Raw genomic sequence first — 50,377 nt, forward strand, 5'->3', positions numbered from 1 at the left:
TACCTAGATGACGGGGTCGCAGCAGCGCTGACAGATTGGTTGATTTGGCGAGGGAATGAGCCTGGAGCGCTATTTTATCCGACGCGCAAAGGTGGCTTTCTTGAGGCGCGGCGAATGACTGACCAGGCAGTGTTGGATATTTTGCAGTAGCGAGGCAAGGAGGTGAACCTTACATCGTTCTCACACCGCATGACTTTCGGCGTACATTTATTAGTAACTTGTTAGACAGAGGGGCAGATATTAGCACAGTGCAGAAGCTAGCAGGTCTTGCTATTCCTGTAACTACCGCGCGGTATGACAGGCGGGGAGAAGCGGCTAAACGACGTAAAGCGGCGAATCTGTTGCATACGCCTTACGTGCGATCATAGTGCTGATGTAAATTTAGGCATATTTCGGTTTTTGTTTCCAATGCTTGTTTCTACCCTAAATCAGTATTAAACGGTACTCTTAATTATGAAACTTAAATTTATTTTTTCTCTTTAATGTAATTCAATGAAAAATCAGAAAGCCGAGAAGTCGGTAAAGGAGTGGATATGATGGAAACCATTACAACCTTTGTCACGTTCAATATGCCGCCGGACGTAGTGGACAAGTTTAAGACGGAGTGGCTCAAGGATGCCGCGTTCATCGCTAGGCAGCCGGGACAGAAGGGCGGCGCGCTCTATAATCGCATTGGTGGCAATGAACAGGTGGAGTTCATCAATGTTGCACATTGGGAGAGCGAAGATGCCTTGAATGCAGCGCGAGATGCTGCCCTGATCGAGCGACAGAAGGAAGGACAGGATCAGGCTTCGCTGTTCAAGGATTTAGGCGTATCGGTGAGTGCTGAAAATTATGTAGTTGAGGTTCCATATTGAGTAGGGTAAATACTGCAAAACTATTGAGGGTTAAGGTGCTGGCGTGGGTAAACGCCAGGATTCATAATCTCTGCAACGGCTTCATCTGAAAGTTGGCTAAGTTCAGTCTGCAACTCTAAAGGCGTGAAATTAAAGCCTGCGTTATTAGCAATCTCTATACAACGGTTAAGATCGAGCGCGGCTTTAAGTTTTTCTCGAAGATTAGTATCTTGTTTTGCACTTGACAAAAATTCAGTAGCGCTTGTTTGAGACATAAGTTCCTCTGTGTTTAACTATCTAATTGTTTTCTTTAATGTTCAAGAGTTTAGCGATTGCTCTACACAGCCGATAAACAGTCCCGCAAGACTGTCTGGCTCTAATAAGTTATTAACAGTTTCAAATGCCTCCAAGTTGAATTGCACTAATCAAATGATTAGAACTCTTCTGAAATGACACAGTATTTACTCAACCAATACATCTACCGAACGAGGTACAGACGTATTAAAACTGCATTAATGATGGCGGCACTTTCGCGGGTACTCGAAGAAGCCTGGAAGCTGGGGCTGATGTCGGCGGAGGATTACCATCGGGCGATTGCTTCCAGCACTGCCGTAGGCAATCGCCATTGAACGTAAAACAGGACAAAGGTTATTGAAGGGTAGGGCTTTGAGTGTAGGAGAAGTGCAGGCTTTATTTCATGTTTGCGCCCAGGATAAATCTGTCAAGGGCAGCCGCGATGCAGCATTAATCACAGTGCTGTATGGAGCGGGTCTGCGGCGTTCTGAGGTGGTGACAATAAATTTGTCTGATTGGAATATAGTTGATGATTGTTTGACAGTGCGATCGCTTTTTGAAAGATATAGGGATTGAAAGTGACTCCCCAGATTTCGCCGTCGTCTACCATGCATTTGAGTTCGCCACTCGTGATTAAGCTGTGACGAGTGTAGTCAAGCCAGACCGATTGACCGTAGCTCTGGAGCAATTGTAAGGGATTGAGTTGAGTTTGGATTGCAGTCATCGTGATTTCTCCTAGGACGGTTCAAACATTGTGCTGAGTGGGGTGAATATTAATGCCACGGTTGCCACGATTTTTCTTGAATCTCAATGTCACCCGCTTTGACTTCCGATGCCCAACGGGTTTTTTCATCTTCCCGCCAGAACTTCAGATCAACGGTTGCATTCCCGATCGTTAGTTGGCGCAGCGTGATCTCAGGCAGCCATCCGGGAAGCTCTGGGTCAACATACAGTAGATGATTGGGCGCGTCGGCTTGCAGTCCGAGAATAGCTTGCAGTAAATGAAAGACCGAGCCTGCTGCCCAAGCTTGGGGAACATTCGCTTGAGCATACTGAATCGGAAATGCTCCTTTCTGTTGAGTAATGCCTGCATAGACTTCAGGAAGGCGATAGTTCTCAAAATAACTGCCCGCTTCAGAAATACCCCGCGCAATTTTAGCCGCTTCTGCTGAGAACCCGTAACGTTTGCAACCAAGAGCAATGATGCCATTATCGTGTGCCCAGATTGAGCAGAGATGGTAAGAGTGTGGATTGAAGCTGGGGTGATCCGTCGATAAGGTACGAATGCCCCAACCGCTCCACATCTCCGGTTCCATCAGTTGTTTGATCACACGGGCAGCATGGTCGGGGTGAGCAATTCCGCTCCACAAACAGTGACCTGGATTTGAGGCGATTGTGCGAACGGGTTGTTTATTGGCATCTAGGGCATAGGCATAGTATCCCAAGTCCTCACACCAGAAGTGTTGCTCGAAGCGATCGCGCAGATCGAGCGCTTTTTGCCGTAGTGAAACGGCGCGATCTGATTCTCCAAGCGCTGTAAAGACTTCTGACATTCGCATCCAGGCATCAAATACATAGCCCTGTAACTCACACAGTGCTATGGGTGCCTCAACTAACGAACCGTCCGGGTAAACGCTTGAATCACCTGAGTCTTTCCACCCTTGATTCTCAATACCCTGAGAAGAGCGGGTTTTGAATTCTTGAAATCCATCACCATCTAAATCTCCGTACTGGTCAACCCAGTCAAGGCAACGAATCGCAGTGTCCCGGTATTCTTGGAGCAACGCCAAGTCGCCTGTCCATTTCCAGGTTTCGTGCAGCAAAATCAGATAGAGCGGTGTCGCGTCTGCTGTGCCGTAGTAGGGGGTGTGAGGGATTCGATTGAAGTGAGCAAGTTCTCCGGTGCGGAGTTCGTGCAGTATCTTACCCGGTTCAGCATCGCGCCAATCGTCGAGTTCTGTGGCTTGATATTGAGCAAGTTTCTTTAGTGTGCCTAAAGCAAAGCTTGGACGCACCAACATATTTTGGAGACTAGCAATCAAACTATCGCGTCCGAAGATCGTGACAAACCACGGTACACCCGCCGCAGGTAGCCAGATGTCGGGAGCAAAATCGTGATCGTAAAGGCGCAATGCCCCCATATCTGTAAGGGATTGCTGATAGAGTCGATAAATCTCTTCCTGATCCGTTGTAACTTGAGTGGCAGTATCAAACCACTGTTGCTGCAACGCTTCCGTTTCAGGTGCAGGCTCATAACACTGCATTTGAGACAGGGAAATGCGATCGCTAGCAGTTTCCCCTTTGGGGTCAACGCTACCTAAGATTAAAACGTAGTCGCCACAGGAATGCCACGTTTCTTTGGCAGCTAGCTCAACCCAAAAGGTGAGGCGACCGTTGGCAATTTGTGGCGGTGAGGACGCATTTCGCACTCGGTAGAGAAAGCAGCGTTGAAAGTCGCTATTGGTGTAAGTGGTGCTTAGTTCGCAATCGCGTTTATTCCAATCAGTCTCAATGTGTCCGCGTCGAATATAGTGATGCGCTTTGACCTCAAAGATATCGGCAAAGTCTGATCGCAGTACAACTTCGAGATTAAACTTTACCGCAGTTAACCCGTGGTTGGTAATGTCAATGTCTTCGTGAATTCCAGCGTCCGCAACCCGGTTCAGCACTAACTCTAAAGTTCCTTGAGCGATCATACTATCTTCTGTTTCGATTACAGGATTGGTAAGATAGACACGCGAAGTAGCATAGCTAGTTGTACTTGAATTGAGTTGCGTCCAAGGTTGACCGTTGGCGAAAATTGCGTAGTAACTGACGAACCGTGTGTCTTCTGCAAATACCCCCAGTTCTCCCTCCGCCGTAATTTGTCCGTCTTGCTGCGTCACCATAAAGGTATTCCCTTGATTAATAGTCAAGACAGGCGGACCGACGCTTACACGAAAAGGCATACGCTTAACCTCAATTTTGTTGACATTTAAATACCAGCTTGTTTTTATCCGCTTGATTGATAGTGCTATCAATAAAATGTACTTCCCAATCGATTTGGTCAGCAGCATCGGCGGTCTGCTGCAAGCGATTGAGGATCTCCTGCCAGATGCCCTGGGAACGCCAACGATAGAATCGACTCGATATAGCAAGTAACCCATAACGAGCGGACAAATCGTCCCAGGGTCAGGGTGCGCCCGTGCGGTAAATCCACAAAATGCCGTTGATAATCGCTCAGTGGTCAGATGCAGGTCGCCCGCTACACGCTTTTATTGGCAGCAAGGGATAAAGTTTTTGCCATTGAGCATCATTTTAATCAATTCTTCTAACTATTAGTTAGAAGAACGCACTGAAGATGGATAACCAGCATTAGTTGTTGCCCGAATTAAAGCATCAATTGATACTTTGGTAGAGTCATAAACTACAACTGCTTCCTCTGAATTGAAAGTGACGATCACCTCTTGAACACCTAGCACTCTCATCAGATTAGTTCTAACGGTTACAGGGCAGGATGCACAGGTCATATTTTTGACTTCCAACACAACGCGCTTTGTCTGTATATTGCGTTGACTAGCCGCTACTCCAAAAACATAGGGAACGACATAGGGAAATGCAAGTAAGCCCAGAACGAAAGCTGTTGTTACAATTAAAACCTTTTTCATAATTTTCTCTCTCCGAGGATTAGCACAGAAACCGTCAGGTGAACAATTTTGAGGTTTGTGGTAGACGCGATAAAATGCAAATCCCAGAAGGACTAATGTGATGACAATGAAGAGCGGTCTGTAAGGCTCAAAGGCTTTAAAATTAATGACCCACGCACCACTAATCCCTAGCCCCACCAACAATAGGGGAACTACACAGCACATAGAAGCAACAATTGCAGCGAGGGAAGCACCAATAAGTTCCCATTGAGGCTTTTCTTTCATGTTAATCCTCGTTTACTTTGTTCAATCACTGCTCTAACATTGCCCAAACAGCAAGAACCTTGAGGATTATTCACCTCACAACCACAACGTTTGGCTTTTATATGAGCAGTAATTGCAGAGAGCGCCGTACTTGTACCAGTTTGTTCAATCTCTGCTCCAAGGCGCTGACGGCTCCAGTCAAAGCAGTAGCAAGTTAGAACCTGCTCACCAAAATCTTTTTGAAATACAGGAACTTTCAAATCTTCAGTCGTAAAGGTCTGACCAGTATGAGAAAAGTAAACTACTGAACAATTAGAACTGGGACAAAACTTATAGGTGATTTGAGCGTCTAACCGCTCTAACGCTGCCCCTATCAGTAGGCTTTTCAATGTGACAAGCTCAACAGGCTTTCCTTTAGTGCCGTCACGAGGGCAAACCTGCTGACGAGAAATGGCTGGAACTTTTTCAGTCACTTTATTTGAACTGCAACATTGACTCATAGCAAGATCGCTCCTTCAGAAAATAAACACTACTCGAAACGGCGGAAGTAAAGTCGGTCAATGATTGCGACGGCGGTAGCGTTGGTAGGAGATTATACTAACCACTACCATTACTACTAAGGCTGGAAGCAGCACATAATCGAGGTAGCCAACCAACGCCCCTAACGTAATTGCCAAAACAGGCGTAGCACAACATACCGCTATCAGTGCCGTGCCTGAAATGCTAGCCCACAGAGCCGTCTTTGGTTTCATGCTGATTCTCTCTTAAGACAATACAGGGAGTGGTTGCTCCGTAGCGACTAAGGTTATCCTCACAACGATGAAGCAGCTTGACCAGGTTACTTTTGAAAGTTTGCAACTGAGAGATTGTCTCTTGAATTTGCTCAACTTTGTGGAGCAATCGGTGGTAAACCTCTTTGCAAGGCAGCGATTGACTTTCTTGAAGCAACAAAATTTCCTTAATCTCGTCCAGATTTAACCCTAAAGCCTTAGCGCGAGTGATGAAAAATAGACGTTCTACATCATCTTCATCAAATAAGCGATAGCCTGACTCGGTTCGCTTTGGCTGAGGGATCAAGCCAATGCGTTCGTAGAAGTAGATTGTTTGAGGGTTAACACCGACTTTTCGAGACATTTCACCAACTTGCAGCATAGCTGTGTAGTCACTTAATCAACTATGCTCACCATAAACCTTATACCTATATATAATGTCAAGGGCTTACAACTCTAAGTTCGCCTTGTAGAGCCTCTAGACAGAGGGAAATCTAGCAAACCTTATACGTGCCTTTAAAACCAGAGATTGATTGACTCTTAAAGCCTAAACGCAATAAAAAGTAAGAACAGCATACTGCTCTGAGCCAGGAGGGATAAAAATAGCTGCTCAAGTCGAAGTTGTTTGCCCAGAAGGTAAGACGAATAATTATTCTCGGTAAATGGTTTGCCACTCTGAATAAGTATTGAAACTCGCTTGAAGTTTCGACAAGAAAAATCTAACTATGAAGCAGCCGCCTTCAAACAATCAGCTTTTATCTGGTTAGGGTTGGTGCTTGTCACTTGCTGTGCCTTGCCCCTTCTGCTTTTACTACTGAGCGGCGGCGGGTTGGGTGCTTGGGGGGGTTATTCTCACCCACAACCTCGTAGTAGTCCTTCAACTAGACAGCCTTAAGGATCGTGAAGCTCTTTCACAAGAACACTTTTAACAGTAACTATAACTATGAGATACAGAGGATGACCCAAAACTTCGATCTAATCGTCATTGGAACTGGAACAGCAGGCTCCGTTGCTGCCAAGCAGTGCCGTTCTGCGGGTTGGAATGTTGCCATCATTGATTGCCTACCTTTCGGTGGTACTTGTGCCTTGCGTGGCTGTGACCCTAAAAAAATGCTTGTCAGTGCTGAAGAAGTGATAGATTTTGCTGATCGTATGGCAAGCAATGGAATTGCCTTTAACGATCTTCACATTGATTGGTCTGCTTTAATGCGCTTCAAACGCAGCTTCACAAATCCCATTCCTGAAAAAAACGAAAAGCGATTTGCCGAGGCGGGTATTGCGACCTTTCACGGAACAGCAAGGTTTGTAGACCGGACAACTATCCAGGTGGGCGAGGAGACGCTTATGGGTCGGTACATTTTAATTGCGACCGGAGCTAACCCCGCCCCACTACATATTCCTGGAGAAGAATACTTGACGACCAGTACCCAGTTTTTGGAACTGGAACAAATCCCACAACGGCTCATCATGGTCGGCGGGGGCTATATTTCTATGGAATTTGCTCACATTAGCGCCCGTGCTGGTGTTCAAGTACAAATTTTGCATCGTGGTTCTCAACTTTTAGAGGGTTTTGACCCCGATCTAGTAAACCGCTTGATGCAAGCCACGCGGGATATTGGTATTGATGTTCGCTTGAATACTACTGTAAAGGCAATTGAAAAAGCTGCTGACCGATTGATTGCCCATACGGTTACAGCGCAGGGAGAAGAAAAGCTGGAAGCCGATCTAGTGGTACATGGTGCAGGTCGCGCTCCCGCTATTGATGGTCTAGATTTAGACAAAGCTGGGGTGAAGCGAGAGAGGCTTGGTATTTCGGTTAATGAGTATCTACAAAGTGTTTCTAATCCTGCGGTTTACGCAGCAGGGGATGCTTCAGCCAGTGGTAGTCCACCACTCACACCCGTCTCCAGTATGGAAGGTCATGTAGTGGCGAGTAATCTTTTAGAGGGAAATCATCAAACACCCGACTTTACTGAAATACCGAGCGTTGTGTTTACCATGCCCGCTTTGGCTTCTGTCGGGTTGCAAGAGAAACAAGCAACCGAACAGGGCAAAAAGTTCCGAGTGAACTATCAGGACACCTCTAGTTGGTATTCCTCACGTCGAGTGAATATGAAATACTCTAGTTACAAAGTGCTGATTGAGGAAGGTAGCAATCGGATACTTGGCGCTCATATTTTAGGAACTCATGTTGAGGAGTTAGTTAATATTTTTGCAATGGCAATTCGGTTTAACTTGCGGTCAGAGGATCTCAAAAAGATGATCTTTGCTTATCCGACGGCGGCTTCCGACATCGGCTACATGGTTTAAAGCAAGTAGTAATAAGATTCAGCCCATTATGTGTGGATGAATCTAACTTGTAGTAGATGAATTTGATAGAGAAATCAACAGAATTATGAAATTCGGCTCTTTCAATACTGTCAGAAGAATACTATTGGGTTATGAAATGATGAATATAGTTTCTCTATTCTTTAACTACTTTCGTAACACAACCAAAAGTAACGGCATTGGAATGGGAGCTTAGAATTCATGGCTCGGTGTCGGCTAGTAAGTTTAGAGACTATTTTTAACAGACCTTTACCTGTTTTCGCAATATAATTGGAGAGCCAAAGGGGAACGTGAATTATTTGCCTTTGCCAGTGTTTGCTTCAAGAGCGCTGTTTGCCACAGCAATTATTTGAGCATCTATTTTCTCTTTGCGTTCACTGTAGCGGTCAGTTAGGTAATCAACTTGCTCTCGTAGCAATAAGGTGAACTTGTAAAGTTCTTCCATCACGTCGATAATGCGATCGCTATAGGGAGAATCCTTCATCGTGCCGTCTTCATTGAACTCGTTTAAGCTTTAGCAACAGAAGACTGATTAGGAATTGTAAACATCCGCATCCAGCGCCCCAAAATCCGCAGCGTATTAACGGCGTTGAAAGACTGTGACCCGCCACTTACTTGCATCAAGGCTAAGGTTCTACCTTGAGTTGGTCTTACTGCTCCCATAGTGAGGGGAATCCAATCTATCTGGTTTTTTATGATTCCGGTGATATTGCCGTGCATCTCTGGGCTAGTCCACACCTGTCCTTCCGACCAAAGACTCAACTCTCTTTCTATAATTAATCCTGTCCCTTCAATGTCTTCGCAGCCTAACACTTTCATGCCTAGTAAGTTAAGAATTGCCCCTATAGGAAAATTCGTAGCGTTTGCCGGAAATTTATGTTTTGGTATTTTAATTATTGGAGCGTAAATTTAGTTTTTAAATTTGGTGAATTTCCCTTTTTCACCATAAAGCATGAGATACAAACAAGCTTATTTAGTGGCTATATGTCAAATCACCGAAATGTCGTTCAATCTTCTCGTTGGCTGAACTCACCCGAATTGAATGTGGCTATATTCTCATTTCTATTGTCTTTTCTTTGGGAAACTCAGCAAATGCCCTTTTACCGGGTTCCGCCTGAACTCTCCTGCTTCAATATGACCAGGAACTGCACTCTTGCTACAGTAGGAGATGTCGGGATTTCCCTTGTCTCCTTCTGGACAGTTGCAGCTATATCAAAGTCACGTCAATGGGTTCATCAACCAAGTCGGAGGCAAATAAGCATCTTTACACTTGTGGGAGTTGTTATTACAGTTGTTTTTGAAGTCTTGGCGACTGGACCGCTTGGTGTATGGGCATATGCCGAGTCCATGCCAACGCTTCCATTCTTGGGTATTGGACTAGTACCGTTATTTATGTGGTTGCTGATGCCACCCTTAACTATTTGGTTTGTCAAACGTCAACTTTGTTGATAGGTATCGTTAAAGTCAACTACTCATTACTTTCTTGGAGTACCAAGTATAGTATTACAACCGCACTTATCTGGTAGACTGTTTATTGGGTAGTTCGGATAGCTTCGCAGATGGTTTCCCATACTCCCTGTCGCCGCCAGCGATACAAGTAGGAAGATACGGTTTGCCAGCAAGGGAAGTGGCCTGGCAGCATCCGCCAGGAACAATGGTTGGCTTGCATATAGAAAAGGGCATTGAGAACTTGACGTAAATCAATTGTGCAAGGACGACCAACGGAATAAACTGGGATAACTCTATGTGCCGCCGCCCACTGGCGGTCGCTTAAAACAGTTGGATAGGTTATGCGCTTAAGTTCAGTGGTGATGGGTAGCGGTTGACTCGGTCGAGCGCGTTGTGCAGCGAGTCTGTAGTGGCACTGTCGGGAACGCTGTTGTTTTTGTCGCCGCCAGATTGACCAGTGCCAGACACTGAAGGGTGATTGGGAGGTGGAGAAAACTAGTCGCCATAGCAGCCGCTTGAGTTCCGGCAATGTCCACGGCAACAGTTTCAGTTCGTTACTGCCCCCTTTTGATCTCTCGTGACGAGAGTCTGGAAGCGAATAACGGATAGCACAGCGTGAGCTAACAACACCAGTGTGACGTGCCGATACCAAGCTTGCCAAGAACGCACCTCATAATGATCTAACCCTAGCTCGTTCTTAGTAATTTCAAAGCCCATCTCAATGCTCCAACGCGCCCCAGCTACTCGCACTGCTTCAGGCATAGAAGTGCTACTGGGGGCAAACACCATGAAGTAAGCCAGTTGTGGCTCTTCAGACAGCGAGCGGCGCGCCAATAACCAACGCCGCCAACTCCTGTGCTGTCCAGATACCAGTTGTATCTTTGCCCAGTCGTACTCGCGCGGTCCCTTGCTGCCTTGCCCACAACTGAGCCGTTGCCATGTTTCGGCTGGTAACTCGGCTATTACCTGTTTAACTGGTACTTGCACAGATCCAGTAGAACCATCGCTCCAAACTTTTTCATTACAAGCAACTGCTAGGACATAAGCTTGTTCATTCTCTTCTAACCACTCTCGTAAACGACGGTCATTGCCATAAACTGTGTCTGCCGTTACCCAAGCTAAATCCACTCCAGCCGCTCGCGCTCTCTCCAACATCATCTGTGCTATTTGCGGCTTGGTAGCAAACTCAACTGATTCTGGTACTCCAGCCGCTTCTCGGCACTGTTGGTCATTCACCCACTCTTTTGGCAGATATATTTCCCGATCTAGGAAAGCGAATCCTTTAGCTGTGGCATAGCCAAGAAATACCCCGATCTGGCAGTTCTCTACCCGACCAGCAGTGCCGGAATACTGACGTTTCACACCAACTGATTTATTCCCCTGCTTGAGAAAACCAGTTTCATCTAGCACACCGATTGCTGACGACGAGTCTCCTAAATTTTCCACAATATAGCTCTGCAAATCTTCGCGCACACCATTGGCATCCCATTTGGCAGAAGATAGCAGCCTCTGCATTCCATCTGGAGTCATTTCACCCATCAGTTCAGCCATTTGCCAGCCATTCTTGCGTTGGCAGTTACTTAACAGTCCTTTGAGGTACGCCAACACCCTCTGCCTTGGTTCAGCACGGGCAAAACGATGAGCAATACGTGTATGCACCTCTTCCAGTTGCGCTGCCCATGATTCAACCTCGACTTGGAAGATTTGAGCAGATTGAGCATCGACCTCTAGCACCTGAGATACCATAACGCTAATCCATTACTTTCTTTTCACCACCTACAGTCTACCAGATAAGTGCGGTTGTAATAATAGGGCGTGTCTGCAAACTATTTTATCCTAACTAAAGAAGAGTTAAAGAAATGAATTAAGCTGAAGGCGATTTGATGGAAGAGCAAAAGCTCTGATCTAGTTTCACCTACTAAAAGTGTCCGAATTTTTAAATAATTTCTAGTAATATTATGTAGTTAAAATTCTCTGATTCAAGTTTCAAAGTGACTTTTGAAAGTAGGGCAGTAGACGATAAGTTTTACTCTCCACCAAAATATAAATTCCTAATCCAATTAGTACGAAGGGAACTACACGATGACCATACCGGGTCAAAGTTGGAGTAATCGCTGGACGGCGGCTTAGCCAATAGGCAACGTAGCACCAAATACCGACTAACCCCAAAAAAACTATCACGATTATACTCAAACTGAACAAATTACTACTCGCAAATAGTGGAATGTAAATAGCGATGTTATCTCCTCCATTAGCAATTGTTACAGCGGCAACATGATAAATTTGAGGATGAAACAATTTAGTTAAAGCAGAAATTAAGGGCAAATGAAACTTTCCTGGACTAGAGGGGAGAGATACAGTTTGCACTTGAACCTTTGTCTTTTCTAACTGCCAGAACTGTCTAAGCCCAATTATTATGGGTAACAGTCCCAGTAAGCCAACCCAAGCTTTTGGCAGCAGCATTCCACCAAAGAATCCAGGTAGACTAACTGCAATTATGGCTACGAAGCCTATGTATTGGCCAAGGACAATATGCCGAGGACGAAAACGAGTGTTCCCTTGGGAGAAAAAGAGCATTAAGATAACAATGTCATCAATATTGGTGGCAGCGAAGGTGCTTACTCCAGCAGTTACCGCATTAATTAGGTTGTTCATTGTCCTGTTTAGTGAATGAGCATTAACTTTTCATTTAATCAATTTGACCTAAGCTAATACTCAAGTTTCAAGACAATAGTAGGAGTTATGACTGCTCACCTGTCCAAATATGTGAGGACGCACAAGATGACAACTAATTTACAAGTTGGCGAAGTCTTTAGTGACTTTGCACTGCCTAATCATCAAGGGGAATTGGTGCAATTATCTGAATTTACCCAACCTAGCTTATTAGACAATAAACTCGGATTTTTAGATGGTTATCCACTAATAGTAGTCTTTTATCGGGGTTTTTTCTGTCCGCGAGATCGCCAACAATTTTCGCAACTGGTACAGTTTCAACAAGAATTAATCGTTAATTACTGTCAGTTAGTTAGTATTAGTTGCGATCCGCCTTTAGTGCAAGCTGCTTTTCGTGCTGGGTTGGGGGCGCAATGGACTTTTTTAGCAGATGAGAAAAGAGAGCTTATTAACAAAATTAATATTCTAGATGAAACCGAAGGAGAGTATGCTGATCGCGCCCAACCTTATACTTTTGTCTTGCGACCGGATTTGACTATTTACAAAATTTATAATGGCTGGTTTTTTGTCGGGCGACCAACAATAGACGAATTGCGTCTCGATTTGCGTGCCATTATGCAAGCTAATTCTAACTACAGTTATGAGGCATACAATACACCCGCAGTTAAACAAATTCGCATTCCTCAACAAGAATGGGCTAATGGTACGCTACCATTGGGCGCAAACGGTCTACCAATCAGGCGGGGAATAGTACGCTCTTTTGACTTTAAAACTGGTAACGGTGTAATCGCGCCTTTGGATACAGAAGAAGATATATTTTTTAACTTTACTGCTATTCCTGGAGAGGGGTATCGCACTGTTAATCCTGGTACAAAGGTCGAGTTTGAAGTTGTTACAGGTAAATTTGGTCTAAGCGCTCGTAATGTGCAAATCCAGAACTAGAATGCAATCAATTAGCGGTTGTGAGTTAAAGAAGTGTGGGGTAGGTGGCAAGGTACTGCCAATTCCAGTTGTAAAACGTTAACTCCGCTCTCTCTGCTGCTGTTGTCTTGCTCCGACTATTGCACCAGATCCAGTTGAAGTAACTCACCGCTAACCGTACCGTCATCTCAGTTCGTCTCCACTCCTTGCTAAACTTCTTCTGCCGCCGATGAAATCGCCCTGTTTGCTGCCGCACTATACCGTTGGTACGCTCTAACCTCTGTGTCCGACTCTTTGTGATGTGATGCTCCACCACTGGCGGCAGCACCCATTCATAGCCTCCCCAGTCGTCTGTACTCCATTTCTGACAATCCGTTTTTCCCTCCGTACTATGCAGCAATCCCGCCAGCAGATTATCGGTGTGCTTGCCAACTTGTGCCGCTAAAATCAATTCACTCGCTTGAGCCAGACTTATTGCAATCCAGCAATCTCCTCGCTCGACTTCTTCAAAGGCACACTGTTTATGTTTTTTTGGACGAAAGACCACATCTCGTCCGTCACCACCTCATCGGTATCGACAGATTGGACCTCTTGATTATGCATCATCTGCCCCTTGATGGCGGTTCGCTGCACGAGACTTGCGACAGTGTTGAAGGAGCGTCCTGAGATGCGAGCAATGCCTCTGAGACTGCTACCTTCACTATGGGATTGTAGGATAGTGTGGACTTCTTCAGGACTGAGTTGGCTTCAATAGTAGAGGGTATCGAGGGTATCAGTAAAAGTATGGTGACATTTAGAGCATCTGAACCGTTGCTGGTCTTTGTGGGTGCGCCCATGTTTATGAGCTTTAAGATGACCGCAGAATCGGCATTGCATAGGCTGTGACGGCAATCAGGATAATTGCTATCATTCTACCCCACACTTCTTTAACTCACAACCGATTTTCTACTGTTTGGTTGTTTCAGATTCTGCACAGCACTTCGTTGCAGCTTTGCTACCTTTGCGCCTACCAGTTTGAGGGCAAAGCAGCCGATGATCTTGAACACTACCGTTAAAAGAAAGTAACTGTAACTACTGCTGTATACTAATTTCAGTACCGGAAGCTCTGCTCATTAAACAATGTAGCACTCGACATTTACCCCAAGAAGGCGCGTTGCACAAACCAGAACAAGCCAACAGCTATTATGCAAGCAGATACTAAGCGCCGAAAAGTTAACTCCCATGAATACCTGTGCAAATTACGCAGTAGAAAGAAGGCGCTCGCAACAATAACAACCTGTCCAATTTCTACACCAACGTTAAAGCTAACCAGTGATAGAGCTAAATTAGACTGGGGTATATTAATTCCCTTGAGAATTCCAGCAAAACCAAGCCCGTGAATTAGCCCAAAACAAAAGGTGAGTAGCCAGCGCCATTGTAAATTTTTCTGCCAGAGATTCTCAGATGCTACATAAATAATCGTTAAAGCAATCGCACTTTCTACTAACCGAACCGGAAGAGTTACAATATTGAGTACCGCTAATGCCAATGCCACAGAGTGAGAGAGAGTGAAGGCAGTTACTACTTTGAATAAATAACTCAGTCCGTTGCCCATAATTAGCAGACTGAGCAAAAACACAATATGATCATAACCTGTGAGAATGTGTTCGATTCCCAGTAACATAAAGCTCCATGTCTGCTGCCAGACTGAATCGTGAATTAGGGAAAACCTCCGATTTTCTGGCGTAAATACAAAAGTTTGCGATTCTCCGGCTTGCAAAATCGTAGCGAGACAACGGGCAGTGGACACTCCTGGTAAAAATAAATCGTAATTGATTGTTAGTCCTGGCGTTGGCAGAGACCAAGTATAAGTTAGTAACAGAGTGCTGTGGCTACTTGCATTACCTTGGATAGTTAGCGGTAAGATGGCTGTTTCAGAAGGTTTAATTGTCAGAGCGCCTCTATTACCTTTACCATCAGTGAGACGGAGGTTATCACCCAAAAAAGCTTTAAGTTCTGCTTGATGAGTGTGAAATTCAACCTCTGACAGCTGACTATCATGATTATCATCTGCTAAAGCTATTAACCCAGTAGGAATCGTAAGTGTAATCTGGGTTTGTGTCTTACCTATTACAATTTCAGCAACTGCTAGGTCAGCCCAGTGAGCAAAGCTTGGGGTGGCAAAGACAATTGCAAGTAACAAGGCCCCCAAAAACGAAATCATATCAAGCTTGTGTCTACACCATTTAGCATTCATTAGTTCACCTTTAGTATCTTAATTTCAGCCCAATATCTAACCCTTGCTGTACCTGCTTGTCAAACATGGGATTAGCTTGTTGAGCCTCGACCATTCCTATCTGGGGCGCTCTGGTCAAGTTAAACAACAAATTATAGATATGGCGATGAATGGCAGTGGAATTCGCTACACCGCAAAGGTATTGCATATTAGTCTTAGCACAGTTATTAAGGAATTAAAAAAAAAGTGACTTACCTTCAACAAGTAAATTTATCAGTATTAAAACAACTAAAATCAGAATTGGTTGAAGTAGATATTTATTTAGTTGAACAACCAAAAGAAAAAGTATCTTCTGAAATTAATGAAATGTGGAGTTACGTAGAGAAAAAGAGTAATCCTCGTTGGTTGTGGCACGCAATCGATCATCAGACTGAACTTGTTTTGGCTTATGTATTTGGTCAGCGCAAGGATGAATTTTTTCTAGAGTTGAAAAAATTGCTACAGCCGTTCGGTATTAGGCGTTTTTACACTGATAATTGGGGAGCTTACTCACGCCATTTAGAAAAGCAAAAACATATTGTTGGTAAACAAAACACACAGAGAATAGAAAGTAAGCATATAATTTTACGAACCCGGATTAAACATTTAGCACGCAAAACAATCTCTTTTCTCGCTCAGAGAAGATGCATGACTTGGTGATTGGCTTATTTATTAATCGCCATGAATTTGGCTTGAAAATTTAAGCTCAATAAACAAATCTATAACATCACCAAAATTGGCTTTTAGCAGAAGGTGGTTTTCTACATATCGGCGCACCGGAAGATTTGGTTTTAAGTGGCGCATTTACTGAAGTTTTCCATAGCAAAGGTGTGAAATTTGATGTATTTACTGGTGAGTTTCACCTCCACACACCCATTCGTAGCGAAGTTAGTCTTGATTACTTGAATTGATTGCTAACCCATGTATATGAGTAGTTTCCCGCCAGTTTTTAGCAGCAAGGGTCAAGGTAAGAGCTAAACTAGGATCAGTTACTGACTTCTCCGGATTAACAGCAGTTAGTGGTTGCACAAGACTTGCTACCCGATTGTTAGCAGGAACTTGATTAAAACGGGCAAACCATATTCCTGTACCTGCAACTAAGGTAGTAAAGAAGGCTGTGGGTAAAGCGTAGTTAAGTATCCTGCTAGTACCACTTTTTTTAGAAGTTCGATTGTTTGAATTTAGTTTGTTCATTTTATTTTCTAAAAAAGTTACCCCTGCTATACCGCATGGCATTAGAGCAGGGGTAATTAAAACCTTATTTAGAGGTTATCCATCATGCTCGGCATATTATTCATCCCTGGGGCATTTCATTCGTCATTTCAGGTCTTTTGTTTGTCATTTCAGGCTTTTTATTCATCATAGATTTGCAACAGGCGCATTCCATCGGCTTCATCTGTGGTGTAGTCGGATTTACTGGCGTTGTTCTTTGGCTAAGTAGTTTTTGAACCACTTCTGCCCTAGCTGAAGTGCTGGAAGCTTGATTTGATGTTGCCGGACCGTTGTGGGTATTAGCTAAAGTCGGGCTACTGGCTAGAACTGCTAATGTTAAACCAGCTATAGAACCGCTCAATAATGTTTTTACCCGTGTAGTAATGCTCATTTTCCTTTTCTCTCTTGTGGAAGTTTGCTCGTTCTTGAGGAACTGATACTATGCTAAACCCTCAAGTTAGCTAGAGAGTCAAGGGGATACTCGCAGTATTTATCTAAATAGCTTTATAAGACCCATAACTTTATAGTTTACTATAGAGTTATGGGTCTTATAAAGTAGGCGGCAAATAGTTTATGGTGCAAAAGATGTATTCAGTATTATCCCAGAATGGGCTGCTCAAGATCGGAGAATTAGCAGAGCAAGCGGATGTAGCGGTAGGAACTGTACGCTATTACGAAACCTTAATGTTACTTGAACCCGCATATAGAGGTGAAAATGGCTATCGCTATTATGCTCCTGATGCCGTTAAACGTTTAAAGTTTATTAGAAAAGCCCAATCCCTTCAGTTTTCTTTATCAGAAATTCAACAAGTATTAGGTATCCGCGAACAGGGTAAGGCTGCCTGTCCAATTGTTCAAGATTTACTGAATCAGAAAATTAGTTTTCTGGAAAAGCAAATTTATCGAATGAAAACACTTAAGGCTGAATTAGAAGCGTATCGAGAACATTGGGCAGAACGACCTCTTGACGATCCTCATAGTCAGGAACTTTGCAGTTTGATTGAACAAGTTGCTGACAATCACCTGGCTACTTAGTTTTATGCTTAAGGTCATATCTGATGAGAAAGACGTAGGAAGGAAGTGAGAAGAACCGAGGTCGAACGACCTGTAGACTCGTAAGTGTTTTCGCTGACTTCCGTGGCATTGACTTTGATTGGCTTGGAGCAAAAAGCTTTATTCAAGTTGAACGCATTAGTATCCGTTCTGGAAGACCATATCGGCAAACTAACTATTACATTAGCTCTCTAGTTTCACAAGCAATGACTTTTGCTGAGAGGATTCGATAGCAGTGGGGAATTGAAGATTGCTTTCACTAGGCTCCTGAATGTGATTTTTGGTGAAGATACTGCGCTGTTCACTAACTATAATGCTGCTACCAATTGGTCTATTCTCCGCAATATTGCCATCAATCTTGCTCGGCTTGGTGGTTATGATTCTCTGACCAAGGCGGAACGATTTCTTGCCCATGATACTGACAAGCTGTTTTTACTTCTAGAATAAATTATCCCTGGGGTTATTACTCCCCGCACCTCTCTTACAGAACCGTACGTGCCGTAGGGTAGGCGACCAACGAGTTACCATTGATGGCACTTTTCCAATCACCCCCCTCTAAACGACGCATGACCGTTTCCGTATCACGTCGCTTTCCAGTAATCTCAACGCGAAAGGGCTTTGCCGTCATAAGCTAACAGACACTCAATTTGCATGAGCCAAGAGCTAAAGCCTATGCTGTACGATTTTAAAATTGTAATTTGAATATCCATCAGCTTAGCGCCCATACTGAATTTTGTGATGACATTCTAGGCAAACCACTAGCGTTTCGCGGCGACGTGCAGCCATCTTTTTCATCCAATCTGGACGGTCTGATTTTCCTTTTCGCTCCAGGTCTGAAAGCTTGCGGATGTGGTGGACTTCGATATTGTCTGTTGCTCCGCAAAGTTCGCATTCTTGGGCAAGAAGACGGTCAATCACCTCACTACGTTTGCTCCAATTCGACTATGACGAACGTCATCATCGAGTGCGACCCATTTATTCCAACGCAAAGGCACTGCCCCAAAGTGGGCTTCAAGTGACTTTTTCGAGTCCCGCTTTACTATCACTTGCAGTACCTTGTAAGTACCTTTTGAGGCATTCCCGTTTCATCGCCTCACTGTAGCCTTGGGGCGGTGCATAGACATCAATAAATTGCCGACCACGATTGACGCAAATGTGATTTTGAATACCCTTTCTTGATTCCATTTTTACGGATATGTGTTGAGTGGCACTCAGGACATTCCATGCTAATCTACCCTATTCATACCTCCATTATGCAACGCCATTTTGACGTGTAAATAGTTTTTAATGTAGGGACGCATCTATACGCCCCCCCAAATCATTTTTACCCTTTCTTTTGCTTGCTAGAATCAGCGACGCGCAAAGACTCTACCAATTGAGCAAAAGCAGTCTGTAATTGCGCTCCGGGGTCTGTGGCTACCCATCCTTGATTAGTTAGCTGTCTAACTTCAAAGTGCAGGTGAGCGCCTGTAGAATTGCCCGTACTACCTACACGCCCGATTACTGTACCTTGTTCTACAACTTGACCAGGTTGCACAAATATTTCTGATAAGTGAGCGTAAAGGGTTTGTTGACCAAACTTTTGATGATCTAAAACCACCGCTAAACCATAACCGCCCATGAGGTCTGCGATCGCTACATTACCACTGTAAGCCGTAATAACAGGCGTACCCATACCTGCACCGAAGTCTGTACCCGCATGAAAGCGACGATCTCCGGTAATGGGATGAATCCTCCAGCCAAACAACGATGTAATTGCTGTAGGTATGGGGAGCGGAAACATCATGTTTGTATTGTCATTACCTAGCATTCCTGTAGGCCTAATTGTGCGGTTGTAGAAGCTACTAACAGGTATTTTGGGTAAGGTTACGACATTTTTAAAAGCCTTTTGTCTATTTATAGGTGATCGCCCAGAGTTTGTACTTATTCTGTTGATAGGCGATCGCCCAGAGTTTGTATAGCGGATTCTACTTGTTGTATTAGCTTCGACGGGAAGCATTGCAGTTGTAACTACGGCACGACTATTGTTTACCCAACTGGCGTTTGGTTGAGGTTTTTGAGGTGTAGATAGCCGAAGGGAATTACCTCTAGTTGTAATTATGGTCTGAGACTGGGATTTACGGCTAGGAAAGCGCTGAGAAAAAATAACTTTACTAGGGGCTTCGTAAGTGTTGGTAGCGCCCGTACTGTAATCGGTAGGATCGATAAATGCGCCGTTATAGTCTTGAGTTTTTTGAGCAACAGGTTTACGCGATGGTGCTACATAGGTAGCTACTCTAGGCTGCGGTACGGCTTGTTGGCGGACAACTTTAGCTTCGGGTTTAACCAACCTACGTTGTAACCTTTGCAATCTATCTGACGATGGTTGCGGCGCAACTTCCACAGTAGGTAAGGGAACAAGATTATCGGAGGCGCTTTCAGTTTGAGCAAATACCTGATTGCAGCTAAAAATACTAACAACACCTATCCAATTAAGGCTCTTAATCAGTAGCGACTTTTGGCGTACAGGCTTGCGGCGATCATTGTGCTGATTCATTTTCCCCCTAAAGTATTGCTTAATTACTAAGCTCTCGTAATTTTAATATTTTCTTTCGTAAACTTCAATGAATTATCTCTAGCCGAGACTAATACTACCTGGCTTAAGGTGTATTTCTGAACCATCTTCTATTTGTAAGCGCAAACAACAAGTGTTAGTAATGCCGACAATAACGCCAGTGCGATCACCTACTGTTACCGATTGCCCCATATTTATCAATAATTGTTCGTATGCTGGGATTAAATTTGCGACTGGTTCGTTTATTCCCCTTTCTATACCTTGGATAGTAATAGCCGCCAGCATTTCTAAGCTAGGAGCTGAACTGGCAAAATGACATTTTCCGGGACAATCAAATTTTTGCCCTTGTGGAATCGTCCGTTATCAACTTGAAGAATGTTTTGACTATCTGGATAAGCTACAGAGAACTCATTTTTTAACTACAGACACAAAATGTAAATTCGCCTTTGCTAATTTAGCAGAGGCGAGTTTTACATTAATTATTGACTGTTTTTAGAACGTGAATGTAGTACGCAAGGTTCCTACATAGATTGTGTCGTTAGCATCGTTGTGTTCTGGGTTTAGAATTACCAACAAACCAGGGGTAACAGCGATATTCTCGTTGAGTTGTAAACGGTAAAGCGCTTCAACGTGGTAGGAAGTATCTGGGTCTTCACCGCCACCACCCAAACCACCGTTACTAGCTACAGTTAAATCGTTATCAGTAACTTTTGGTGGTTGACCGAAGATTAAACCAAGTTGGCTACCTTCAGGCCCAACGTCCTGGATGGCTAAAGAAACTGCGTAGTTGAAAGCTGTAGCACTATTGTCACCACCACGGAACTTATCTTCTGCGTCTGTAAGACCAGCCCAACCAGAAAGTGTAAATTTGTCACTAGCACGGAAACTCGCTTCTACACCGTAGTGATTAGCCGCTGTAGGTACGTTACCAAACGGTTGGTTAGCAAGAGCGCTGCCTGTACCTTCCGATAAGCTTACAGCACTTGCACCAGCAACACCGCCTTGACCAATATTATTACCTTTATCGTAGGAACGAGCATAGGTCAAACCAATACCAATTTTTTTACTAGGGCGGAAATTAATTTGACCGAGAGCAGCAAAAGAACCATCAAATAAGCCTGTACCGTTAGATGGATTATTAGCAGTATTTGCTATATACCCTACCGATGCGCCAATTGGACCGTCGGGGTTGAAGTTAACTGTTAGTCCTGCACCGCTACCTGTGCGATAAATAGGATTAAAACGTCCAAAGCGCGAGATTGCACCACGTCCGCTACTTTCAAAAGCTGGGTTGAAGGTATAGACGTTATCGTTAAATTCAGTGTTAGCGAACATGGCATCTACTCGGACTCTCTCACCAACAGGAAAACGATAGAAAAGGTCGTCTATTTCAAACTGGCTATTAGTATTTGTGTCAACCCCTAACCGGGTCATGGAAGTCCCTGTATTGAAGTTAGCAATATTTGCAGCTTGTATACGAGTTCTTAGCAAGTCTCTACCAGTAAAACTGGTATTAAAGTTTAGACGAGCGCGAATGCCAAGAGTAGTGTTCGTGTTGTCATCTAAACTGGTACGCCCTGCTTCTGTGTTAGCAGCCCGACTATCGCCAAAAGCATCAGAAACAGCCGCGACAACTTCTCCAGTCAACTTAGTTGTGGTCGAGAACTGGTTAGCTTCTAGTTCCGCAGTCTGGGCTTCTACAGCATCTACACGACCGCGTAAGGTAGCAAGTTCAGCAGAGAATTCTTCCTGCAAGCGTTGTAAGGTGGCGAGGTCTTCTCGTCTTACTAAGTCTGCCGTTGCAGTAGCAATTAGTTCGTTAACGCGGTCTAAACAAGCATTTAAACCTGCTGCAAATTCATAACGAGTTAAAGCCCGATTACCGCGATAAGTACCATCGGGATAACCAGCAATGCAACCGTAACGTTCAACTAGAGACTGTAATGCTTGAAACGCCCAGTCTGTAGGTTGCACGTCTGATAGCTGAGAAACGGAAGTTACTTGAGCTAGATTGTCGTTGGTTGGAGCATTTTGGCTCACCACTACTGGTGCTGATTCAATAATTTCTTGAGTTGCAGGGCTAATTGGCGCAGCTTCTGTAGTAGCTGTGGGAGCATTTACTGCTACTAATTTGCTGTCAACTGGTTGAATCTGTAAAGTTTCGCTTGTAGCTACACTTGGGTTTGGGGCTAGGTCGGCAGCAGATACTTCCGCAGCTTGAGCATAACTAGCTACAAGTAGAGTAGCTCCCAAAAAAACTGGACTTAGTTTAAGCGCGTTCCAAAAAACTTTCGACATATATTCCTCTCACTTACACCTTAGATAATGCTAGTTGTAGTAATGTGCTTTTTAACTTGCACTATTGAATGTTTCCCTATTATTTAGTTTTGCAGTCTCAAATGAAATCAAGATGAAATATTACCTACAACCCTAAAAGTTTAGCCATTAGTAGACTCTGAATTGGGCTAGTCCTAGAGGAATACTTGCATTCATGCCAACAAGTTTAGCTGAAACCGGATATAGCCAAGCATTAGAACGCCCAGAAAATTTCACATCTTTCATAACTACTTTTAACCTATTGCCAGGAGCAATTGGTTTAAGAAAAGAGATTGTGATTTTCTTAAGTAGTACAGTTACTATTAACTGGATTTGCATAGAGAAATGAAATCACAGTGAAATTATTGAATATTAGTTAGAAAATTTCAAAATTATTCAGTACAGTACCCATTTGAATGAAAAATGAGTAAATTCCTAAAAATTTAGATTAATTAACAAAGATTTTGTACTATGGGCAAAGCTACCACCGCTATTTTGACTATACCCTCTTTCTGCACCACGCCACGCGACCAAACAGTGAAGCAAAACTCAGTTACAGGAGTACAAATACGCTCAGTTGGTTCCTATATTCAAGGAGGTAGTCCTGAGCAGGTAAGGATATAGTATAAATAGCTCTAGAAAGAACGATGTTAGAAAACGCTATCTTCTGTCCGCGCTGTGATTCTAATCAAGTAGTGAAAAATGGATTTTTCACAATGGGAACCAGAACTTTAAATATATTGAGTGCCAGCGACAATTTGTTCGTAATCCAAGAAATAAGGTAATTGGAGAGGAAACTAAAGACTTAATATATAAGTTATTACTAGAGAAACTACCTTTAGCTGGCATCGCTAGAATCACTGGTGTGTCGAATGCGATGGTTATAGACTTACTTATGTTAACAGGTTGTATGCCTCTATTTCAAAAAATGTAGAAGTTTGGTCCAAAAAAAGGACGGCTGACTATCCAGTGTGATGAAATATGGTCTTTCATAGGCAATAAGAAAAACAAGCAGTGGATTTAGTTAGCACTAGACATAGAAACAAAAGAGATCGCTGGTGTATACGTTGGCAATCGTAGCCGCGATGGAGCAGCAGGATTATGGCACTCATTGCCTGCTCTTTACCGACAATGTGCTGTGTGTTATACCGATTTCTGGTTTGCCTATAATCAGATTTTTCCAGAATGTAGACATTGAGCAGTAAGCAAAACCAGTGGCAAAACTAATAGTATTGAGCGATTTAACTGTACTTTACGCAATGCGAGTTCCGCTCCTTTTTAGAGAAACCTTGTCCTTCTCTAAAAAGGAGCGAAAACTACATCGGAGCTATCTGGTATTTTATCCATTACTACAATAAATTGCTAAAGCTTTAGTCAGTCCGTCCTTACTCATTCAGGACTATTCTCAGATTACGTAGCTACTCCAAATATTTGATTAATGAAGAGAACCTGCTCTTTGAAGGCTCCTAACTCCTAAAACCTGTCTTTCCTGCTTTCAATTGCAAATCTGGTGTTGCTGTTTGGCTGGCTTCGGCATTGTTAAGTAGTATTATTCCTCCTCTTTAACGACTAACGTACCTACTCTATTCGTGATTATTCGTATAACAAAGCATATCTTTATGACACTTCTGGCAATCGAATAGTAAAAGTGCTACCTTGACCCAATTCACTTTGTACAGTAAGATTACCCTTGTGTACATGAACGATTGCTTTGGCGATAGCTAACCCTAATCCCGACCCGCCTGTATTGCGAGAGCGGTCGTAACTCACACGATAGAAGCGCTCAAAAATTTGTGTTTGTGCTTCTTGTGCAATGCCAATTCCCGTATCTTGAACTTTAATCAAAGCATAATCGTTACTATGATCTAAAACAACAGTTATTTGACCACCATCTGGTGTGTATTTGATTGCATTATTAATCAAGTTAAAAACCAGGCGATAAAGTTGATTTTCATCCCCCATAACATACAACGGCTTGTATACTCTTACTTCAGATATCAGCGTTACCTTAGCAGCGAAAGCCATATCAATGAACTCTTCTACCAAGTCGCTTACCAAATCGTTGAGACAGCAACGCATTTTCTTTATCAACACCTTCGGCTGTCCCAATTGAGAGAGGAGTAATAAATCATCAATCATTTCAGCCAGTCGATGATTCTGACTGGCAACATTGTTCAGAGTGTGCCGCGATTCTGGTTCAGATAGATAAGGCATTCTGAGTACAGATTCAACCGCTGCTTGAATTGCTGCTACAGGAGTACGCAATTCGTGGGCAGCATCAGATGTAAATTGTCTCATTTGTTGATAAGACTGATCAATCGGTTGCATTGCCAACCCTGCAAGCCACCAACTAGAACTACCGACCAGAATTACTGTAATTGGGAGTCCAAGTCCTAGTACCAATTTTAGGGAGGAGAGACGACTATCGAAGTCTTTGAGACTTCGCCCAATCTGCATATACCCCCAAAGCTGATTGTCTTGAGTATGCAGAGGCAAGGACATTTGATGGTAGCGCTCTCCTTGTTTGTCTTTGAGCGTTTGCCAAACTTCCTTACTCACAACCAATGGTAACTTTTTAGGTTGAAAACCTGCTGACGCAATCAACTCCCCTGAACTATTCACAAAGTTAATGTAATAGTAATTACCTTGGTAAAAGGTACTAAAAATCTGTTGTTCAACAGAGGTGTGGTACTCTTGCCTATATATTGTTTGGATAGGACAGCTGAACTCGGCAGAGCAGATATCGGGTAAAAGCTGCTGGACAATTGGTTCTAGACGAGCGGGCTGTTTTAACTTTGGTTCAATACTGCTATGTAAAGTCTTGGTTATAGACTGTAGTTCCTGGTCAATAGCAACTAGATGAGCGTAAATCATTACTCGATAAATCCCGAAACCGCCTAGGCTGAGAATGAAACCCATGATGACGGTATACCAGGAAGCCAGTCGCCAGCGAGTTTGACGAAATGGTCTAGTTTGCATTACTTAAATTGAACCGATAGCCCATACCAGGAACAGTTTCGATTAAATTATCACAGCCAAGTTCTGACAGTTTGCGTCGCACCAATCGAATTTGGGCTGCCACTACATTACTAATACGCTCTGCATTCATTTCGTAAAGATAGTCTAAAAGCTGGGTACGGGTAATATATTGATTGGGGTGTTTCAAGAAGTATTCCATTACTTGAAATTCTTTTCTTGTCAGAGGAATTGCTTGTTTGTTACCGTTAATGTGTTGAAGACAAACTGTACAGGTTCCGTAATCTAAAATAAAGCAACCTACTTGAAGTTGCTGAGGTTCAAACTGGGGGGATCTCCTCTGCAATGCTCGCAGTCGCGCTAATAATTCCTCTACACCAAACGGCTTGATTAAATAATCATCAGCCCCAGCATCTAATCCAGCCACTTTGTCTTCCATACGGTCTTTTGCCGTTAGCATCAACACGGGCAAATTATTGTTACAAGTACGTAATTTACGCAGCAGTTCTAAACCCGATATTCCAGGCAGTAACCAGTCAAAGATAGCTAGCGTATATGGTATTTTTTGTTCTTCTAAGCAATTCCAAGCTTGAGTACCATCTAAGACCCAATCAACAATATATTTTTCCTGGTTCAAGGTTCGCTTAATCGCTTCCCCTAAAACTAGCTCATCTTCAACTAGCATAACCTTCATAATCAAAGTAAAATAGTGTGGCAGCAACAAAAATCTCTACATCAATAGACACAAAACCGAGTTACACCCATAGAAATACATACATCAATGCAGATAAGTTCACCAGAAGCTCTATGTAGTTAAACGTCAAAAATCCTGTTTTCTTTATATTATTTGGGTCAAGCTTGAGTTTTAATCTAGGAGCAACGGGTTGAAGAAAATTTACTATAACTTTACTGCCCGTAATAGAAGACTTGGCATTAATCTTACTTTCTGAGTTGTCTGTTACTGTAATATTACTACTAATAAGGTGAGTGGGTGCAATTAATTTGAAAATAGGTTTAGGATAGGTAAGAATTTCACAAAGAGGTATCTTATACTTAATTTTTTGACTCATCTACTTGATAACCCTCTAAAACATCGACAATTAGCTGAGAAATAAAGCTACGCCTTTAAGGAATGTGTAACTTAATCTTATGCGAGTAGTCCTTTACTATTTTGGAAGATGTTGTACAAATCAATCAGTACGAGGATTGCCTCGTGTACGGCATTGATTATCCAAAAGAAATCAGAACGACGAGAGCTAAAGCTATAGATGCCAAGCAAACCAGATTTCTCACTTATTACTTCTACGAAAAACCAATCGTGTTAGTAAGACCTCAAACTCATTCTCAATAGATAGTTGCGCTGTACTTATCTTGACATAACAAGATGAAACCAGGATGAAATTTTTGCATACTTGACACATTTACTCAAAAATTAGCTTTTCAAAAGAAATTATTCATTCATGTCGCGATAAGTTGCAACTGCTGAGGGTGAGATACGGTTGAGGTAGCGGAAAATCCAATACTTAAAAATAGTATCCAGAATTACTGGGAAAGTAGAAATAAATAGGTTGGTAAAATCTCGATTTTCCGGCAACCCGAAATGCCTTAAAGTATTGTCTATGATTACTTCCCAACCGTGAGAAGAATGGAACCCAACAAAAGTATCGGTAAATAAAATAATTAAAAAAGCTTTAGCAGAATCGCTTAAACCATAAATTAACTCATCGATAAAAGACATTAAAGTAGCTGTCTGTTTTTTACCTGTTGCTACTATAAATGTGAAAGTGAACACTGAAAATATATCAGCGAAAATATTTTTAACAGCTTCATTACTTTCTATTTTGTAATGGTGGGCTATCTGAATTGCCTTATCTTTCAACTTTTTATCCATAGCTACTGGAGAAAGGACTGGTGCCTTTTTAAGCAAAGTATCAAAAGCAACTCTTTTTTCAAATATTTTAAATTCAGCCAACGCTCTTTCCTCCTGAGAGAAATTTAAAAAAACTGATGTTTTATCCGTCCAGAAGTTCTTAATTAAAGGTTCAAAAAGGAAGTTTTTAGAAAGCTGATTTACAAATAGAGGGACTAAAATAAGAATTAACAAGTACCGAATAGAAGTAACTGTCAGATACCGAGACATTCGGAATTCTTCAATTAATCTTGATTCGGCATCGGGGTCTAAATCCCTCTTAAGTTTTTTCAAAGTCCGACCAATAGAGCGAGGAAGAAAGCTAGTTTTTTGAGATTTAAAACTTGATTTTGATTCGTCTTCTGACATCTACAATTTTCGCTGTTGTTTTCATAAATAACTCTGTCATTAGATAAGTTTGTCATAACGAAATGAAACTAAGGTGAAATTCATGCCTACCTCAGAAAATTTTATAAAAATGTAATAAGAACATAATTTGACGCAATGCTAGAAACCTTTTAACAGTAAGTTTTTGGTTAAAATATTTAATATTGATATTCTTTCTTGCGCTCAATTAGGTTTTAAACAAAGTTGTTTTGAGCTAGAGAACAAGGATAATTTGGATCGCCAGTTTCTATTTGAACAGTAGCGTGTTCAATACTGAACCGATTGTGAAGCTCCTGGGATATTTGTACTAAAAAAGCATCCACGGGAACTCCTCCAGGTATTACTAGGTGTACGGTGAGCGCCGTCTCTGTAGTACTCATTCCCCAAATATGGAGATCATGAACGCCAGCTACACCGGGAAGTTCAGCTAAGTATGTGCGGACAGCAAGCGGTTCAATACCTGCGGGTACAGCATCCGTCACCAAGTTGAAAGATTCTTGGAACAATTGCCAAGTACCAACAACGATGACAACAACAATAATCAAGCTCACAACAGGGTCGAACCAAAGCCAGCCAGTTGCAACAATAGCAACCCCAGCTAGTACTGCACCCAACGACACCACTGCGTCTGCAACCAAATGAAGGAAAGCTCCTCTGATATTTAAGTCATTTTTACGACCAGACAAAAACATCAAAGCACTTACCGTATTAACAGCAATGCCTACTGTTGCAACACCAATAATAGTAATGCCTGAAACTGAACTGGGTTCAAAAAAACGTTGAGTAGCCTCCCATGCTATTGCACCTGAAGCCACGAGCAAGAGGATAGCATTCAACAGAGCAGCTAAAATCGAGGAACGACGTAGCCCATAGGTACGTCGTTCTGTTGGTCGGCGACGGACAAGAATACTGGCTCCCCAAGCGAGTAGTAGACCTAAAACATCACTCAAATTATGACCCGCATCGGCAAGCAGGGCAAGGGAGTTGGCAAGAATGCCATAAACTGCCTCAATGATAACAAACCCGGTATTGAGAGTAACACTAATGATAAAAGCACGATTGTAATTAGTCGGTTCGTGGCTGTGCTGATGAGACATATATTTCCTGTTATAGCGACCATCTACTACTGAACTAAGACAGGTTTTTTGTGACCCAAGCTCTCAATGCTGCTTCTGTTTCGTCTCCAAACAGATGATGGGGACAGGTCGTATCTTCTTGGTGGCTGGGAGAAAACCGATGTCCGGTAATGGCATAGGGCGGAATTTTGTACTCGGACATCAACCATTTAATCAAAGTGATTGCGGCTTGTTCTTGAGGCGGTGATAGATGCTCGTGAACGTTGGCAACGTGTTCAATTCCAATAGAATCAGCATTTTCGCCGTAGGCGTGCCAAGCTTTATCTGCATCTCTCACCATGTGGTAGATTTTTCCATCGCGAGCTACTACATAGTGAGCGCTAACGTGGCTTTCGGGATGGTGGAACCAATTGAGAACGGAGGTGACTAAATCAATTGTTGTGCAGTGTAAAATAATTCGTCGGATGGGAGTTCCATTACGGCTAGAAAAGTTAGGGGAAGGGTCCCAGATGATGGGTGGTCTCCTACAGAGTTCTGATGTTCCGTGTCCCTTTTGAGCAGAACTTTGAAGGTCGTGCAACACCTGTCCATTTCTAAGTAACTGGATATCGTCAACGCAGGCATACCAGGTATTGCAATTGGCGATGGAGCGCTCTTTCAACGTAAATCTTAGGTGATCGACGACTTGCAGGTACCCTTGGATGGGAAACGTTGTGTCTGCCTGAATCATATGCTTCTCACTATCGAGCAAATTAGTGTCTAGAACAAGTCTTTGCTTAAAAAATGTATCTCGAATAGTTTTTAAGGTGTGTTCTGTCATTTGTCTTACACTCCTCTAAGCGATTTTTGGTTATTTTATTAAAGGTAAAGTGATTATCCACTTTTTCACTGTTGATATTAAAAATACTGCTACAAAATCGAAAACATAAAATAGTGGAGATGGAAAGCATAGACTAAAGCGTGGAAAGTCTAGCTTTACCTACGGGAATCTCTACATCACTGCCAACAACTTTAGCAAAAAAGCTATAGACAGAAGCAGAACCAAAAGTTGGTTGTTTGACTTTGTTAAATTCAACAAAAAGCATAATATTAGAAATATTTTTTTCAGGAAAATCAATGATAATCCTTTTACCATCCACAGAAATATTAATATTAATTTTTTGCTTCTTTTCATCCCGCACAGCAATATCATTACTTACAGCTACAGTGGATGGAATTTCAACAATTATCTGGGAAATAGGAGGTTGATTTTTGGGAATATGTAATTGAAAAACCTGTTTGACAACACGCCAGGGAGTGGGAGGAATCTGCGCGTTTTCATCAAAATTAAAATTTCCATGATTATTCGGATTAGCACTTACATAGCTGGCAGAACTAAAAACGGCAGTAGCTAAAGTAAATGCAGCAGCGTAAACTATTGTTTTCTTCATCTTGGCTCCTAGAGTAATAAACATTATGGTGAATAGCAATTTACAGTGATTGTTTTAATTAAGGTGATAGCTTTTATCAAAAAATAGGATTTAGCTACTGCTTTCGCATAGTTTGAACTAGAGTTTTCGCTAGTTCAAACTTTTTTGTGCTTGGCAAATTAACGACTAAATAGTAACTTTTTCTACAAATTCAGGCTGAATGACAGGTTTAGCCTTTTTAGGAATCATAAATCTGGCAAATTGGGTATACAAAGCCGGAAGTACTAGCAGGGTTAAAGCAGTAGACGTAAACAGTCCCCCCAAAACAACAACGGCTAGTGGCTGAAGAATTTCTTTTCCTGCCCCACTACCAATTACCAGTGGCACCATGCCCAGAGCCGATGCTAATGCTGTCATCAAAATGGCAACTAGCCGTTCCATCGACCCTTCAATCAAAACCTCCCGCAGAGGCTGCCCTTCTGCCAATCTAGTGTTGTAGTTTTCAACCAGCAACAGTCCGTTGCGTGCAGCAACACCAAACAGGGTAATAAACCCTACCATCGAAGCTACAGAAACAATACCGCCAGTCAAGGCGACGGAAATCACCCCACCTATTAATGCCAAAGGCAGATTAACTAGGATCATGATGGTTGCAGGAATCGACTTGACAGCAAAGTAGAGAATTACTGCGATCGCGACAAAGGCTAATCCACCAGCCGAAAGTAAAGTTTTTGTCGCTCCCTCTTGCGCTTCAAACTGACCGCCGTATTCAATGTAATACCCAGAAGGCAGTTGCACTTCTTGCTTAACCTTATCCCGAATGTCTTTGATCGCAGAACCCAAATCCCGCCCAGCCACATTGCTAGATACAACAATAAAGCGGGAGACGTTCTCGCGGTTGATAGTATTGGGACCCGTGCCATACTCAATTTTTGCGACTTGGGCTAAAGGAATTTTTTGACCGTTGGGGGTATCAACTAACAAATTGCCGATGACTTCTATATCGTTACGATAATTTTCTGGCAACCACACAACGATGTCAAAGGTCTGTTGTTGTTCTAAGACTTGAGAAATAGTTCGCCCGTTGAGAGCAGTTTCAATTGTCTCTGACAGTTCTCCAATAGTTAAACCATAACGAGCCGCCGCATCGCGGTCAAACTGAATTTGTACCTGTCTAACTGGCACTTGAGGTTCTAGTTGCAGGTCAGTCAAACCCGAAATCTCACTCATGGCTGACTGGACTTGTTGACCAAGGGTACGGAGTTCTTCTAACTCAGGACCAAAAATTTTGACAGCGATCGCACTTCTTACCCCAGAAAGCACTTCATCCATACGGTGAGAAATAAAGCCGCCAATATTAGTTGCTACTCCTGGCATTTTCTCAAATTCTTCCCGGATCTTTTCGATGCTCTCCTCCCGTTCTTTTGCTCCCTCCTCACTAATTTGTACATCTAGCTCTCCAAAGTTAGTGCCAGCTACCTCAGTATCGCCTTGAGCGCGTCCAGAGCGAAACTGAACAGTTTCAATTCGGGGGTCATTTTTAACGGCTTCCTGTATTGCTAAACCTACCTGATTAGTTGCACCTAGAGATTGACCAGGCATAAGACTGACTGCAATTACCAAAGCACGGTCTTGAAACTCCGGTAAAAAAACTTGCCCTAACGAGGACATAATCATTATTGAAGCTACAAATCCAGCTAAAGCTGTTGCCAAAATAATCTTGGGACGACGAATAGAAAACTTTAAAGCTGGACGATACAGGCGATGGGTTTGTTTTTCCAACCAGGTTTCGGTACTTGGTAATTTCCGACCCGCCAACAGCAAAGCACACATTGCCGGGGTCAACGTTAGCGCCACTAAAGTAGAAGCTGCAATTGACAGCAAATAGGCTACGCCCATCGGCGTAAAAATGCGACCTTCTACACCAGAAAGGGCAAAAATCGGTGCGAAGACGACGGCGATAATGATAGTAGCAAAGAGAACGCTAACGCGTACCTCAACTGAGCCATCAAAAACAACTTGCAACGGTGGTACCGGATTTCCCGCGAGTTGGTTTTCCCGCAGACGACGGTAGACATTTTCCATATCTACAATCGCGTCATCTACTACTGAACCGATAGCAACAACCAGTCCGCCCAAAGTCATCGTGTTTATGCCTTGTCCCGTCCAATTTAGGATGATCATTCCTAGCAGCAGTGACACGGGAAGGGCGCTCAAACTAATTACTACCGTGCGCCAATTCATCAAAAACAAAATCAGGACAACGGAGACGATGATGGTGCCATCTCGCAGAGCTTCTTCAACGTTTTCAATTGAAGCTTCGATGAAATCCTCTTGGCGAAAAGTAGTGGTAATTTTGACATCTTTGGGTAGACCCGGTTTTATCTCCTCCAGTGCCGTCTCAATCGCTTTAGTTAATTTCGGTGTATCAGCGTCAGGCTGTTTGTTAACGGTCAAAGCGATCGCTGATTTACCTTCAAAACTGGCATCGCCGCGTTTTAGTGCTGCACCAATTTGTACCGAGGCTACTTGTTCCAGGAGGACTGGCGTGCCATCGCGTGCTTTGATTACCGATTTCTTGAGTTGCTCGATAGACTGAATCCGCCCAACTCCCCTAACCAACGTCTCTTGATCGGGAGTAATTAAAAATCCCCCTGGCGCATTGGCATTAGCCGCCTCTGCCGCTTGTGTAACATCCGTCAAGGAAACATTAAACGCTTTCAGTTGGTCTGGATTAACTAGCACTTGGTACTGACGCTCATCCCCACCAAATATCACGATATTACTAACACCAGGGACAGCTAGGAGGCGGTTTTTAACTTGCCAATTAACAATCCGCCACACGTCCATTATGGGGGTGGTTTCGGAGCTAAAGGCGTATCTAACAACGACTCCCAAGGCAGAGCTAACAGGGAGAATTTCTGGCTGCTCTACGCCCTGTGGTAGCTGGCTTCGCGCTTGTTGCAACCGCTCCGTTACCAATTGACGGGCGCGATAAATTTCTGTATCTTGCTTGAAGACGGCTCTAATAGCAGAAAGACCTACGGCGGAAGCCGATCGTAATGATTCTAATCCGGGTGTTCCGTTAATCGCACTTTCTATAGGTCGGGTAACTAACGATTCGACTTCCTCTGGCGCTAAACCAGGGGCTTCTGTCTGAATTTCGACTTGCGGTGGAGCAAAGCTAGGAAACACATCTAGAGGCATTTGAGTGAGAACGCGAAGACCCCACAGACTGATGAGAATAGAGGCTAAAACTACTACCCATCTTTGAGCAATCGACCACTTGACAATGGAATTAAGCATATTTTGTTCAATTTAAGAGTGTGGCTGGTAAGGCTCGTCTTGCTCCCCCCCTGCGGCTTTTTGAGATGCGGTCGGCTGCTTAGAGTTTTTAAGATAAGGTTCTATTTCATAATCAGGAGCGGCGTACTCTAAATTGCCAGCTAGTACTACCCGACGCTGGGTACGACGATTAGCCCAAAAAGCACCTGCTATGAATGTGCCAGCCGCGACCGCGACCCCAGATGAAAGAACTAACCACCAAGGTAACGGTACTCCAGTGTTGCTTTGACCTGTTGACTTAGATGCCTCGTCTTCTTCATGTCCGGCTTCCTCACCTTCCTCAGCTTTGTTGCCACCCCGCAGAGCTTGAGCATAAAGCTGAGGCGCACGCTGGGTGACAATCAAGTTTCCCTCGACTAGACCACTTTTAACCTCAACCATGCCTCCGGACGTTTGACCTAACGTGACTTCAACAGGCTGAAAGGCATTATCCTTCTGTACAAAGACTAGCTGCTTGCCATTCGCCTCAACTACAGCTGTACTCTTAATTGCTAAGAGTGCTGTTGTCGTCTGATTGGTTAGGACTTCCAGTTGAGCAAACATTCCTGGTTTTAGCTCCCCGCTAAAGTTTTTTAGTTCAGCTTTTACTGGTACTACCCGCGTTTCGCCTTCCACCACCGATCCAATCGTGGTAATCCGTCCGCTGAAGCTGCGGTCAGGTATACCAGCAACTTTTGCGATCGCTTGTTGACCTGTCTTTACTTTGTCTAAATCTTTTTCATAGATATTTGCGGTAGCAAAGACCCGACTGTCGTTTACAATCGTCATCAGCTTGCCACCCGCATCTTGAAAAGATTGACCCAGCGTAACTTCTCGATCAGCCACCTTGCCGGAAATAGAAGCCGTTACTGTTACCAATCCTTTATCATTGGCGCGGGTTCCTAGTTGTTGTAACCGGGTTTGATAAGTAGAATCGCTAAGGCGGATACGAGTCTGAGCCACCTTAACAGTTGACTGAGCGCGTTTGAGTTCTGCTTCTGCTTCAATAACATCCCGACGACTGTTGGCTTCGGTGAATTGAGATTTGGCTTGAGCTAGTTGGGTTTGAGATTCGAGGGCGTTGCGACGTGGGAGCGCACCTGCAACCGCTAATTGACTGTCCTTGTCGTATCGCTCTTGGGTAAATGCTAACTGGCTCTGCGCTTCTGCTACCTTAGCAATAGCTATCTGCGAGTATCGTTCATAGTTTTGTTGAGCTAGCTTTAAGTTAGCTTGAGCCTGCTGCAAATCGGCTTGAGCCTCTGCCCGTTTCTCTTGGGATGTAACACGTAGTTCAACCAAGTCAGGACTATATAGTACGGCGACGGGTTGACCCACTGTCACGGAGGCTCCAGGTTCTACTAACAGCTCTACCACTTTTGCCCCTTCTATCGGCGTAGTCACCTCTACTTTTTTACTGGGCAAGGTTTCGATCTGCCCGGTAGTCTTAATCCCTATAGCTAGCTGTTGCCTACGAGCAGGCTCAACTTTAATTCCTAGTTGTTTAGCTGTCTGTGCATTAACTTTAATCGCACCAGTTGGTTCGCCTGTACCCTGAAATTCACTCCCACTACCGTGTCCCCCATCAGCCCACACGGCTGTGGGAGTTGCTAGTAGTAGGCTCAACATTACTGAAGAAACGTAACTCAGGGTTTCTGAAGCTTGAGGACGGTTGGAGATTCTCATTGCTAAAATTTTTCTAAAGTTACTAAAAACCAGTGTCGCGCTTGAAAGTTGACGTTTTAATATAGAAGGCTATGAGCCAGTTTTTCTAAATTTTAGCCACGTTGCTCCTGGTAAATTTCATCAGAGAATTTTTATAGCATTGATTACTTAGCTTCTCATACCCAAATGAAATGAGGGTGAAATTTTTTAGAAAGTAGAGATTAAGTAAAAGTTACTTACAAATGGAAGGTACCTGATCGCAATAAGATTTTTTTGCGAGAGTTTTATTGTGTCAATTGCATTTTTTCTTAATAGCTGTCTGTGAGATTAGAATTTAACAATTTCCTATAAAAAACCAAAATTTCATCTTGATTTCATAGCTAGGTGTCAACATGGTGAATAATAGATTCATTCAAAAAGTAATTACAAATGACAATTAAGACTGGAACAAAGCGTTGTGGTAATGGATAAAGTAATTAATAGTTTAGATGTAATCACTCAGTTTTTAAAAAAGAGTATTTTACAACGTAACTGCTTAATTCGTTACTGTTAATAATTAATAAAGATATTATTAGCAATTGAGAATAGTGGTATTAGCCAATCTATAACTTTAAAATTAAGGGAATTAAATGTATACTTACGAAGAAAAAAAATAGAATTATTTCAAAAAGCAATTATTATGCTGTTATTCAAATTCAAGCTAAGAAACCTATGACATTTGAGAGGTGATCGCGAGTCTTTAAGTACTTTTATTGAACAACGAGCAATCGCTAGTTCTAAAGCGGTCGTTCTAAATTAGACCTTGTAATTAGTGACTTATATAACAAGCAGGTATCGATATTTTGAAGTTTTCTTATTACTTAGTGGCTGTAGGGACAGGATCAGTAATTGTCTTTAACACAATTAATTCAGCTATGTCCCAAACTTTCTCGTCTTTCCAATGTACTAATAATTCATGTATCTTATTAAACTCCCTTTGGCGACCAGATTCCATACCAAACATAGCAGATGGAAATAAGCCCATTGCAATATCTGAAATTTATGACTTTGCTCAATCTCCTGCTCCTAGCTCAATGCCTTTGGCAAGTCCCAAACCACCAAATCTAACAGATATTCTTAGCGAAAGGACTCCCGTACCTAGCAAGCTCAATCCTAGTCCAAATCCGTTACAATTTCCAACTAAACCAGAAGAAGTGCGACTTGAAGCAACAGAAGCAATTAGCTTGCAACAGGCATTGGAATTAGCACGGCGCAATAATCGGCAATTACAAGTTGCTTTGCTGACTTTAGAACGCAGTCGCGCCAACGTGCGAGAAGCTCAAGCCGAGGAATATCCAACTTTAAACATTCGAGGGGGGTTAAATAACGCAGGAAGTAACGTGTTTAGCTATGAATCTAATAATTTTGGCAGTAGTACTGGAAGTTCTACCGCTTTACGCGGCACGGCACAACTAAGCTATAACGTCTATACAGCCGGAGCTAGAACAGCCCGCGTCCGCGCCGCCGAGGAACAACTACGATTCGACCAACTTGACGTTGAACGCTTAACTGAGCAACTGCGCTTAGATGTATCTAACGACTACTACGACTTGCAACAAGCTGATGAACAAGTACGCATTAACCGAGCCGCCGTAACCAACGCCGAAGCGAGTTTACGTGATGCTCAAGCGCTAGAACAAGCAGGAGTAGGAACTCGGTTTGATGTCTTACGATCGCAAGTCCAACTTGCTAATGCCAATCAAAATTTAACTAATGCTTTGAGCCAACAGCAAGTTTCCCGCCGCCAGTTGGTAAATCGCTTGAGTTTATCTCAAGTAGCCAATGCGATCGCTTCAGATCCCGTAGAAATAGCTGGGGTTTGGGACTTGCCATTGGAAGACAGTATTATTCAAGCTTTTCAAAATCGGGCCGAGTTACAACAAGACTTAGTACAGCGTAATATCAGTGAACAAAACCGTCGGCTGGCATTAGCCAGTATCAAACCTACAGTTGCAGTTAGCAGCAACTACAACATCAGCGATACTTTTAATGATGATGAAAGCTTTGGCGATGATTATTCCCTGGGTGCAAATGTAACGTGGAACTTGTACGATGGCGGCGCAGCTAAAGCTAGAGCTAGAGCGCAATCCGCAAATATTGCGATCGCCGAAACAAGTTTTGCCGATACTCGCAACCAAGTAAGGTTTGAAGTAGAGCAAGCTTATAGTAGTTTGCAATCAAATTTAGCAAATATTCAAACCGCCTCCGTTGCTTTAGAACAGGCTAGAGAAGCTTTGCGCCTAGCCAGGTTACGCTTCCAAGCTGGAGTAGGAACTCAAACCGATGTCATTAGCGCTGAAAACGATCTAACTCAAGCGGAAGGCAATCGAGTTACAGCTGTTTTAGATTACAACCGAGCTTTGGCAAGTTTGACTAGAGCAATTAGTAATGATCAGCCCCGCTAATCAGATGATACAGCGCTTTCGGCTATTATGCAATATAGTTTTCTCCTTGCCCCTCTCCTATCATCGCTCCTTGCCCCTCTCCTATCATCGCTTTTAGCTTTTAGGATGTACCTCATAGCTGCCGGAAGTGCTGTAAAGGCAAAAAAAGGTTTCATCGCAAAAAATAGTGGACTGAAATAATTCAGCTAGAAAAAAGCTTGTTTGTACCTGATAAAGCTTATATCCCCATTCAAAGTTAAATCTATTACTGATTTCTTTTTCTAAGGAGTTTTCCGTCCTTAACAAATTTTTGTGGCACAACTTGAAATCCTAGCTACTGTACCTAAAAAGCTAGCTATTAAAAATAAACTCTAAATCGGGCAAGCCCTAAAGGAATAGCTGCATTCATACCAATCAGTTTAGCTGAAACTGGGTACAGCCAGGCGTTAGAGCGTCCTATAATTTTTACATTTTTCATAACCACTTTCAACCTGTTTCCAGGAGCAACTGGTTCAGCAAAAGAGATTGTAACTTTCTTTCCGTCTTTAGAGATGCTATTAGCAATTATGTTTCCAGACTTGTCAAATACACTAATACTATTACTGACAGTTAGACCTTGGGGAACACCGATTGACAATTGGGAGAGAGCATTACTACCTTGAGGAATATTAATTTGAAAAGTATGTCTGACGAGCCTCCATTTACTTTGAGGAAATTGCACGGGGCTAACGATGCGAGGAATTCTATCAATTGCTGTTAGTGGGTTTCCATAAGCAGCGAGATTAAAAGAAGTGGTTATTAAAGTTAAGACAACCGTAAAAAGTATTCTTGTCATTATTCTAATTTCTAGTGATTTAGTTAATAACTGCTCTTCAATTTTTGTTTGAGACACACTTACTATTAAATAGGTTTGCACATAGCCATGAAATCAAGATGAAATTATTGAATATAAGCTAGAAAAAGTATAAAATTACTTAATTGTCTATTTGAATTAGAAAGTTGACGCTACGGCAGTACAGTGAACACTGAGTTATTCGAGGTGTTGGATTAATGGTAGTGAGTCAAAATGATGTAGATTTGGTAAAGTAAAGAATCAACTATCACATTACTCACGTAATGGAATGTTGGCTCTGTGGTCATGCTAAGACCCATAAACACGGCAAAAAGTCCAATGGACATCAACGCTATTTCTGCCCCTCCAAGTCGCAAAAACTCTTTCAGTAGAAGGTGTCGCTCCCCCCTTAGCTGTCCGATTGATCTTGCTAGCTTACATGATTGGAATTGTTATTCTTGGACTATTATTAGGATTAAGCATTCAACAGCGTCGGAGGCAGAAGGCAGTCATCCAAGAACATAGATTGATTGTACATTCCTAATTCAAGATGACGCTGGTGAAGTGTAATTGTTATTTCCGTGCTGTTAGCTTGAGAATTCTTAGCCCTAAGATTCCGAATCCAAGGATCATTGATAGGGCGATCGCTGCAATAATCCATTGAGCGTCTGATTGGCTAGAGGAGAGAGCGCCCTGTTGCGCTGTTATGGAGACCGCAGTTTTTTCGGATTCTGTTAATTTTTCGGGTAGTGGAGAAGTCTCTGTATTATTTGCGGGTGCAGCAGCACTTGGTGCAACGATGACATCGTACTTCAACTGAAATGACTGAAACTCGGCTTGAGTTTTGGGCGTGCAGCTTAACTCTAGTTGATAACGCTTAGGGCCAGGAAAAATAATATCTGCACTAGGAACACTTTGATACTTTTCAGCATTAATAGCTTGGATAGCAGGCTGTAAAACAGGCAAATCGCCCTCTTTACGAGGTTGCGAGTAAACGGACATCTGACAGTTAGCCTGCTCTAGCGACAGAATTTGCCCTCCTTTACGGGTTAAGGCAACCCAGGCTTTAGCAGGCTCTCCAGCTTTAGGATTATGGTTAGGCTCAACGTGCCAAACGCCAGCCACATCCCCAGATATCTGAACATTGTGGGCTGTAGCAGAACTGCCGAATAAGAGCAAAAGTAGAGTACAGCCTAGAGTTTGATCTAAATTTAATCGGTAAGTCATGAAATTTTATTTTAGATTTTGGCATGAAGTCACCTTCTATGTCCAAAGACAAATTGTCAAACTTCACTTTAGTTCTGAAAAGGCAGAGAGTAAGTGTCTCTAAACAGTAATTATGTCAGCAAGTATTATTACTCAGCAAACATAACATTTAAACCAGTCAGCTAGTTTCGTCAAGATGTTCGGCTACCTCTCGATACAAATTAATGACATGATTATCTGCAAGGCTGTAATGAACATTGCGCCCTTCCTTGCGGTATTTCACGAGACGTTGCGCTCGTAGAACGCGAAGCTGGTGAGACACGGCAGACTCGCTCATCTTGAGAATCGTTGCCAATTCACATACACATAACTCTTTAGTTGCTAGTACCGAGAGTAAGCGTAATCGGGTTGGATCTGCCAGGGTTCCAAAGAACTCTGCCATCTGTTGCGCCTTTTCCAGGGGTAGCATTTCTGGATGTAATTGCTGTATCTGATCGAGATGCACTGGGCAGTGCGATTCACACTGCGGTGTACCTCCGGGATCAGAAATAAATTGTGCTGTTTGAATAGGTTGGATCATGAAATTGGTATTGAAGGAGTAAAAAGTCTCTAACTTTAGTATAAAGAGTGAAACTGATAATCGTTCTATATATGAACGATCTTTCATACATTTGTTAAACTGAGTTACAATTTGGACAACCTTTGCGTTGTAGCCAATCACCGTGACTCAAAAATCCGCACTCAAAACCCAACAGTTGCAGGTTGGTGGGATGGACTGTCCTAGTTGTGAGATGAAGATTGAAACCGCTTTGCAAAAGCTGGCGGGTGTTACTGAGGTTTCCGTTGATGTTTTAACGGAACGGATGACAATATCGTATGACCCACAGCAAGTAGACGAGAAGGCGATCGCGGCTCGTGTCATCTCACTGGGTTACACCATTGTCACGACCAAACCGAAGAGTTCTGTCCAAAACAATAACGACTATAATCGCAGCACGGACCACAGCCCTAACGAGGGTACTGCCCATAGCCACAGTCATGCAGGGCATAGTCATGAAGCTGATAACAGGGATGATGATGGTCACAACCATCATCACGGGGATGGTGAATTTGATTTGAAACGGGAAGGGCTGGGGGTAGGAGCCGTCGTTGTGCTGTTCGTTCTAGGTTCCATCTTTGAGGAGACTCTACATAGTACACCGTTTTCCATCGCTGAATATGCCGTTTTTATTCCTGCTTATTTGTTAAGTGGGTGGGGTGTCTTGACCAGTGCTGGACGTAATATCCTTAAAGGGCAAGTGTTCGATGAAAACTTCCTGATGACGATTGCCACTTTAGGGGCAATTGCCATCCACCAACTTCCAGAAGCAGTAGGAGTGATGCTATTCTTCAAGGTCGGCGAATTGTTCCAAGAAACGGCAGTTAGCCGCTCCAAGCGCTCTATTTCATCACTGTTAGAAATCCGTCCAGACTCTGCCAATCTCAAAACTGATAATGGCATTAAAACCGTTTCCCCAGAAGTAGTTAAAGTGGGAGACATAATTCTGGTCAAGCCCGGTGAGAAGGTTCCATTGGATGGAGAAATTCTCGATGGCAACTCTCAAGTTGATACATCTGCTCTAACCGGGGAATCGGTTCCCCGCACCATTGGTGTAGGAGAAACAGTGTTAGCGGGGATGATTAACCAATCTGGGGTGCTGACGATTAAAGTCATGAAACTGTTTGGTGAATCATCAATCGCCCGGATTTTAGACCTGGTACAAAACGCCAGCAGTAAGAAGTCCCAAACGCAGAAATTCATTACTAGATTTGCCCAACGTTATACTCCAGTGGTTGTGATTTTATCCTTGGCAGTAGCTATACTACCGCCGTTATTTATTCCAGGTGCTACCCATGCAGAATGGGTGTATCGAGCATTAGTGCTGCTAGTTATTTCCTGCCCTTGTGGACTTGTGATTAGTATTCCCCTGGGTTACTTTGGCGGCATTGGCGGGGCAGCAAAGCGAGGGATACTTGTTAAAGGCTCCACTTTTCTAGATAGTCTGGCAGAGGTTAAAGCTGTTGCCTTTGATAAGACAGGCACACTGACCAAAGGTGTATTTAAAGTCACTGAAATAGTATCCTGCAATGGGTTCAATCAAGCAGAATTACTAAAGCTAGCAGCAGAAGCAGAATTAAATTCTAACCACCCAATTGCCAAATCTATCCGAGAAGCTTATGGAAAACCAATTGATGAATCCACTATCTCCAACTACACCGAGATAGCGGCTCACGGCATTCAGGCAAAGATAGAAAATCGGCTGGTGCTAGCAGGAAACGATCGCTTGATGCACCGAGAAAACATCGACCACGACACCTGTAATGTGGAAGGGACAGTGGTTCACCTGGCAGTGGAACAGATTTATGCCGGATATATTGTGATCTCCGATGAGCCAAAGCCAGATGCAGTCCAGGCAATTAAGTCTCTCAAAGCATTAGGAGTTAAAAATGTCATGATGTTAACCGGGGACTCTGAAGGTGTTGCTAAACGGGTTGCCAAAACTTTAGGCGTGGATTCCTACCAAGCGGAACTGTTGCCGGAAGATAAAGTCACTGCTATTGAGCAATTGCTCCGGCAAGTGGGACCGAAGGGCAAAGTCGCCTTTGTCGGGGACGGAATTAATGATGCTCCGGTAATTGCTAGAGCCGACGTGGGAATAGCAATGGGTGGAATAGGGTCAGATGCGGCAATCGAAACGGCGGACATAGTAATCATGACTGATGCCCCTTCTAAGGTGGCAGAAGCGATGCAGGTCGCTAGAAAAACTCACTCAATTGTTTGGCAAAATATCATCTTTGCTATGGTTGTCAAAGCAATCTTCATTGCTCTAGGTATTTTTGGACTAGCAAGTATGTGGGAAGCTGTGTTTGCCGATGTAGGGGTTGCTTTAGCGGCTATTTTTAACGCTACTAGAGTGCTGAAATAGCAGGCTAAAACGTCTGGATTAATAATAATCATTCATTACTCTAATCGTTCAATTTAATAAGGAAGTTTTTATGAAACGCAAACGCTCTTTACCTTGGATTCATCGCTGGTCGCGTCCCCTAATGGCAGGAATTGCCAGTGTGGGCGCTGCTGTTACGGGTTATCTAGCTATTGTTAAGCTAACCGGAAATTCTACTGCCTGCCCAACTAATGGCTGCGATCTGGTACTTTCCAGCCCCTATGCCACAGTTTTTGGTCTACCCCTTGCCCTGTTCGGCTTCCTCGCTTATGCCAGCATGATTGTTTTTGCCCTCGCTCCCCTACTTGTCAATTCATCAAAGCAAGTGCAATTGCGTTCTAACTTAGAGAATTGGACAGGGTTATTGCTAGTTGCCGGGGGAACTGCCATGACGGTTTTTAGCGGGTACTTGATGTATCTACTAGCTTTTAAAATTCAAGTAGTTTGTATTTACTGCGTGGGTTCGGCTTTATTATCAGCCACCCTGTTTACGCTGGCGCTAATCGGTCGAGAGTGGCAGGACATTGGACAACTCTTTTTTACAGCAATCGTGGTGGGAATGCTGGTACTGATTGGTACAACAGGTATTTATGCTGGTGTCAACAACCCCGCCCTTGCCGACCGCTCTACCCCTGGAGAGTCTGGCTTGCCAATTACCACGGCTTCAGGTACAGCCGAAATTGCTTTAGCAAAGCATCTCAAACAGGTGGAAGCTAAAATGTACGGAGCTTTTTGGTGTCCTCATTGCCACGAGCAGAAACAGCTTTTTGGTCAGGAAGCGTCCCAGTCGATTAATTACATCGAGTGTGACCCCAAGGGTAAAAAGCCTCAGCCCGAACTTTGCGAAGCTGCCAAGATAGAAAGCTTTCCTACTTGGAAAATCAAAGGTAAATCTGTTTCTGGTACGCAATCATTGGAGGAACTGGCTGCTATGTCCGGCTACCAGGGAGCGCGTAACTTTCGCAATTCTATAATTTCTACCCGCTAATTTCCGGGAAGTAATATCTATGCTAGGTTCTGTTTACAATGTCGAGCTAAGACTGACAGGGCTGTAATGTGAAAAGTAGGATACGCTACAACCTATCATTCAATCGTACACTTAGTTTTTTTGTCCCATATCGCTGATTACTGCCTCAAGTTATCAGCGATGTGGGCTGAACAAGATCGTGATTGTTCCTACTAGCGAAAATGTAACGCCAAGCAAGTCCCACTTATCTGGCTTAACACCTTCAGCTAGCCACAACCAGAACAGGGATGAGAGGATGTAGAACCCACCGTAGGCAGCGTATACCCTGCCAGCGTTTGAAGCATCTACCTTTGTAAGAGCAAAAGCAAAGATAATCAGGGCAGAGACACCTGGAATAATCCAAAATACGCTTTTGTCAAGTCTCAACCACGCCCAAAAAGCGTAGCACCCAGAAATTTCTCCCAAAGCGGCAAGTAAGAAGAAAAAAAATGTTTGCATATTCAACTTGATGTTTAAAGCGAATAACTTAAAACCTTACACACAAAATACACCAAAGATACAACTCCTTTGGATGATCTTGGGATTGCGGATTGTCTTTTTCCTGCTTGAGGTGGGAGTTGGTATCTGGAGCCACAGTTTATCTCTTTTAGCAGGGGCAGGACACTTATTTTCAGACCTATTGACTCTGGGGTTGACTTTAGTAGCCGCATTGTTAGTTCAGCGTCAGCCGCAGAAGCAGTCTGCTTGGAAATACAAGCGGCTCGAAGCCTGGGTAGCGTCATTCAATGGAGCTAGTTTAGGCGTGATCTCCCTCCTGATTGCCTGGGAAGCTGTAAAGCACCTACAAAACCCAGAACCTATATCAGGCTTACCCGTGTTGCTTGTAGCAGGATTAAGCTTAGTCCTTAACGGATTGAGTGTTCAATTACTGCACCCACATAGCCATCATGACTTAAATTTTCGAGCAGTTCTTTTACACGGAGTTGCTGATGCTGCTAGTTCCATCAGCGTGATTCTTACTGCCTTAGCTGTTTACTTTTTTAACTGGTTCTGGGCAGATGCGGCGGCTAGCCTACTGGTTGCTTTGCTCATTGGCATAAGTGCTATCTCTCTAGTCAAAGATGGTTGGCAGGTTTTGAGGAATGCGTCAACTTGCTAGTATCAGGAGGATATTCTTGGTTAGTACACTCATCAGCCTAAAGACGACGCTTACTGATAGAGATTTACTACTGTTGAATTTGTTGAATAAAGCTCAGAGTTTGCTGATAGCCCTCTTGTTCGCCTTGTTTGGCAAAGAGTTTGGCTGCTTGGTGCAAGTCGGATAAAGCTGCCTGCTTGTTTCCTGTCTGGGCGTAAAGGAGTCCTCTATTGCCATAGGCTTCCGCTAGATCGGGTTTGAGGCGTAAAGCGTAATTGTAATCAGAAATTGCTCCAGTAGCATCACCTATTTCACTTCGAGCTTTACCCCGATTGTAGTAAGCATCAGTATATTTGGGATTGAGCTTGATGACTTGATCTAAATCAGCAACTGCCTTCTGCATATTTCCTAATGAAGCGTATGCAATTGCTCGATTGTTGTAAGCATCAGTATAGTTAGGATTAAACCCAATAGCTTGATTTAGGTCAGCAATCGCTCCTGAAAAGTTCCCGATATCAGTACGGGCTTCGCCTCGATTGTAATAAGCCTGAGCAGAATTAGGTTGAAGTTTTAAAGCTTGCTCGAAATCAGCGATCGCGCGGTTAAGTTGCTCTAAGTCATGATATGCTTTGCCTCGACTAATGTAAGCAACTGTCAGTTTAGGATTAGCATTAATTGCTTGAGTGTAGTCTGCGATTGCTCCAGCGTAATCTCCTTGCTTTACTTTATCTAAACCTCGATTCAGGTAATTTACAGCTTGAGTTTGAACCTTAGATGGTAGCTGTGTTTGAGCAAAGGTAGCAGGAGCCATTACTCCTATTAGAATAGTGGCTCCGCAAATAGTAATAGTTTTATGAATTAATTTCATAGCTTTAATTTCTTTATCTTTAATTCCATTATGAATAACTACTCGTATAGTTGCCTTAAAGTCAGTTATGTTGATACTTTCTATCCCAGTGTATCCATCGACCTTATACCAAAACGCTTAGGTCGTAGCAGATTCAAACTTTGGAAACGTTGTTCTAAAGCTTTCCCCTTGCCTGAATGCAACCTCGGTAAATTTCACGCCGGAATTGTTAGAGCTTGCTGTACTTGAGAACAGCTTCTGAGTATTAGTGAGTATTTATTTAGCAGGTATTACTCACTAAATAAAACTTGCCCTCTTTGTAGAGGGCAAAGATAGCAGCGATCGCTTTCGCTACTACAAGTTTTATGTGCAATTAGGGAAGCCGCCAACTTTTGTCAACGTAACGCTGATTGTCTACCTCTGTTACTTGGATAGCAGCTTTATAACGACCTTGATTAGCTTTGGTAGTAAAAACGCGAGTTTTTACGGGTACATACCTTTCATTAGGACCGCCCTTCAAACCCTCCAATAGTACGCGACCGTCAAAACTCTCATTGGTATTAATGCCCTTAATAGCCAGAATTGTTGGGGTGATATCTACGTTACTAGCAGGTACTCTAACTTCAACCCCACGTTTAAAATCGACTCCCCAAGCAAAAAATGTGTTACGGACATTCCAGGGACTCATACTACCATGTCCGCTAGCGTTAGTCGTAAGCGAACCTGTTGCGCCGCTAGTATTAGTGAAGTCTGTTCCTGGTACACCAAAAGCATTTTTATCGGATGTCCAAGGGAAAGTAAAGAGGATATCAGGGCCGCGCTCTGAGTTGAATTCGTGGATAAGTTCTAGGGAGAAAGTACCTGCAACGGAACCTTCAGCATTAGTTATTCTTCGATTTTCTGGACGCGAACGCTCCGATGTATTTTGGCGATCGCTGCTTGGTTTGTTACCTGCCGTAAAGATGACACCAGCCCAGCTTTGAGCTTGCAAAAACTTTACAGTTTCTTTAATTCGTTTTGGGTCGCGGTTCTTAACGTGCAAAAGAATTGCTTGCCCGCTACTGGCTACAACTACATCATCGGAATCAGGTCCAGCCTTTAGTCCTGCATTAATTAACTCTTGGTTAACATTAAGGGCAAAGGTTTCCAGGCTGAAACCATGATCTGAGATAACGAAGATATCAGTTTTATCTTCTAATCCTAAAGATTTGAGCTTCTCAAGCACAAGTCCTATGTTACGGTCATCGTTGCGGATTGTATTAATTGATTCTGGAGAACCAGAACCAGTGGCGTGTTGAGTATGGTCTGGTTCCGTCAGCCAGTTGAGTATGACATCAGGTTTTAGTTCAGGGATTACGTATTCACGCAACACTTCCTCAGTCCAATCCACGGACTCATTGTACTGATCGTCAGCATCTCCATCCTTGATTGGAGCAGCACCAAAGCGAGTGAGAATTGTATCGTTGACGTTAGAGGGAAATGCAACCAGCTTGTTAGGTTCAAAGTCTCCATTAATCAAAACCCCAACTCCATTTACGGCTCTAGGGTTGAGTAATAATGCACTACCTGTTGAGCCAGAACTAACGGCGGCGAGTTGCATTCCGTTTTCTTGGAGTGTTTCGCCCAAGCTTTTTACTAGAACCATGCGTCCGCCCGTGACTTCATCAAGTCTGAGCAGATTTTTGTATTCTCCTGTACTAAAGGCGCGGGTCGGATTTACCTCCGGCACATATATAGAGTTGCTCACAATGCCATTTGTGCCTGGATAGTAACCCGTACCAATAGCTGTAGCGTTAACACGAGTGACTGTAGGAAAAACAGCGTGTCCGTTGACATAGTTTACTCCCTCGGCGCGGAGGCGAAAGAGGTTTGGGGTGTCTTTAGGGTTAATCGAATCAGGGCGTAGACCATCCAAAATGAAAACTATAATTAAACGCGCTCGACCTGGTAGCGCTTTTGTTTCTACTCGACCTTGGCTTGGATTAGCGATTGTCTTCTCTAGTTTTAGTAGAGAATGACCGAACACGCTAATTGCTACGACGGATACTCCGATTACTGCCTGTCTGAGAAATCCACGCCGAGTCAAAAAATGTTTCTGCACTTTCTGCACAGTTTCACTCTGGTTATGCTTTGTGCATCTTAAAGTTTCATTGCACTGTCGATTGTCCTGTAATTTATTCTTCATGGATGTACTCACTCCTTTATTTCCGTCGTGTTTTTAAGTAGCTTAAAATCAACAATCATTCCTACGGCTAGCAAAGTCGAAATCTTGCTAAATGCTTAGGACAGAGCGAACTAGACAGATGACATCAAAATTGATATTTTTTGTCTGACCAAAACGTCTTTTAGGCTTTTTATAGGCAGACTTAGCTTATTAGATGCTCATCAAGCTCTGAAAAAGGTTTGATTAATTTCAAGTTAAGAGATGTCGGGGGACAGGTATTGGTCTACGGGAAAGGCGGTAAAACACGGGCAATTAAGCTACCATGCTCACTTTGGCAGGAATTGCAATCAATGTGGGGTGATGTGGCAATTGGTGAACCAGTGTTTACTAGCCGCAAGAAAAAGGGGCATTTGAAGGAAATGCAGGTCAATCGCATTGTCAAAGCTGTGGCGAAAAGAGTGCCAGGGTTAGAGGCGGCTGTAGCTAAAACTGTATCACCCCACTGGCTACGTCCTGCTCATGCAAGTTATGCAATGGATCGCGGCGCTCTGGTTCACTTGGTCAAGGAAACGCCGGGTCATGCCAACATTGCCACTACAGGGCGCTACCTTCATGCGCGACCTACTGATAGCTCTAGTCTGTACTTAGAATCACGAGAGCCTCCAATCAAAATTAAAAAAGCCTGCAATCATGGAAGTCCCCTGACTACTGCATACTATGAATAGGCGGGGAGAAGAAGCACTGACGTAGGGCAGCAAGTAGGTTACAGTTACATAAGCAGATGTAGGCGATCGCGCATTCTAAAGGGTTATTATATAAGCCTTACCTGTTACAGTTGAAAGTTTTTAGGTTAATTTAAAGTATTGTCGGTAGATTAGCTATGAGTGTTGTCATCTCAGACGAAATCCTGCAAGCAACTGGACTTACCCCAGACCAGTTCAATCAAGAGATTGCATTGCACCTGTTCCAAACAGGTTATTTAACATTAGGCTACGCTAGTAAGTTAGCGGATATACCTGTTAATGCTTTTCGCCAACTGCTCAAGCAGCGAAATATTCCGTTATACTCCTACGATGTTGAAGATTTGGAACTAGATTTGAAGAACTTGCGGGAACTAGGTCGATTGTGATTGTTATTAGCGATACGTCAGCAATCACTAACTTAGCAGCAATCTACCACTTGCAACTTCTACCTCAACTTTACAATCAAGTCACGATTCCAGAAGCGGTGTATCGAGAACTTGCAGATATTGCTCCTCCCGTTCCTGGAACCCTTGAAGTTCAAGCGGCTACTTGGCTAGAAGTTAGGCAAGTGATTAATTATCGAGTTGTTAAACGTTTGATTGATGAGGCGAGGTTAGATCCTGGAGAGTCTAAGGCAATTGCTCTTGCGTTAGAGCTTGATGCAGATTTGCTATTAATTGATGAGCGTCGTGGTAGAGCAGAGGCTGACCGTTTGGGAGTAAAGATTACTGGATTGCTGGGCATATTGGTTGAAGCAAAGCAGAAGAATCTGATCTTTGCTGTAAAACCTTTGATGGATGCTCTGATTGCCACATCAGAGTTTAGAGTATCTCTAACTTTGTACAAGCAGATTTTGAATATAGTAGATGAAACCTAATCGCACCGCTTTCGGCATGAAATTGGCACAAGTAATACCCGTAAAGGAGTTTATTCAATGTATGGAAAGGAGTTGATGGGGATTAAAAGTGATAGAGTCTACGGACGCTACACCCAAGGAGCGCTAAAACAAGCTGCTGCTACAGCTTATTTGCGTTGATAATTTTGTTCGTTGCTTCAACTAAGTCATCGGCAATTACATCCGGCTGTGGGTAAATAGATAAGTATTCTTGCTCCGATTTTGTAATAAAAGCAGTTTTTAAATTAGCGTGAGCAGCACCTTGAATATCCCAAGCATGAGCCGCTACTAGCCATAAATCACCATTAGCATCTTGTTTAGGCATAGCGTAGACATCGGCATGAGGTTTAGTTTTGGCGATCGCGTCACAAGAAAAAATGCTACTAAAGTAATCAATCGCCTTAGCACGTTCTAATAGCTGGCGCGTCGAATGTTCGCTACCATTAGTTAGAGCAACTATGCGCCAACCAGCATCAATTAAGTTTTGAAACGCTGGCAAAGCTTCTGGTTGCAACTGGAGTTCGCTAAGTGATGCGATCGCTTTTTCTAATTGCGTTTTACCTGCCGTAATCCCTAGGAGCTTCATTGTTCGAGGTAATTCGGCGGTTAGCACTTCTATTAATGGTTGATAGCTGCCTGCATAAGAAAGTGCAAAAGCATCTCGCAAAGATAGAGCAAACCAAAGTTCGAGACTGTGAGCAGGCGCGACCAAACTTATCAAGCTCTGGCGCGGTTTTTCTAAACTAAAGCAAGTACCAATAATATCGAAAGCTACAGTACCTTTAGTTGCCATTTAGAAGATATGGTAAATGTCAGTATTGTGCCATGCGATCGCACTTGCTGTACCTCCAGGTTTGAATAGTTTTATAAGAGTAAGCTGAA

General features: G+C 43.2%; 52 protein-coding genes and 6 pseudogenes. 21 read left to right on the top strand and 37 right to left on the bottom strand.

Going from position 1 to position 50,377, the window contains the following annotated elements; genetic code table 11:
- Positions 1-164 precede the first annotated feature (164 nt).
- Positions 165-368 (top strand): annotated as a pseudogene (locus C7B70_RS28780) (tyrosine-type recombinase/integrase); the annotation flags it as partial.
- A gap of 165 nt (positions 369-533) precedes the next feature.
- The gene (locus C7B70_RS14995; RefSeq protein WP_106369833.1) at positions 534-857 is read left to right on the top strand and encodes an antibiotic biosynthesis monooxygenase; all 324 of its coding nucleotides are present in this window, start codon (positions 534-536) and stop codon (positions 855-857) included.
- A gap of 20 nt (positions 858-877) precedes the next feature.
- On the opposite strand, the gene C7B70_RS15000 is transcribed toward C7B70_RS14995, so the two are convergent.
- The gene (locus C7B70_RS15000; RefSeq protein WP_106369834.1) at positions 878-1,111 is read right to left on the bottom strand and encodes a Nif11-like leader peptide family natural product precursor; all 234 of its coding nucleotides are present in this window, start codon (positions 1,109-1,111) and stop codon (positions 878-880) included.
- A 174-nt stretch (positions 1,112-1,285) separates the two neighbouring features.
- Between C7B70_RS15000 and C7B70_RS25975 the strand changes: the two genes are divergently transcribed.
- Positions 1,286-1,465, top strand: a complete 180-nt coding sequence (locus C7B70_RS25975) for a hypothetical protein (RefSeq protein WP_146134061.1) — start codon at positions 1,286-1,288, stop codon at positions 1,463-1,465.
- A 52-nt stretch (positions 1,466-1,517) separates the two neighbouring features.
- Positions 1,518-1,706: a hypothetical protein gene (locus C7B70_RS28785; protein WP_369831879.1), complete on the top strand. Its 189-nt coding sequence runs from the start codon at positions 1,518-1,520 to the stop codon at positions 1,704-1,706.
- Between the two features lie 197 nt (positions 1,707-1,903).
- On the opposite strand, the gene C7B70_RS15010 is transcribed toward C7B70_RS28785, so the two are convergent.
- From C7B70_RS15010 to C7B70_RS15030, 6 genes are all read right to left on the bottom strand, one after another.
- A complete protein-coding gene (locus C7B70_RS15010; protein ID WP_106369873.1) occupies positions 1,904-4,078 on the bottom strand; it encodes a glycogen debranching N-terminal domain-containing protein in 2,175 nt (724 codons plus the stop codon).
- 10 nt (positions 4,079-4,088) lie between these two features.
- Positions 4,089-4,289, bottom strand: coding sequence for a hypothetical protein (locus C7B70_RS25980; protein ID WP_146134062.1), 201 nt, complete (start codon positions 4,287-4,289; stop codon positions 4,089-4,091).
- Between the two features lie 158 nt (positions 4,290-4,447).
- Entirely contained in the window at positions 4,448-5,041 is a 594-nt protein-coding gene (locus tag C7B70_RS28790; protein WP_106369836.1) for a mercuric transporter MerT family protein, read from the bottom strand.
- Positions 5,038-5,493 carry a (2Fe-2S)-binding protein gene (locus C7B70_RS15020; RefSeq protein WP_199192283.1) on the bottom strand — a complete coding sequence of 152 codons (456 nt, stop codon included), beginning with the start codon at positions 5,491-5,493 and terminating at the stop codon, positions 5,038-5,040. Before C7B70_RS15020 ends, C7B70_RS28790 begins: the two co-directional genes overlap by 4 nt.
- Before the next feature lie 84 nt (positions 5,494-5,577).
- On the bottom strand, positions 5,578-5,772 hold the full coding sequence (gene merF, locus C7B70_RS15025; protein WP_106369838.1) for a mercury resistance system transport protein MerF: 195 nt from the start codon (positions 5,770-5,772) through the stop codon (positions 5,578-5,580).
- A complete protein-coding gene (locus C7B70_RS15030; RefSeq protein ID WP_233220949.1) occupies positions 5,744-6,154 on the bottom strand; it encodes a heavy metal-responsive transcriptional regulator in 411 nt (136 codons plus the stop codon). The genes merF and C7B70_RS15030 overlap by 29 nt, the downstream gene beginning before the upstream one ends.
- A 333-nt stretch (positions 6,155-6,487) precedes the next feature.
- Here C7B70_RS15030 and C7B70_RS25985 point away from each other — a divergent pair, with 333 nt between their 5' ends.
- Together C7B70_RS25985 and C7B70_RS15035 are read left to right on the top strand one after the other, a co-directional pair.
- Positions 6,488-6,685: a hypothetical protein gene (locus tag C7B70_RS25985; RefSeq protein WP_146134063.1), complete on the top strand. Its 198-nt coding sequence runs from the start codon at positions 6,488-6,490 to the stop codon at positions 6,683-6,685.
- Positions 6,686-6,747: 62 nt separating this feature from the next.
- Positions 6,748-8,100: an NAD(P)/FAD-dependent oxidoreductase gene (locus tag C7B70_RS15035; protein WP_106369840.1), complete on the top strand. Its 1,353-nt coding sequence runs from the start codon at positions 6,748-6,750 to the stop codon at positions 8,098-8,100.
- A gap of 313 nt (positions 8,101-8,413) precedes the next feature.
- Here the strand turns inward: C7B70_RS15035 and C7B70_RS15040 are convergent.
- A pseudogene (locus tag C7B70_RS15040) lies at positions 8,414-8,886 on the bottom strand (NAD(P)H-dependent oxidoreductase); the annotation flags it as partial.
- A 366-nt stretch (positions 8,887-9,252) separates the two neighbouring features.
- Here C7B70_RS15040 and C7B70_RS15045 point away from each other — a divergent pair.
- Positions 9,253-9,567, top strand: a complete 315-nt coding sequence (locus C7B70_RS15045; RefSeq protein ID WP_233220950.1) for a hypothetical protein — start codon at positions 9,253-9,255, stop codon at positions 9,565-9,567.
- A gap of 82 nt (positions 9,568-9,649) precedes the next feature.
- Here C7B70_RS15045 and C7B70_RS15050 read toward each other — a convergent pair whose 3' ends face one another.
- The 3 genes from C7B70_RS15050 to C7B70_RS15060 all read right to left on the bottom strand — a co-directional run bounded on the left by C7B70_RS15050 (position 9,650) and on the right by C7B70_RS15060 (position 12,222).
- Positions 9,650-10,108: a transposase gene (locus C7B70_RS15050; protein WP_146134064.1), complete on the bottom strand. Its 459-nt coding sequence runs from the start codon at positions 10,106-10,108 to the stop codon at positions 9,650-9,652.
- Positions 10,109-10,113: 5 nt separating this feature from the next.
- Positions 10,114-11,313, bottom strand: coding sequence for an IS701 family transposase (locus C7B70_RS15055; RefSeq protein ID WP_233220951.1), 1,200 nt, complete (start codon positions 11,311-11,313; stop codon positions 10,114-10,116).
- A gap of 240 nt (positions 11,314-11,553) precedes the next feature.
- A complete protein-coding gene (locus C7B70_RS15060) occupies positions 11,554-12,222 on the bottom strand; it encodes a cadmium resistance transporter (protein WP_106369842.1) in 669 nt (222 codons plus the stop codon).
- A 126-nt stretch (positions 12,223-12,348) separates the two neighbouring features.
- Between C7B70_RS15060 and C7B70_RS15065 the strand changes: the two genes are divergently transcribed.
- Entirely contained in the window at positions 12,349-13,182 is an 834-nt protein-coding gene (locus tag C7B70_RS15065) for a redoxin domain-containing protein (protein WP_106369843.1), read from the top strand.
- Positions 13,183-13,207: 25 nt separating this feature from the next.
- Here C7B70_RS15065 and C7B70_RS15070 read toward each other — a convergent pair.
- The 3 genes and pseudogenes from C7B70_RS15070 to C7B70_RS28795 all read right to left on the bottom strand — a co-directional run bounded on the left by C7B70_RS15070 (position 13,208) and on the right by C7B70_RS28795 (position 15,584).
- Positions 13,208-14,037 (bottom strand): annotated as a pseudogene (locus C7B70_RS15070) (IS1 family transposase).
- Positions 14,038-14,296: 259 nt separating this feature from the next.
- Positions 14,297-15,397 (bottom strand): HupE/UreJ family protein, encoded by a 1,101-nt coding sequence (locus tag C7B70_RS15075; RefSeq protein WP_106369844.1) that lies wholly within the window; start codon positions 15,395-15,397, stop codon positions 14,297-14,299.
- Positions 15,398-15,407: 10 nt separating this feature from the next.
- On the bottom strand, positions 15,408-15,584 hold the full coding sequence (locus C7B70_RS28795) for a hypothetical protein (RefSeq protein WP_369831881.1): 177 nt from the start codon (positions 15,582-15,584) through the stop codon (positions 15,408-15,410).
- Here C7B70_RS28795 and C7B70_RS27825 point away from each other — a divergent pair.
- Together C7B70_RS27825 and C7B70_RS15085 are read left to right on the top strand one after the other, a co-directional pair.
- Complete coding sequence (locus C7B70_RS27825; protein WP_369831880.1) at positions 15,543-15,626, top strand: IS1-like element transposase; 84 nt, start codon at positions 15,543-15,545, stop codon at positions 15,624-15,626. The two genes, C7B70_RS28795 and C7B70_RS27825, sit on opposite strands and share 42 nt — an antisense overlap.
- A complete protein-coding gene (locus C7B70_RS15085) occupies positions 15,623-16,075 on the top strand; it encodes an IS1 family transposase (protein ID WP_106369846.1) in 453 nt (150 codons plus the stop codon). The genes C7B70_RS27825 and C7B70_RS15085 overlap by 4 nt, the downstream gene beginning before the upstream one ends.
- A gap of 228 nt (positions 16,076-16,303) precedes the next feature.
- On the opposite strand, the gene C7B70_RS15095 is transcribed toward C7B70_RS15085, so the two are convergent.
- The gene (locus C7B70_RS15095) at positions 16,304-16,609 is read right to left on the bottom strand and encodes a hypothetical protein (protein ID WP_146134066.1); all 306 of its coding nucleotides are present in this window, start codon (positions 16,607-16,609) and stop codon (positions 16,304-16,306) included.
- A gap of 100 nt (positions 16,610-16,709) precedes the next feature.
- Positions 16,710-17,018: a hypothetical protein gene (locus C7B70_RS15100; protein ID WP_106369848.1), complete on the bottom strand. Its 309-nt coding sequence runs from the start codon at positions 17,016-17,018 to the stop codon at positions 16,710-16,712.
- A 194-nt stretch (positions 17,019-17,212) separates the two neighbouring features.
- Here C7B70_RS15100 and C7B70_RS15105 point away from each other — a divergent pair, with 194 nt between their 5' ends.
- Both C7B70_RS15105 and C7B70_RS26390 read left to right on the top strand, forming a co-directional pair.
- Positions 17,213-17,662: a heavy metal-responsive transcriptional regulator gene (locus tag C7B70_RS15105; protein WP_199192289.1), complete on the top strand. Its 450-nt coding sequence runs from the start codon at positions 17,213-17,215 to the stop codon at positions 17,660-17,662.
- A 291-nt stretch (positions 17,663-17,953) separates the two neighbouring features.
- On the top strand, positions 17,954-18,127 hold the full coding sequence (locus C7B70_RS26390; RefSeq protein ID WP_233220952.1) for a hypothetical protein: 174 nt from the start codon (positions 17,954-17,956) through the stop codon (positions 18,125-18,127).
- A gap of 267 nt (positions 18,128-18,394) precedes the next feature.
- Here C7B70_RS26390 and C7B70_RS25990 read toward each other — a convergent pair whose 3' ends face one another.
- The 5 genes and pseudogenes from C7B70_RS25990 to C7B70_RS15130 all read right to left on the bottom strand — a co-directional run bounded on the left by C7B70_RS25990 (position 18,395) and on the right by C7B70_RS15130 (position 22,532).
- The gene (locus C7B70_RS25990) at positions 18,395-18,598 is read right to left on the bottom strand and encodes a hypothetical protein (protein WP_146134067.1); all 204 of its coding nucleotides are present in this window, start codon (positions 18,596-18,598) and stop codon (positions 18,395-18,397) included.
- A gap of 135 nt (positions 18,599-18,733) precedes the next feature.
- A pseudogene (locus C7B70_RS15115) lies at positions 18,734-18,905 on the bottom strand (IS1 family transposase); the annotation flags it as partial.
- A gap of 99 nt (positions 18,906-19,004) precedes the next feature.
- The gene (locus C7B70_RS15120; protein WP_106369851.1) at positions 19,005-20,216 is read right to left on the bottom strand and encodes a M23 family metallopeptidase; all 1,212 of its coding nucleotides are present in this window, start codon (positions 20,214-20,216) and stop codon (positions 19,005-19,007) included.
- A 78-nt stretch (positions 20,217-20,294) separates the two neighbouring features.
- On the bottom strand, positions 20,295-20,519 hold the full coding sequence (locus C7B70_RS15125; protein ID WP_199192284.1) for a hypothetical protein: 225 nt from the start codon (positions 20,517-20,519) through the stop codon (positions 20,295-20,297).
- Between the two features lie 207 nt (positions 20,520-20,726).
- Positions 20,727-22,532, bottom strand: a complete 1,806-nt coding sequence (locus C7B70_RS15130; RefSeq protein WP_199192285.1) for an iron uptake porin — start codon at positions 22,530-22,532, stop codon at positions 20,727-20,729.
- Between the two features lie 665 nt (positions 22,533-23,197).
- Here C7B70_RS15130 and C7B70_RS15135 point away from each other — a divergent pair.
- Positions 23,198-23,924: pseudogene (locus C7B70_RS15135) on the top strand (IS1 family transposase).
- Between the two features lie 243 nt (positions 23,925-24,167).
- Here the strand turns inward: C7B70_RS15135 and rppB are convergent.
- The 9 genes from rppB to C7B70_RS15180 form a co-directional block, all read right to left on the bottom strand.
- Complete coding sequence (rppB, locus tag C7B70_RS15140; RefSeq protein WP_106369852.1) at positions 24,168-25,529, bottom strand: two-component system sensor histidine kinase RppB; 1,362 nt, start codon at positions 25,527-25,529, stop codon at positions 24,168-24,170.
- Positions 25,519-26,220, bottom strand: coding sequence for a two-component system response regulator RppA (gene rppA, locus C7B70_RS15145; protein ID WP_106369853.1), 702 nt, complete (start codon positions 26,218-26,220; stop codon positions 25,519-25,521). The genes rppB and rppA overlap by 11 nt, the downstream gene beginning before the upstream one ends.
- A gap of 61 nt (positions 26,221-26,281) precedes the next feature.
- On the bottom strand, positions 26,282-26,596 hold the full coding sequence (locus tag C7B70_RS15150) for a hypothetical protein (RefSeq protein ID WP_106369854.1): 315 nt from the start codon (positions 26,594-26,596) through the stop codon (positions 26,282-26,284).
- Positions 26,597-26,976: 380 nt separating this feature from the next.
- Positions 26,977-27,804, bottom strand: coding sequence for a CemA family protein (locus tag C7B70_RS15155; RefSeq protein ID WP_106369855.1), 828 nt, complete (start codon positions 27,802-27,804; stop codon positions 26,977-26,979).
- A 212-nt stretch (positions 27,805-28,016) separates the two neighbouring features.
- Positions 28,017-28,919, bottom strand: coding sequence for a cation diffusion facilitator family transporter (locus tag C7B70_RS15160; protein ID WP_106369856.1), 903 nt, complete (start codon positions 28,917-28,919; stop codon positions 28,017-28,019).
- Positions 28,920-28,953: 34 nt separating this feature from the next.
- The gene (locus C7B70_RS15165) at positions 28,954-29,718 is read right to left on the bottom strand and encodes an N-acetylmuramoyl-L-alanine amidase (protein WP_106369857.1); all 765 of its coding nucleotides are present in this window, start codon (positions 29,716-29,718) and stop codon (positions 28,954-28,956) included.
- 133 nt (positions 29,719-29,851) lie between these two features.
- A complete protein-coding gene (locus C7B70_RS15170) occupies positions 29,852-30,328 on the bottom strand; it encodes a hypothetical protein (RefSeq protein ID WP_106369858.1) in 477 nt (158 codons plus the stop codon).
- A gap of 165 nt (positions 30,329-30,493) precedes the next feature.
- Positions 30,494-33,613: an efflux RND transporter permease subunit gene (locus C7B70_RS15175; protein ID WP_106369859.1), complete on the bottom strand. Its 3,120-nt coding sequence runs from the start codon at positions 33,611-33,613 to the stop codon at positions 30,494-30,496.
- 12 nt (positions 33,614-33,625) lie between these two features.
- Positions 33,626-35,317: an efflux RND transporter periplasmic adaptor subunit gene (locus C7B70_RS15180; RefSeq protein WP_106369860.1), complete on the bottom strand. Its 1,692-nt coding sequence runs from the start codon at positions 35,315-35,317 to the stop codon at positions 33,626-33,628.
- 821 nt (positions 35,318-36,138) lie between these two features.
- On the opposite strand from C7B70_RS15180, the gene C7B70_RS15185 reads away from it, so the two are divergent.
- Complete coding sequence (locus tag C7B70_RS15185; RefSeq protein WP_233220953.1) at positions 36,139-37,740, top strand: TolC family protein; 1,602 nt, start codon at positions 36,139-36,141, stop codon at positions 37,738-37,740.
- A gap of 337 nt (positions 37,741-38,077) precedes the next feature.
- Here the strand turns inward: C7B70_RS15185 and C7B70_RS15190 are convergent, their stop codons facing one another.
- Entirely contained in the window at positions 38,078-38,554 is a 477-nt protein-coding gene (locus C7B70_RS15190; protein ID WP_106369877.1) for a DUF2808 domain-containing protein, read from the bottom strand.
- A 281-nt stretch (positions 38,555-38,835) separates the two neighbouring features.
- Between C7B70_RS15190 and C7B70_RS28800 the strand changes: the two are divergent.
- Positions 38,836-38,928, top strand: a pseudogene (locus C7B70_RS28800) (IS1 family transposase); the annotation flags it as partial.
- Positions 38,929-39,124: 196 nt separating this feature from the next.
- Here the strand turns inward: C7B70_RS28800 and C7B70_RS15195 are convergent.
- Both C7B70_RS15195 and C7B70_RS15200 read right to left on the bottom strand, forming a co-directional pair.
- Complete coding sequence (locus C7B70_RS15195; RefSeq protein WP_106369862.1) at positions 39,125-39,778, bottom strand: hypothetical protein; 654 nt, start codon at positions 39,776-39,778, stop codon at positions 39,125-39,127.
- Between the two features lie 157 nt (positions 39,779-39,935).
- Positions 39,936-40,337, bottom strand: coding sequence for a helix-turn-helix transcriptional regulator (locus C7B70_RS15200; RefSeq protein ID WP_106369878.1), 402 nt, complete (start codon positions 40,335-40,337; stop codon positions 39,936-39,938).
- Between the two features lie 142 nt (positions 40,338-40,479).
- Here C7B70_RS15200 and C7B70_RS15205 point away from each other — a divergent pair, with 142 nt between their 5' ends.
- Both C7B70_RS15205 and C7B70_RS15210 read left to right on the top strand, forming a co-directional pair.
- The gene (locus C7B70_RS15205; protein WP_106369863.1) at positions 40,480-42,723 is read left to right on the top strand and encodes a heavy metal translocating P-type ATPase; all 2,244 of its coding nucleotides are present in this window, start codon (positions 40,480-40,482) and stop codon (positions 42,721-42,723) included.
- A 70-nt stretch (positions 42,724-42,793) separates the two neighbouring features.
- Positions 42,794-43,729, top strand: coding sequence for a vitamin K epoxide reductase family protein (locus C7B70_RS15210; RefSeq protein ID WP_106369864.1), 936 nt, complete (start codon positions 42,794-42,796; stop codon positions 43,727-43,729).
- Between the two features lie 153 nt (positions 43,730-43,882).
- Here the strand turns inward: C7B70_RS15210 and C7B70_RS15215 are convergent, their stop codons facing one another.
- Positions 43,883-44,206 (bottom strand): YnfA family protein, encoded by a 324-nt coding sequence (locus C7B70_RS15215; protein ID WP_106369865.1) that lies wholly within the window; start codon positions 44,204-44,206, stop codon positions 43,883-43,885.
- Between the two features lie 73 nt (positions 44,207-44,279).
- On the opposite strand from C7B70_RS15215, the gene C7B70_RS15220 reads away from it, so the two are divergent.
- Positions 44,280-44,867, top strand: coding sequence for a cation diffusion facilitator family transporter (locus C7B70_RS15220; RefSeq protein WP_199192287.1), 588 nt, complete (start codon positions 44,280-44,282; stop codon positions 44,865-44,867).
- Positions 44,868-44,934: 67 nt separating this feature from the next.
- Here the strand turns inward: C7B70_RS15220 and C7B70_RS15225 are convergent, their stop codons facing one another.
- Complete coding sequence (locus tag C7B70_RS15225; RefSeq protein ID WP_106369867.1) at positions 44,935-45,714, bottom strand: tetratricopeptide repeat protein; 780 nt, start codon at positions 45,712-45,714, stop codon at positions 44,935-44,937.
- A gap of 352 nt (positions 45,715-46,066) precedes the next feature.
- Positions 46,067-47,878: an alkaline phosphatase family protein gene (locus tag C7B70_RS15230; RefSeq protein WP_106369868.1), complete on the bottom strand. Its 1,812-nt coding sequence runs from the start codon at positions 47,876-47,878 to the stop codon at positions 46,067-46,069.
- A gap of 218 nt (positions 47,879-48,096) precedes the next feature.
- On the opposite strand from C7B70_RS15230, the gene C7B70_RS15235 reads away from it, so the two are divergent.
- The 3 genes from C7B70_RS15235 (at position 48,097) to C7B70_RS15245 (ending at position 49,477) form a co-directional block, all read left to right on the top strand.
- Positions 48,097-48,582 (top strand): tyrosine-type recombinase/integrase, encoded by a 486-nt coding sequence (locus tag C7B70_RS15235; RefSeq protein ID WP_158260505.1) that lies wholly within the window; start codon positions 48,097-48,099, stop codon positions 48,580-48,582.
- Between the two features lie 155 nt (positions 48,583-48,737).
- On the top strand, positions 48,738-48,986 hold the full coding sequence (locus C7B70_RS15240; protein WP_106369870.1) for a UPF0175 family protein: 249 nt from the start codon (positions 48,738-48,740) through the stop codon (positions 48,984-48,986).
- Positions 48,983-49,477 (top strand): DUF3368 domain-containing protein, encoded by a 495-nt coding sequence (locus C7B70_RS15245; protein ID WP_106369871.1) that lies wholly within the window; start codon positions 48,983-48,985, stop codon positions 49,475-49,477. The genes C7B70_RS15240 and C7B70_RS15245 overlap by 4 nt, the downstream gene beginning before the upstream one ends.
- A gap of 139 nt (positions 49,478-49,616) precedes the next feature.
- Here C7B70_RS15245 and C7B70_RS15255 read toward each other — a convergent pair whose 3' ends face one another.
- Entirely contained in the window at positions 49,617-50,288 is a 672-nt protein-coding gene (locus C7B70_RS15255) for an HAD family hydrolase (RefSeq protein ID WP_106369872.1), read from the bottom strand.
- Between the last annotated feature and the right edge of the window lie 89 nt (positions 50,289-50,377).

Origin of the sequence: Chlorogloea sp. CCALA 695 (assembly GCF_003003885.1) — a bacterium.
Lineage (GTDB): Bacteria > Cyanobacteriota > Cyanobacteriia > Cyanobacteriales > Chroococcidiopsidaceae > Aliterella.

Coding starts and splice junctions, on each gene's coding strand:
- C7B70_RS15125 (WP_199192284.1), bottom strand. CDS start 20,519: ATGCTGGCGGCTATTACTATCCAAGGTATAGAAAGGGGAATAAACGAA.
- C7B70_RS15095 (WP_146134066.1), bottom strand. CDS start 16,609: ATGAACAAACTAAATTCAAACAATCGAACTTCTAAAAAAAGTGGTACT.
- C7B70_RS25975 (WP_146134061.1), top strand. CDS start 1,286: ATGACACAGTATTTACTCAACCAATACATCTACCGAACGAGGTACAGA.
- C7B70_RS15160 (WP_106369856.1), bottom strand. CDS start 28,919: ATGTCTCATCAGCACAGCCACGAACCGACTAATTACAATCGTGCTTTT.
- C7B70_RS15240 (WP_106369870.1), top strand. CDS start 48,738: ATGAGTGTTGTCATCTCAGACGAAATCCTGCAAGCAACTGGACTTACC.
- C7B70_RS28795 (WP_369831881.1), bottom strand. CDS start 15,584: ATGCAATACCTTTGCGGTGTAGCGAATTCCACTGCCATTCATCGCCAT.
- C7B70_RS27825 (WP_369831880.1), top strand. CDS start 15,543: ATGAATGGCAGTGGAATTCGCTACACCGCAAAGGTATTGCATATTAGT.
- C7B70_RS15195 (WP_106369862.1), bottom strand. CDS start 39,778: ATGACTTACCGATTAAATTTAGATCAAACTCTAGGCTGTACTCTACTT.
- merF (WP_106369838.1), bottom strand. CDS start 5,772: ATGAAACCAAAGACGGCTCTGTGGGCTAGCATTTCAGGCACGGCACTG.
- C7B70_RS15210 (WP_106369864.1), top strand. CDS start 42,794: ATGAAACGCAAACGCTCTTTACCTTGGATTCATCGCTGGTCGCGTCCC.
- C7B70_RS15000 (WP_106369834.1), bottom strand. CDS start 1,111: ATGTCTCAAACAAGCGCTACTGAATTTTTGTCAAGTGCAAAACAAGAT.
- C7B70_RS14995 (WP_106369833.1), top strand. CDS start 534: ATGATGGAAACCATTACAACCTTTGTCACGTTCAATATGCCGCCGGAC.
- C7B70_RS15035 (WP_106369840.1), top strand. CDS start 6,748: ATGACCCAAAACTTCGATCTAATCGTCATTGGAACTGGAACAGCAGGC.
- C7B70_RS15225 (WP_106369867.1), bottom strand. CDS start 45,714: ATGAAATTAATTCATAAAACTATTACTATTTGCGGAGCCACTATTCTA.
- C7B70_RS15200 (WP_106369878.1), bottom strand. CDS start 40,337: ATGATCCAACCTATTCAAACAGCACAATTTATTTCTGATCCCGGAGGT.
- C7B70_RS15190 (WP_106369877.1), bottom strand. CDS start 38,554: ATGACAAGAATACTTTTTACGGTTGTCTTAACTTTAATAACCACTTCT.
- rppA (WP_106369853.1), bottom strand. CDS start 26,220: ATGAAGGTTATGCTAGTTGAAGATGAGCTAGTTTTAGGGGAAGCGATT.
- C7B70_RS15180 (WP_106369860.1), bottom strand. CDS start 35,317: ATGAGAATCTCCAACCGTCCTCAAGCTTCAGAAACCCTGAGTTACGTT.
- C7B70_RS15100 (WP_106369848.1), bottom strand. CDS start 17,018: ATGAGCATTACTACACGGGTAAAAACATTATTGAGCGGTTCTATAGCT.
- C7B70_RS15175 (WP_106369859.1), bottom strand. CDS start 33,613: ATGCTTAATTCCATTGTCAAGTGGTCGATTGCTCAAAGATGGGTAGTA.
- C7B70_RS15230 (WP_106369868.1), bottom strand. CDS start 47,878: ATGAAGAATAAATTACAGGACAATCGACAGTGCAATGAAACTTTAAGA.
- C7B70_RS15130 (WP_199192285.1), bottom strand. CDS start 22,532: ATGTCGAAAGTTTTTTGGAACGCGCTTAAACTAAGTCCAGTTTTTTTG.
- C7B70_RS15105 (WP_199192289.1), top strand. CDS start 17,213: ATGTATTCAGTATTATCCCAGAATGGGCTGCTCAAGATCGGAGAATTA.
- C7B70_RS15075 (WP_106369844.1), bottom strand. CDS start 15,397: ATGAATGCTAAATGGTGTAGACACAAGCTTGATATGATTTCGTTTTTG.
- C7B70_RS15255 (WP_106369872.1), bottom strand. CDS start 50,288: ATGGCAACTAAAGGTACTGTAGCTTTCGATATTATTGGTACTTGCTTT.
- C7B70_RS15170 (WP_106369858.1), bottom strand. CDS start 30,328: ATGAAGAAAACAATAGTTTACGCTGCTGCATTTACTTTAGCTACTGCC.
- C7B70_RS15215 (WP_106369865.1), bottom strand. CDS start 44,206: ATGCAAACATTTTTTTTCTTCTTACTTGCCGCTTTGGGAGAAATTTCT.
- C7B70_RS15165 (WP_106369857.1), bottom strand. CDS start 29,718: ATGACAGAACACACCTTAAAAACTATTCGAGATACATTTTTTAAGCAA.
- C7B70_RS15150 (WP_106369854.1), bottom strand. CDS start 26,596: ATGAGTCAAAAAATTAAGTATAAGATACCTCTTTGTGAAATTCTTACC.
- C7B70_RS15055 (WP_233220951.1), bottom strand. CDS start 11,313: ATGGTATCTCAGGTGCTAGAGGTCGATGCTCAATCTGCTCAAATCTTC.
- C7B70_RS15155 (WP_106369855.1), bottom strand. CDS start 27,804: ATGTCAGAAGACGAATCAAAATCAAGTTTTAAATCTCAAAAAACTAGC.
- C7B70_RS15060 (WP_106369842.1), bottom strand. CDS start 12,222: ATGAACAACCTAATTAATGCGGTAACTGCTGGAGTAAGCACCTTCGCT.
- C7B70_RS15010 (WP_106369873.1), bottom strand. CDS start 4,078: ATGCCTTTTCGTGTAAGCGTCGGTCCGCCTGTCTTGACTATTAATCAA.
- C7B70_RS15030 (WP_233220949.1), bottom strand. CDS start 6,154: ATGTCTCGAAAAGTCGGTGTTAACCCTCAAACAATCTACTTCTACGAA.
- C7B70_RS15065 (WP_106369843.1), top strand. CDS start 12,349: ATGACAACTAATTTACAAGTTGGCGAAGTCTTTAGTGACTTTGCACTG.
- rppB (WP_106369852.1), bottom strand. CDS start 25,529: ATGCAAACTAGACCATTTCGTCAAACTCGCTGGCGACTGGCTTCCTGG.
- C7B70_RS15220 (WP_199192287.1), top strand. CDS start 44,280: ATGATCTTGGGATTGCGGATTGTCTTTTTCCTGCTTGAGGTGGGAGTT.
- C7B70_RS15120 (WP_106369851.1), bottom strand. CDS start 20,216: ATGAATCAGCACAATGATCGCCGCAAGCCTGTACGCCAAAAGTCGCTA.
- C7B70_RS15045 (WP_233220950.1), top strand. CDS start 9,253: ATGACCAGGAACTGCACTCTTGCTACAGTAGGAGATGTCGGGATTTCC.
- C7B70_RS28790 (WP_106369836.1), bottom strand. CDS start 5,041: ATGAAAGAAAAGCCTCAATGGGAACTTATTGGTGCTTCCCTCGCTGCA.